General features: G+C 61.2%; 58 protein-coding genes (2 of these 58 only partly in view). 38 read left to right on the forward strand and 20 right to left on the reverse strand.

What is annotated here, in order from left to right; genetic code table 11:
* From acnA to QTL94_RS13575, 3 genes are all read left to right on the forward strand, one after another.
* Positions 1–2,062, forward strand: the 3' portion of a protein-coding gene (gene acnA / locus QTL94_RS13565) for an aconitate hydratase AcnA (RefSeq protein WP_289802217.1). Its footprint begins 629 nt before the window's first position; 2,062 of the gene's 2,691 nt are visible here — the last part of the coding sequence; its start codon lies off the left edge, out of view; its stop codon occupies positions 2,060–2,062.
* Positions 2,063–2,301: 239 nt separating this feature from the next.
* The gene (locus tag QTL94_RS13570; RefSeq protein ID WP_289802218.1) at positions 2,302–3,039 is read left to right on the forward strand and encodes a DUF1223 domain-containing protein; all 738 of its coding nucleotides are present in this window, start codon (positions 2,302–2,304) and stop codon (positions 3,037–3,039) included.
* 353 nt (positions 3,040–3,392) lie between these two features.
* The gene (locus tag QTL94_RS13575; protein WP_065694514.1) at positions 3,393–3,791 is read left to right on the forward strand and encodes a DUF2794 domain-containing protein; all 399 of its coding nucleotides are present in this window, start codon (positions 3,393–3,395) and stop codon (positions 3,789–3,791) included.
* Between the two features lie 6 nt (positions 3,792–3,797).
* On the opposite strand, the gene QTL94_RS13580 is transcribed toward QTL94_RS13575, so the two are convergent.
* The 4 genes from QTL94_RS13580 to QTL94_RS13595 form a co-directional block, all read right to left on the reverse strand.
* Positions 3,798–4,355 (reverse strand): GNAT family N-acetyltransferase, encoded by a 558-nt coding sequence (locus tag QTL94_RS13580; protein ID WP_065694513.1) that lies wholly within the window; start codon positions 4,353–4,355, stop codon positions 3,798–3,800.
* A 105-nt stretch (positions 4,356–4,460) separates the two neighbouring features.
* Positions 4,461–5,189, reverse strand: a complete 729-nt coding sequence (locus tag QTL94_RS13585; RefSeq protein WP_065694512.1) for a Bax inhibitor-1/YccA family protein — start codon at positions 5,187–5,189, stop codon at positions 4,461–4,463.
* A 181-nt stretch (positions 5,190–5,370) separates the two neighbouring features.
* Positions 5,371–7,914, reverse strand: a complete 2,544-nt coding sequence (locus QTL94_RS13590) for an ABC transporter permease (RefSeq protein ID WP_065694511.1) — start codon at positions 7,912–7,914, stop codon at positions 5,371–5,373.
* Positions 7,911–8,618, reverse strand: a complete 708-nt coding sequence (locus tag QTL94_RS13595; RefSeq protein ID WP_065694510.1) for an ABC transporter ATP-binding protein — start codon at positions 8,616–8,618, stop codon at positions 7,911–7,913. Before QTL94_RS13595 ends, QTL94_RS13590 begins: the two co-directional genes overlap by 4 nt.
* 53 nt (positions 8,619–8,671) lie before the next feature.
* Between QTL94_RS13595 and QTL94_RS13600 the strand changes: the two genes are divergently transcribed.
* Both QTL94_RS13600 and thpR read left to right on the forward strand, forming a co-directional pair.
* Complete coding sequence (locus QTL94_RS13600) at positions 8,672–9,316, forward strand: arylesterase (protein ID WP_065694509.1); 645 nt, start codon at positions 8,672–8,674, stop codon at positions 9,314–9,316.
* A 68-nt stretch (positions 9,317–9,384) separates the two neighbouring features.
* The gene (thpR, locus tag QTL94_RS13605; RefSeq protein WP_065694508.1) at positions 9,385–9,978 is read left to right on the forward strand and encodes an RNA 2',3'-cyclic phosphodiesterase; all 594 of its coding nucleotides are present in this window, start codon (positions 9,385–9,387) and stop codon (positions 9,976–9,978) included.
* On the opposite strand, the gene QTL94_RS13610 is transcribed toward thpR, so the two are convergent.
* Positions 9,912–10,382: a low molecular weight protein-tyrosine-phosphatase gene (locus tag QTL94_RS13610; RefSeq protein WP_289802219.1), complete on the reverse strand. Its 471-nt coding sequence runs from the start codon at positions 10,380–10,382 to the stop codon at positions 9,912–9,914. The genes thpR and QTL94_RS13610 overlap by 67 nt on opposite strands.
* A gap of 35 nt (positions 10,383–10,417) precedes the next feature.
* On the opposite strand from QTL94_RS13610, the gene QTL94_RS13615 reads away from it, so the two are divergent.
* Together QTL94_RS13615 and QTL94_RS13620 are read left to right on the forward strand one after the other, a co-directional pair.
* On the forward strand, positions 10,418–10,723 hold the full coding sequence (locus QTL94_RS13615) for a 4a-hydroxytetrahydrobiopterin dehydratase (RefSeq protein WP_289802220.1): 306 nt from the start codon (positions 10,418–10,420) through the stop codon (positions 10,721–10,723).
* Positions 10,724–10,775: 52 nt separating this feature from the next.
* Positions 10,776–11,165: a YkvA family protein gene (locus QTL94_RS13620; protein ID WP_289802221.1), complete on the forward strand. Its 390-nt coding sequence runs from the start codon at positions 10,776–10,778 to the stop codon at positions 11,163–11,165.
* A gap of 12 nt (positions 11,166–11,177) precedes the next feature.
* Here QTL94_RS13620 and QTL94_RS13625 read toward each other — a convergent pair whose 3' ends face one another.
* Positions 11,178–11,738: a sigma-70 family RNA polymerase sigma factor gene (locus QTL94_RS13625; protein WP_289802222.1), complete on the reverse strand. Its 561-nt coding sequence runs from the start codon at positions 11,736–11,738 to the stop codon at positions 11,178–11,180.
* A gap of 333 nt (positions 11,739–12,071) precedes the next feature.
* On the opposite strand from QTL94_RS13625, the gene QTL94_RS13630 reads away from it, so the two are divergent.
* The 5 genes from QTL94_RS13630 to QTL94_RS13650 all read left to right on the forward strand — a co-directional run bounded on the left by QTL94_RS13630 (position 12,072) and on the right by QTL94_RS13650 (position 17,075).
* On the forward strand, positions 12,072–12,635 hold the full coding sequence (locus QTL94_RS13630) for an invasion associated locus B family protein (RefSeq protein ID WP_065694504.1): 564 nt from the start codon (positions 12,072–12,074) through the stop codon (positions 12,633–12,635).
* 227 nt (positions 12,636–12,862) lie between these two features.
* On the forward strand, positions 12,863–14,098 hold the full coding sequence (gene rlmN / locus QTL94_RS13635) for a dual-specificity RNA methyltransferase RlmN (protein ID WP_289802223.1): 1,236 nt from the start codon (positions 12,863–12,865) through the stop codon (positions 14,096–14,098).
* Between the two features lie 107 nt (positions 14,099–14,205).
* The gene (locus QTL94_RS13640) at positions 14,206–15,162 is read left to right on the forward strand and encodes an ABC transporter substrate-binding protein (protein WP_113521367.1); all 957 of its coding nucleotides are present in this window, start codon (positions 14,206–14,208) and stop codon (positions 15,160–15,162) included.
* A 240-nt stretch (positions 15,163–15,402) separates the two neighbouring features.
* Positions 15,403–16,284, forward strand: coding sequence for an ABC transporter permease (locus tag QTL94_RS13645; protein WP_065694501.1), 882 nt, complete (start codon positions 15,403–15,405; stop codon positions 16,282–16,284).
* Positions 16,281–17,075, forward strand: coding sequence for an ABC transporter ATP-binding protein (locus tag QTL94_RS13650; protein ID WP_289802224.1), 795 nt, complete (start codon positions 16,281–16,283; stop codon positions 17,073–17,075). Before QTL94_RS13645 ends, QTL94_RS13650 begins: the two co-directional genes overlap by 4 nt.
* A 51-nt stretch (positions 17,076–17,126) precedes the next feature.
* Here the strand turns inward: QTL94_RS13650 and QTL94_RS13655 are convergent, their stop codons facing one another.
* Together QTL94_RS13655 and QTL94_RS13660 are read right to left on the reverse strand one after the other, a co-directional pair.
* Complete coding sequence (locus tag QTL94_RS13655) at positions 17,127–17,768, reverse strand: LysE family translocator (protein ID WP_289802225.1); 642 nt, start codon at positions 17,766–17,768, stop codon at positions 17,127–17,129.
* Between the two features lie 63 nt (positions 17,769–17,831).
* Positions 17,832–18,686 carry an SDR family NAD(P)-dependent oxidoreductase gene (locus QTL94_RS13660; RefSeq protein ID WP_289802226.1) on the reverse strand — a complete coding sequence of 285 codons (855 nt, stop codon included), beginning with the start codon at positions 18,684–18,686 and terminating at the stop codon, positions 17,832–17,834.
* Positions 18,687–18,873: 187 nt separating this feature from the next.
* Between QTL94_RS13660 and QTL94_RS13665 the strand changes: the two genes are divergently transcribed.
* Entirely contained in the window at positions 18,874–20,097 is a 1,224-nt protein-coding gene (locus QTL94_RS13665) for an argininosuccinate synthase (RefSeq protein ID WP_289802227.1), read from the forward strand.
* 90 nt (positions 20,098–20,187) lie between these two features.
* On the opposite strand, the gene QTL94_RS13670 is transcribed toward QTL94_RS13665, so the two are convergent.
* Positions 20,188–21,408 carry a multidrug effflux MFS transporter gene (locus QTL94_RS13670; RefSeq protein ID WP_289802228.1) on the reverse strand — a complete coding sequence of 407 codons (1,221 nt, stop codon included), beginning with the start codon at positions 21,406–21,408 and terminating at the stop codon, positions 20,188–20,190.
* A 172-nt stretch (positions 21,409–21,580) separates the two neighbouring features.
* Between QTL94_RS13670 and QTL94_RS13675 the strand changes: the two genes are divergently transcribed.
* Positions 21,581–22,222 (forward strand): LysE family translocator, encoded by a 642-nt coding sequence (locus QTL94_RS13675; protein WP_113521362.1) that lies wholly within the window; start codon positions 21,581–21,583, stop codon positions 22,220–22,222.
* A 2-nt stretch (positions 22,223–22,224) separates the two neighbouring features.
* On the opposite strand, the gene QTL94_RS13680 is transcribed toward QTL94_RS13675, so the two are convergent.
* Entirely contained in the window at positions 22,225–22,656 is a 432-nt protein-coding gene (locus tag QTL94_RS13680) for a hypothetical protein (protein ID WP_289802229.1), read from the reverse strand.
* A gap of 209 nt (positions 22,657–22,865) precedes the next feature.
* Between QTL94_RS13680 and QTL94_RS13685 the strand changes: the two genes are divergently transcribed.
* The 8 genes from QTL94_RS13685 (at position 22,866) to ppa (ending at position 33,883) form a co-directional block, all read left to right on the forward strand.
* Complete coding sequence (locus QTL94_RS13685) at positions 22,866–24,953, forward strand: M3 family metallopeptidase (RefSeq protein WP_289802230.1); 2,088 nt, start codon at positions 22,866–22,868, stop codon at positions 24,951–24,953.
* Positions 24,954–25,093: 140 nt separating this feature from the next.
* Positions 25,094–26,209 (forward strand): ABC transporter ATP-binding protein, encoded by a 1,116-nt coding sequence (locus tag QTL94_RS13690; RefSeq protein ID WP_289802231.1) that lies wholly within the window; start codon positions 25,094–25,096, stop codon positions 26,207–26,209.
* Complete coding sequence (locus tag QTL94_RS13695) at positions 26,202–27,161, forward strand: ABC transporter substrate-binding protein (protein ID WP_289802232.1); 960 nt, start codon at positions 26,202–26,204, stop codon at positions 27,159–27,161. The genes QTL94_RS13690 and QTL94_RS13695 overlap by 8 nt, the downstream gene beginning before the upstream one ends.
* Positions 27,162–27,171: 10 nt before the next feature.
* Complete coding sequence (locus tag QTL94_RS13700; protein ID WP_289802233.1) at positions 27,172–28,851, forward strand: ABC transporter permease; 1,680 nt, start codon at positions 27,172–27,174, stop codon at positions 28,849–28,851.
* A 138-nt stretch (positions 28,852–28,989) separates the two neighbouring features.
* On the forward strand, positions 28,990–30,567 hold the full coding sequence (locus QTL94_RS13705; RefSeq protein WP_289802234.1) for an alkaline phosphatase D family protein: 1,578 nt from the start codon (positions 28,990–28,992) through the stop codon (positions 30,565–30,567).
* 123 nt (positions 30,568–30,690) lie between these two features.
* On the forward strand, positions 30,691–32,508 hold the full coding sequence (gene typA, locus QTL94_RS13710) for a translational GTPase TypA (RefSeq protein WP_065694492.1): 1,818 nt from the start codon (positions 30,691–30,693) through the stop codon (positions 32,506–32,508).
* 204 nt (positions 32,509–32,712) lie between these two features.
* Positions 32,713–33,219, forward strand: coding sequence for a GNAT family N-acetyltransferase (locus QTL94_RS13715; RefSeq protein ID WP_289802235.1), 507 nt, complete (start codon positions 32,713–32,715; stop codon positions 33,217–33,219).
* Positions 33,220–33,346: 127 nt separating this feature from the next.
* Positions 33,347–33,883 carry an inorganic diphosphatase gene (gene ppa / locus QTL94_RS13720; protein WP_065694490.1) on the forward strand — a complete coding sequence of 179 codons (537 nt, stop codon included), beginning with the start codon at positions 33,347–33,349 and terminating at the stop codon, positions 33,881–33,883.
* A 9-nt stretch (positions 33,884–33,892) separates the two neighbouring features.
* Here the strand turns inward: ppa and QTL94_RS13725 are convergent, their stop codons facing one another.
* Both QTL94_RS13725 and QTL94_RS13730 read right to left on the reverse strand, forming a co-directional pair.
* The gene (locus QTL94_RS13725; RefSeq protein ID WP_289802236.1) at positions 33,893–34,207 is read right to left on the reverse strand and encodes a DUF167 domain-containing protein; all 315 of its coding nucleotides are present in this window, start codon (positions 34,205–34,207) and stop codon (positions 33,893–33,895) included.
* Positions 34,204–34,494, reverse strand: a complete 291-nt coding sequence (locus tag QTL94_RS13730; RefSeq protein ID WP_289802237.1) for a YggT family protein — start codon at positions 34,492–34,494, stop codon at positions 34,204–34,206. Before QTL94_RS13730 ends, QTL94_RS13725 begins: the two co-directional genes overlap by 4 nt.
* Positions 34,495–34,633: 139 nt before the next feature.
* Between QTL94_RS13730 and QTL94_RS13735 the strand changes: the two genes are divergently transcribed.
* Positions 34,634–35,881, forward strand: a complete 1,248-nt coding sequence (locus QTL94_RS13735; protein WP_289802238.1) for an MFS transporter — start codon at positions 34,634–34,636, stop codon at positions 35,879–35,881.
* A 12-nt stretch (positions 35,882–35,893) separates the two neighbouring features.
* Here QTL94_RS13735 and QTL94_RS13740 read toward each other — a convergent pair whose 3' ends face one another.
* The 7 genes from QTL94_RS13740 to hemC all read right to left on the reverse strand — a co-directional run bounded on the left by QTL94_RS13740 (position 35,894) and on the right by hemC (position 42,271).
* A complete protein-coding gene (locus tag QTL94_RS13740) occupies positions 35,894–36,379 on the reverse strand; it encodes a RidA family protein (protein WP_289802239.1) in 486 nt (161 codons plus the stop codon).
* Between the two features lie 124 nt (positions 36,380–36,503).
* Complete coding sequence (locus QTL94_RS13745) at positions 36,504–37,262, reverse strand: glutamine amidotransferase (RefSeq protein ID WP_289802240.1); 759 nt, start codon at positions 37,260–37,262, stop codon at positions 36,504–36,506.
* Positions 37,252–37,737, reverse strand: a complete 486-nt coding sequence (locus tag QTL94_RS13750; RefSeq protein WP_289802241.1) for a tellurite resistance TerB family protein — start codon at positions 37,735–37,737, stop codon at positions 37,252–37,254. The genes QTL94_RS13745 and QTL94_RS13750 overlap by 11 nt, the downstream gene beginning before the upstream one ends.
* Positions 37,738–37,753: 16 nt before the next feature.
* Complete coding sequence (locus tag QTL94_RS13755) at positions 37,754–39,340, reverse strand: heme biosynthesis protein HemY (RefSeq protein WP_289802242.1); 1,587 nt, start codon at positions 39,338–39,340, stop codon at positions 37,754–37,756.
* Between the two features lie 3 nt (positions 39,341–39,343).
* Complete coding sequence (locus tag QTL94_RS13760; protein ID WP_289802243.1) at positions 39,344–40,540, reverse strand: COG4223 family protein; 1,197 nt, start codon at positions 40,538–40,540, stop codon at positions 39,344–39,346.
* Positions 40,541–40,629: 89 nt separating this feature from the next.
* On the reverse strand, positions 40,630–41,334 hold the full coding sequence (locus QTL94_RS13765) for a uroporphyrinogen-III synthase (RefSeq protein ID WP_289802244.1): 705 nt from the start codon (positions 41,332–41,334) through the stop codon (positions 40,630–40,632).
* Between the two features lie 7 nt (positions 41,335–41,341).
* Entirely contained in the window at positions 41,342–42,271 is a 930-nt protein-coding gene (gene hemC, locus QTL94_RS13770) for a hydroxymethylbilane synthase (RefSeq protein WP_289802245.1), read from the reverse strand.
* 73 nt (positions 42,272–42,344) lie between these two features.
* On the opposite strand from hemC, the gene tsaD reads away from it, so the two are divergent.
* The 5 genes from tsaD to QTL94_RS13795 are packed head-to-tail and all read left to right on the forward strand — an operon-like array spanning position 42,345 to position 45,812.
* A complete protein-coding gene (gene tsaD / locus QTL94_RS13775; RefSeq protein ID WP_289802246.1) occupies positions 42,345–43,439 on the forward strand; it encodes a tRNA (adenosine(37)-N6)-threonylcarbamoyltransferase complex transferase subunit TsaD in 1,095 nt (364 codons plus the stop codon).
* Complete coding sequence (locus tag QTL94_RS13780) at positions 43,436–44,419, forward strand: NAD(P)H-dependent glycerol-3-phosphate dehydrogenase (RefSeq protein ID WP_289802247.1); 984 nt, start codon at positions 43,436–43,438, stop codon at positions 44,417–44,419. The genes tsaD and QTL94_RS13780 overlap by 4 nt, the downstream gene beginning before the upstream one ends.
* Before the next feature lie 10 nt (positions 44,420–44,429).
* A complete protein-coding gene (locus tag QTL94_RS13785) occupies positions 44,430–44,723 on the forward strand; it encodes a YciI-like protein (protein WP_289802248.1) in 294 nt (97 codons plus the stop codon).
* A 2-nt stretch (positions 44,724–44,725) separates the two neighbouring features.
* Positions 44,726–45,157, forward strand: coding sequence for an EVE domain-containing protein (locus tag QTL94_RS13790; protein ID WP_289802249.1), 432 nt, complete (start codon positions 44,726–44,728; stop codon positions 45,155–45,157).
* A 7-nt stretch (positions 45,158–45,164) separates the two neighbouring features.
* On the forward strand, positions 45,165–45,812 hold the full coding sequence (locus tag QTL94_RS13795) for a class I SAM-dependent methyltransferase (RefSeq protein ID WP_289802250.1): 648 nt from the start codon (positions 45,165–45,167) through the stop codon (positions 45,810–45,812).
* A gap of 4 nt (positions 45,813–45,816) precedes the next feature.
* On the opposite strand, the gene QTL94_RS13800 is transcribed toward QTL94_RS13795, so the two are convergent.
* Positions 45,817–46,323 carry a hypothetical protein gene (locus tag QTL94_RS13800; RefSeq protein ID WP_289802251.1) on the reverse strand — a complete coding sequence of 169 codons (507 nt, stop codon included), beginning with the start codon at positions 46,321–46,323 and terminating at the stop codon, positions 45,817–45,819.
* 313 nt (positions 46,324–46,636) lie between these two features.
* On the opposite strand from QTL94_RS13800, the gene sdhC reads away from it, so the two are divergent.
* From sdhC to QTL94_RS13850, 10 genes are all read left to right on the forward strand, one after another.
* The gene (sdhC, locus tag QTL94_RS13805; protein ID WP_113521343.1) at positions 46,637–47,032 is read left to right on the forward strand and encodes a succinate dehydrogenase, cytochrome b556 subunit; all 396 of its coding nucleotides are present in this window, start codon (positions 46,637–46,639) and stop codon (positions 47,030–47,032) included.
* An 11-nt stretch (positions 47,033–47,043) separates the two neighbouring features.
* Positions 47,044–47,424 carry a succinate dehydrogenase, hydrophobic membrane anchor protein gene (sdhD, locus tag QTL94_RS13810; RefSeq protein ID WP_289802252.1) on the forward strand — a complete coding sequence of 127 codons (381 nt, stop codon included), beginning with the start codon at positions 47,044–47,046 and terminating at the stop codon, positions 47,422–47,424.
* A 7-nt stretch (positions 47,425–47,431) separates the two neighbouring features.
* On the forward strand, positions 47,432–49,273 hold the full coding sequence (gene sdhA / locus QTL94_RS13815; RefSeq protein ID WP_065694472.1) for a succinate dehydrogenase flavoprotein subunit: 1,842 nt from the start codon (positions 47,432–47,434) through the stop codon (positions 49,271–49,273).
* Between the two features lie 12 nt (positions 49,274–49,285).
* Positions 49,286–50,065: a succinate dehydrogenase iron-sulfur subunit gene (locus QTL94_RS13820; RefSeq protein WP_065694471.1), complete on the forward strand. Its 780-nt coding sequence runs from the start codon at positions 49,286–49,288 to the stop codon at positions 50,063–50,065.
* 221 nt (positions 50,066–50,286) lie between these two features.
* Entirely contained in the window at positions 50,287–50,799 is a 513-nt protein-coding gene (locus tag QTL94_RS13825) for a protease inhibitor Inh/omp19 family protein (RefSeq protein ID WP_065694600.1), read from the forward strand.
* 47 nt (positions 50,800–50,846) lie between these two features.
* The gene (gene zapE, locus QTL94_RS13830; RefSeq protein ID WP_289802253.1) at positions 50,847–52,010 is read left to right on the forward strand and encodes a cell division protein ZapE; all 1,164 of its coding nucleotides are present in this window, start codon (positions 50,847–50,849) and stop codon (positions 52,008–52,010) included.
* A gap of 178 nt (positions 52,011–52,188) precedes the next feature.
* On the forward strand, positions 52,189–53,151 hold the full coding sequence (mdh, locus tag QTL94_RS13835) for a malate dehydrogenase (RefSeq protein ID WP_037181990.1): 963 nt from the start codon (positions 52,189–52,191) through the stop codon (positions 53,149–53,151).
* Positions 53,152–53,191: 40 nt separating this feature from the next.
* Positions 53,192–54,385 (forward strand): ADP-forming succinate--CoA ligase subunit beta, encoded by a 1,194-nt coding sequence (sucC, locus tag QTL94_RS13840; protein WP_289802254.1) that lies wholly within the window; start codon positions 53,192–53,194, stop codon positions 54,383–54,385.
* 16 nt (positions 54,386–54,401) lie between these two features.
* On the forward strand, positions 54,402–55,304 hold the full coding sequence (sucD, locus tag QTL94_RS13845; protein ID WP_018902319.1) for a succinate--CoA ligase subunit alpha: 903 nt from the start codon (positions 54,402–54,404) through the stop codon (positions 55,302–55,304).
* Between the two features lie 159 nt (positions 55,305–55,463).
* Positions 55,464–55,490, forward strand: the 5' end (the start) of a protein-coding gene (locus tag QTL94_RS13850) for a 2-oxoglutarate dehydrogenase E1 component (RefSeq protein ID WP_113521577.1). The gene runs 2,958 nt beyond the window's last position; only the first 27 of its 2,985 coding nucleotides appear in the window; its start codon is at positions 55,464–55,466; the stop codon falls past the right edge of the window.

The raw sequence follows: 55,490 nt of genomic DNA on the forward strand, positions 1-55,490 counted from the left end.
CTGCGTCGGCACCGACAGCCACACGACGATGATCAATGGTCTCGGTGTTCTCGGCTGGGGCGTCGGCGGGATCGAAGCGGAAGCGGCCATGCTCGGCCAGCCGGTCTCGATGCTCCTGCCTGAAGTTATCGGCTTCAAGCTCACCGGCAAGCTCAAGGAAGGCGTCACGGCGACCGACCTCGTGCTGATGGTCGTGCAGATGCTGCGCAAGAAGGGCGTTGTCTCCAAGTTCGTCGAATTCTTCGGCCCTGGCATGGACAACATGCCGCTCGCCGACCGCGCGACCATCGGCAACATGGGTCCGGAATACGGCGCGACCTGCGGCTTCTTCCCGGTTGACGGCGAAACCATCAACTACCTCAACATGTCGGGCCGCACCAAGGAACGCATTGCGCTGGTTGAAGCCTACTCCAAGGCTCAGGGCATGTGGCGCGAAGGCGACGGCTCCGACCTCGTCTTCACCGACACGCTGGAACTCGATCTCGGCGACGTCGTGCCCGCCATGGCCGGCCCGAAGCGTCCGGAAGGTCGCATCCCGCTCGAGAACATCGCGTCCGGTTTCGCCGGCTCGATGGATGCCGATTACAAGAAGCCCGGCCAGTTGTCGAACCGCTATGCGGTCGACGGCACCGACTTCGATCTCGGCCACGGCGACGTGGCGATCGCTGCCATCACCTCCTGCACCAACACCTCGAACCCGTCGGTTCTGATCGCCGCAGGCCTTCTCGCTCGCAACGCCGTTGCCAAGGGCCTGAAGACTAAGCCGTGGGTGAAGACCTCGCTGGCACCAGGATCTCAGGTCGTCGGTGAATATCTGGCGAAGTCCGGCCTGCAGGCCGATCTCGACAAGCTCGGCTTCAACCTCGTCGGCTTCGGCTGCACGACCTGCATCGGCAACTCCGGTCCGCTGCCGGCGCCGATCTCGAAGACGATCAACGACAAAGGCCTGATCGTTTCGGGTGTCCTGTCGGGCAACCGCAACTTCGAAGGCCGTATCTCGCCGGACGTTCAGGCGAACTACCTGGCCTCGCCGCCGCTCGTCGTCGCCTATGCGCTTGCTGGTACGGTCCAGAAGGACCTGACCAAGGAGCCGATCGGCGAAGACCAGAACGGCAACCCGGTCTATCTCAAGGACATCTGGCCGACCTCGCACGAAGTGCAGGAGTTCATCCAGAAGTACGTCACCCGCGAACTTTACGAAACGAAGTACGCCGACGTCTTCAAGGGCGACGAAAACTGGCAGGCCGTCAACGTGCCGGCCGGGCAGACCTACGCCTGGGACGACAAGTCGACCTACGTGCAGAACCCGCCTTACTTCGTGGGCATGGGCAAGACCGGCTCGGGCATTTCCGACATCAAGGGTGCGCGCGTTCTCGGCCTCTTCGGCGACAAGATCACCACCGACCACATTTCGCCGGCCGGTTCGATCAAGGCTGCGTCTCCGGCCGGTGCTTACCTGCTCGAGAACAATGTCGGTGTTGCCGACTTCAACCAGTACGGCACGCGTCGCGGCAACCATGAAGTGATGATGCGCGGCACCTTCGCCAACATCCGCATTCGCAACCACATGCTCGGCCCGAACGGCAAGGAAGGTGGCTACACCATCCATTACCCGTCGAAGGAAGAGGAATCGATCTACGACGCGGCCATGCAGTACAAGGGCGAAGGCGTTCCGCTCGTCATCTTCGCAGGTGTCGAGTACGGCAACGGCTCGTCCCGCGACTGGGCAGCGAAGGGCACCAACCTGCTCGGCGTCAAGGCCGTGATCGCGCAGTCCTTCGAGCGTATCCACCGCTCGAACCTGGTCGGCATGGGCGTCATCCCCTTCGTCTTCGAAGAGGGAACGACCTGGGCAAGCCTCGGACTGAAGGGCGACGAGATCGTCACCATCGAAGGTCTCGAGAACATCAAGCCGCGCGAGAAGAAGATCGCCAAGATCACCTACGGCGACGGTTCCGTGAAGGAAGTGCCGCTGCTGTCGCGCGTCGATACGCTTGACGAGGTCATCTACCTCAACAACGGCGGCATCCTGCAGACGGTTCTTCGCGACCTCGCCGCCTGATTTTTAACTGCTATCAGTGATAATGGCCGCCGGAGAGAGATTTCCGGCGGCTTTTGCTTGCGCTGGCGGTATTGACCGCGCGGCTCACGACGATGTGTTTCGGCGTTGCTTGCAGGAGCCCCGTCTCACCCGTTCGTGACTTTCCGTTTGGATCGGGAGCGACTATCTCTACGTTCATAAATCGGAACCTGCAGTCATTTGGCTGGACTGTCAGGTGCTGAAGAAAAAGGTGCAGGTGAATGTCCGCGCGGTTTTTGATTTCGCTGATTGCAGGCGTGGCCCTTGGGGGTCCGCTTTTTGCGCAAGATGCGCCGAAAGGCGTTGTCGAGCTCTTTACCGCTCAGGGATGCTCATCCTGTCCGCCGGCTGATGCCGCTTTCCGCAAGCTGGTAGAGCGCGGCGACGTGATTGCGCTCGCCTATCACGTCGACTACTGGAATTATCTCGGCTGGGCCGATACCCTGAGCTCGAAGGAAAACACCGAACGTCAGTATGGCTATGCGCGCACGATGGGGCGCAGCAACGTCTATACGCCGCAGGTCGTGGTCAACGGTCGTGATCATGTGGCGGGCGCCGATCTCAACGGCATTACCAGCAAGCTCGATGGCTTTGTCACTGAAGGCAAAGGCCTGACGGTGCCTGTCAACGCTCGCATCAAAGATGATGAGCTGGAGATCAAGATCGGCGCCGGGCCAGGCAAAGCAAACGTCGTGATGGTCTATTTCGATCGCGAGAAGACGATCGATGTCGAAAAGGGCGAAAACAGCGGCCAGAAAATTGCCTATCTGAACAGCGTGACCGACGTTGAAACGGTCGGTATGTGGGATGGCAAGGAAACGAGCTTGACGCTACCCGCCAATGTCATGCAGAAGCCTGATCTTGAAGGTTGCGCGATTCTTCTACAGTCTTCTACCGTGGATGGAACGCCGTCGGCAATTCTTGGCGCGACGGTCATCATGGCTGGCAAGAACATCTGAAGAGTTTCACCTGCTTTGGCAGGTGGAAAACGGGGCGGCCCGGCTGATCGTATTCGGGGCTGGGGTTAAGGTCGATACGGTCAGCCGGGCCCTTTGGCGCGCTGGCGCCAAACTTTCACATTGCCTTCGAATCAGGTGAGGCGATGCGCAGTGTTGATTTTGCAGCGAATCTTGATGACCCGCAGCGCGTTGGGGGGAATTTCCCTTGCAAATGAGGCGCTGTTTTGACTGAATTACGGCGCTCGGGAGATTGCACAGAGTATGCTTAATGTGACCGGCCGGCCGCTTGCAATTTGTAAACGCTAAGGCAAACTGTCATTCTCCTGTCACAAGCGGAGGCCCTGGGAGACCTGATGACAGATCAGCCGGATTTGCGGCACGGCGAGAGCCGGACAGCCGACAGCAGTTCCCCAATCGTGGATCTCAAGGAATACAAGCAGAGCAAGGATCCGCTTCCGGTCACCTTTCATCGCCGCGAACTCGATGCGATCCTTTGGATCTACGGCCGGATGGTCGGTGAAGGCGAATGGCGGGACTATGCGATCGACCACCTGAAGGACCGCGCGGTCTTTTCGGTGTTCAAGCGTTCCGGCGAGATGCCGCTTTTCCGTATCGAGAAGAACCCGAAGCTGGCCGCAAAGCAGGGCGCGTTCTCGGTGGTCAACACGCACGGCGTCATTCTGAAGCGCGGACACGAGCTGCCGCAGGTTCTGAAGGTCTTCAACAAGACCCTCAAGCTCGTTGAGACGTGAGGGCGCTCACTCCCTGAAGAGACTGCCGGGGTAAGCATCCAGGTCAGGTTCTGATGCCGTGCCGTCGCCAAGGACGCGCTGCATGATCATCGTATCCAGCCAACGTCCGTGCTTGTAGCCTGTACCCTTGAGCAGGCCTGCTTCCTGGAAGCCCACCGCCTTGTGGAGCGTAATAGAGGCCGGGTGGGCGCCACCGATCACCGCGGTCATCTGGCGAAAACCAAGCGCTGCGCACCGCTTCACGATCTCCTCCAGAAGCATCTTGCCGATTCCGCGCCCACGCGCCTCAGGGGCCAGATAGATCGAATCCTCGACCATCCATCGATAGGCAGGGCGCGTGCGAAATGCCGATGCGTAGGCGTAGCCCAGCAAGCTGTCCGCCTCATCGACTGCTGCAATGTAGGGATAATGCTGACCGGTGATCGCCGAGAACCGTGCTGCCATCTCCGCCTCTGTCGGTGGAGCTATTTCGTAACTTGCGACGCCATTCAGCACGGCCTCGCTGTAGATGGCGGTCACAGCACCGAGATCGGAAGGTGATACGTCGCGGATGGAAACAGGCATTCGAACAGGCCGGCAATTGATGAAGACGAGACTTCAGATCATTCGCCGGAACGTCGCGCAACAAAAAAGGCGGCCGAAGCCGCCTTTTCCGATTGTTCATTCCTCTTACTTGCGGTTGCCCATGAACTGCAGGAGGAACATGAAGAGGTTGATGAAGTCGAGGTAGAGCGTCAGGGCGCCCATGATGGCCTTGCGGCCCGACACGGCTGCGTCGTCGGCTTCGTAGTACATTTCCTTGATGCGCTGAGTATCGTAGGCGGTCAGGCCTGCGAAGATCAGGACACCGATCACCGAGATCGCAAACTGCATGGCAGACGATGCCAGGAAGATGTTGACGATCGAGGCGATGATCAGGCCGAAAAGACCCATGATCAGGAACGAACCCATCGCCGACAGATCGCGCTTGGTCGAGTAGCCATAGATCGACAGCGCGCCGAAGGAGGCGGCCGTGACGAAGAAGGTCTGAACGACGCTCTGGCCCGTGTAGATCAGGAAGACCGACGAGAGCGACAATCCAACCAGCGCTGCATAGACCGCGAAGGTCGTCTGCGCGGCGGATACGCTCATGCTATTGATCCTAAAGCTCAGGAAGAACACCATTGCGAGCGGAGCAAAAATCACGATCCACTTCAGCGGGCTCGTGTAGATTGCTGCGCCGAAGGCGGTCAGCTGGCCATCGGAGACGGCGAACGTGAATGCGAAGTAGGCGGCCAAACCAGTGATCGCCAGACCGAGTGCCATCAGGTTGTAGACCTTGAGCATGTAGCTGCGCAGGCCCTGATCGATCATCTCGCCGGTTTGCACGCGGCTTTGGTAGTTACGAAGGTCAGCCATAGTTTCCTCTTACAAGCTCCGATGTGAACACGGTGTCGGGGTTGTCGACCCGGGCGCCGCTGCGGAGCTCCAGCATGCCTGCCCACAATATGAGCCCTTCGTCCTTCGCAAACAAGGGCCTTGCAACCCGCGATCGGGTTAAATCGCAGTAAGGTGAAGCGAATTTCTCTTCATCTTCAAGTCACAGCTCGCGCAAAACGGGTGCTGCCTTCTGGCCGAGGATGCGCCAGGTGCCAACCAGACCGATGCCGACGGTGAGGATCAGCGCGGTAATCAGTGTGACGCCGGCAACGCCGGGCAGGAAGTGCGACGGTATGTGCATGATGCGGGAGAGAATGTACCAGGCGGCGACACCGCCGGCGAGGAGCGCGAAAACCGCCGTCGCGGCGCCAAGCATCAGATATTCGTAGCAAAAGGCGCGGATCAGCATCCTTCGCGTCGCGCCAAGGGTTTTGAGCACGACGGCGTCGTGGGTGCGCGCACGGTTTCCAGCGGCGAGCGCTCCGGCGAGAACCAGCACCGAGGCGATCAGGGCCACCGATGCGGCGGCGCGGATGGCGGTCGCAAGCTGAGCGACCAGCGTGTTGATGATATCGATCGCGTCCTTCACGCGGACGCTGGTGATGGTCGGATAGGTATTGGTGACGGATTTAAGGATCGCCGCCTCCTCGGGCGCGGTCGCCGACGGGTCGGTCAGCGTCGCGAGCCAGGCGTGCGGAGCACCCCGGAAGGTATTCGGCGAGAAGACCATAACGAAATTGATCGACAGGGATTCCCACTCGACCTTGCGCAGGTTGGCTATCCGCGCGGTGATGTTGCGGCCAAGCACGTTGACCGTCACCGTGTCGCCGATCTTCAGGCCCAGTTCCTTGGCTTCCTCGTTTGAGAAGGATACCAGCGGCTCACCGGTATAGTCTTTCGGCCACCAGGTGCCTTCCGTCAGAGAGGCGTTCTCCGGCAGGGTTTCCGCATAGGTGATGCCGCGATCGCCGCGCAGGACCCATTGCCCCGCGGGCGGGACTTTCCGTTTGGCGACGTCTTCGCCATTGAACGCAAGGATGCGACCGCGCAGCATCGGGACTTCGACAAGTTTCCCCTCCGGGGCCGTGGTTTTGACCAGATTTCGGAAATTCTCGACTTCGGAGCCCTGGATGTCGACGAAGAAGAAGTTGGGTGCGCCATCGGCCATGCGCCCGGTCAATTGCCGGCGCATGTTGCTATCGATCAGTGTAAGCGTGACGAGCAGGGCGAGTCCCAGGCCGAGCGAAAGCACGACCGATGGCGTCAATGCACCGGGCCGATGAATGTTGCCGATTGCCAGCCGAAGGGCAGGCGAATTCACGCGGGGGCTCCGACGCGCCAGCCATGCGATGCCGGCGGCCACCAGGCGCAGCACCACGAAGGCGAACGCGATGGCGCCGATAAAGACAACGGCGATGAAGCGATCATACGCTGTTACGATCGCCAGACCGGCAAGAGCCGCAAGGAACGCAGCAGCCAGCAGGATGTAAGGCCACGACGGGAGTTTGCGGGCCTCGAAACCCTGCTCGCGGAAAAGGGCCGTTGCCGGAACCTCGCGGGCGTGTCCGAGCGGCATGATTGCAAAGGCAAGCGTGGTCAGGATGCCAAACAGGACCGCCAGCGAGAGAGCCACGGGATAGAGCGTCGGTTCGGTCGAAACCGGGAGAAACCGCGCCAGGAACTGCGCCGCCAACATCGGGGCCAGTGCCCCGACCACCAAGCCGGCGACGATGCCTGCGAGCGCGATCAGGCCGATCTGAAAAAGATAGATCAGAACAACGGTGGACGCCGGGGCGCCAAGGCATTTGAACGTTGCGATCGTGGTCCGCTTGGAATCCAGGAAGGCGCGCACCGCATTCGCGACGCCTACGCCGCCGACGATCAGTGCGGTCAGGCCAACCAGCGTCAGGAACTGCGAAAATCGCTCGACATTATCGGTCAGCGACGGCGCGGCCCGGTCGCTGGTTCGGATCGACCAGCCGGCAGAGGGGAATTCCTTGGTGGCTTTGTCGGTAATCGTCGGCGTGTCGCTCGGGTTGTCCAGGCGTATCTTATAGACATTCTCGACAAGGCTTCCCGTCTGGATAAGGCCCGAGGCTTTCAACGCCTCCCGACTGACGAGCAGTCGTGGCGCGAAGCCGAAGCCTTCCGAAATGGAGTCCGGTTCGGTCTTCACTGTTCCGGTGATGTTGAGAATGACGTTGCCAAGCAGGATTTCATCCCCGACGGAGAGGCCGAGGCGTTCCAGCAGCAAAGGCGCGGCGACGGCGCCGTAGGTGCCGCTTTGGTCGGCAAGAAGCCGAGGGAGCGAATAGTTAGGCTCGGATTCGAAGGTGCCATAGAGCGGGTAGGCACCGTCTACAGCCTTGACCTCGACGAGGGCCTGGTCGCTGCCGTCGGGCTTGCGTGCCATGGATCGCAGCCCCGATGATATGGAAACTTTTCCAAGGCCCTGCAGGAATCCTATTTCCTGCTCTGTCGCTTCTCGGTTATTGAGCTCGAAACGTACGTCGGCGGCCAACAACTCCTGGCCACGCGTCGAGATCGTGTCGGTGATGGACTGCGAGACGGAGTTGACGGCGGCGATCGCCGCGGTCCCCAGCGCGATGCACGCGAGGAAGATGTAAAAGCCTTTAAGGCCCCCGCGTAGCTCGCGGAGCGCCAGCCGGAAGGCGAGGGAAGCACGCGGAGTGACAAGCCTCATGCAATTGCCGCCTCGTTGCGCACGGCGGCGTCGTCGCCTTCGATCTGACCGGAGCGCACGCGTATCTGGCGCATGCAGCGCCGCGCAAGCGAGGCGTCGTGGGTGACCAGCAACAAGGTCATGCCCCGCTCGGTCTGCTTTGAAAACAACAGGTCTGCGATCTGGCGACCGGTATCTGCATCCAGATTTCCGGTCGGCTCGTCGGCGATCAGGAGAGCTGGCGAGGGTGCGAGTGCCCGGGCGATAGCGACGCGTTGCTGCTCGCCACCCGACAACTGGCCGGGATAGTGGTTCAGACGGTCGCCGAGACCGACGGCTTTCAGTTCGCGGCGGGCAATCTCGAAGGGGTTTTGAACATTGGCGAGTTCGAGAGGGACCGCGACATTTTCAAGCGCGGTCATGTTGGCGATCAGGTGAAACGACTGAAAGACGATGCCGATGTTTCGGCCGCGAAAATCGGCGACCTGATCCTCGCTCAGCGCGTGGAGCGGCGTGTCGCTGATATTGATCTCGCCGCTGTCGAGCCTTTCCAGCCCGGCCAAGACCATCAGCAAGGTCGATTTGCCGGAACCGGAAGGCCCTACGATGCCGACGGATTCGCCGGCCTGGATCGTCAGGTCGATGCCCTTCAGCACATGGACCGAGGCTGCTGCGCTGCCAAGCGTCAAATCGGCACGCTTCAGCTCGATGATGGTTTTTGCCAACGTTTATTGCCCTATATAGATGCCGATCGTCCTGCCAATCTAGGGAAAGCGGAATGAGTTTTAAAGCTGCCGGCCTTCACATCGCCGTCATTGTTGCGTCTCTGCTCTTTTGCGTTGCCGCTGATGCAAAAACGATCAGGCTCGTCGGATTCGGCGATAGCCTGATGGCTGGATACCAACTTCCTCCCGGCGACGGCTTTCCCGAGAAGCTGCAGGCCGCGCTGAAAGCGAAGGGGATCGACGTCGAAATCGCCAATGCCGGTGTGTCTGGAGACACCACGACAGGCGGTCTGGCGCGCATCGATTGGTCGGTTCCGGACGGTACCGATGGCGTGATACTGGAGCTCGGCGCCAACGATGCGTTGCGGGGTATCCCGCCTGAACAAAGTGAAAAAAACCTCGATGAGATGATTGCCCGGCTAAAGGGACGCGGGATCGCGGTTCTTCTCGCTGGAATGATGGCGCCACCGAACATGGGCGGCGACTACGCGGCGCGCTTCAATCCGATCTACCAGAAACTCTCGCAAAAACATGGCGTTGCCCTATATCCTTTCTTTCTCGACGGGATCGTGCTGGACGCCGGGCTGAAGCTGGAGGATGGAATGCACCCGAACAGCAAGGGCGTCGATGTCATGGTCGAGAAGATGGAGCCGGCTATCACGCAATTCATTGGAACGATTTCTACTGTGAAGAATTAGGGACTTGCGCAGGTGCGCAATGCGTGATTCCGTGTGAGCACCTGCAAAAGATTCGGGGAGTGCTCGTTATGCCGAGACTTTTTACCGCCCTCGAAATTCCGCGCAATGCGGCGATGAGCCTTTCATTGCTGCGCGGCGGTCTGCCTGGTGCCAGATGGATCGATGTGGAGAATTATCACATCACTTTGCGGTTCATCGGCGATGTTGACGGACGCACGGCAGACGAAATCGTTGATCGGCTCGATCGCATCGATCGGCCCGAATTCCAGATCCGGCTCGAAGGCATCGGTTCCTTCGGATCGAAGAAGCCGCATTCGATCTGGGCTGGCGTGACGCCGTCGCCGGAGATGTATGCGCTCCAGGCGGAAATCGAGCGGATCTGCCAACGCATCGGACTGCCGCCGGATCCACGCAAGTTCATGCCGCATGTCACGTTGGCGCGGCTCAAGGCGTCTCGCGTGGATGACGTCGTTCACTATCTTGCCGGTCGCGGCAACTTCCAGACATCGACCTTCACCGTTCCGCGCTTCGTGCTTCTTTCGTCACGAGACTCGGTGGGCGGTGGGCCATATCTGACGGAAGAAATCTTCCCGCTTCATGAGGCGTTGTCGGCACCAAACGCAGCGAGCAGCTTCCTGCAGCCGGTCAAGAGCCTGGCATAGACCAGCTGGAAGTCGCTGTTGTCGCCATAATAGGAATCGGGGATATCCTCGCCGGTCCCCGCTGCATCACCGAACAGCCGGATATTGCCGGCTGAAGGCGCGATGCGAAGAAGGTCGGCCACGTTGTCCCTATCCATCGCAAGGATCATGTCAAACGCGCTGAAATCCGCTTTCCTGATCCGACGCGCCCGCTGGGCGGATATGTCGACGCCATACTTTCTTGCGATTGCAATGGAGCGGTGATCCGGCGGTTCGCCTTCATGCCAGCCGCCGGTACCAGCTGAATCGACAGCGAAACGCTCGGAAAGACCTGCCTCTGCCGCGAGATGCGTGAAAATGCCTTCGGCCAGTGGCGAACGGCATATATTGCCCATGCAAACAAACAGGATGCTGATGCGTTTCATAAGAGACCCAAAGCGGAAAGAGAAGGGACCATCGCATGAAACGGGAAAAACTGGAACGCCAGGCCATCGATAGCGAATTGGCCAAACTCGAGGGCTGGGCTCTCGGCGAGGGAGCAACCTCGATCTCCAAAACCTTCAAGTTTTCGAACTTCGTCGAGGCCTTCGGCTTCATGACCGAGGCCGCTCTCGCCGCCGAAAAGCTCAACCACCATCCCGAATGGTTCAATGTCTATTCGCGCGTCGAGGTGAAGCTCAACACCCATGACGCTGGCGGTTTGACCGAACTCGATTTCAAGCTCGCAGCCGCCATGGACGAAGCTCGCGCACGTCGCGGCAATTGAATCGCAGCGCAAAGACCACCATATCTGCGCCTGAAAGAGAGGACGTATCTGGATGGACGACGTCAAATTCGGTGAAATCCTGTTGCCGGGCGATGAAGACACGCAGAACCGGCGCGAGCAGACCGTGCGCAAGAAGTTCTGGGTGACGTTCAAGAAGGCCGTGCGGCAGATCCCGTTTTCGCGCGATGTCGTTGCTGCGTTTTATTGTGCGCTCGATCCGCAGACGCCGACCAAGGTGCGTGGTGTTCTCCTCGCCGCGCTTGCCTATTTTGTGATGCCGATCGACATGATCCCCGATGTCTTTGCCGTCATCGGCTTTTCAGACGATGTTGCCGTGATGTCGGCGGCGATCGCGATGGTGAGCAAGCATATCAAGGCACGGCATTATGACGCCGCGGACCGTGCGCTGGCCGATGGCCCGCCGGGCATGAAAACAATTTAGCCGCCGCACGCGTCAGCTGCCTTCGGCCTCGAGAACCTTCCTGAGCTTGCCGAAGGCCAGCCGGATGCGCGATTTCACCGTTCCGAGTGGCAAACCCGTCGCTTCGGCGATTTCGGAATGGGATTGCCCCAGAAAGAAGGCTGCCCGCAGCATCTCGCGCTGCTCTTCCGGCAGTTGCCCGACCGCGGCTCGCACATAAGCGTCACGGCTATCGTTGGCCACCATCTCATCGGCCCCAATTTCCGCAGGCGGCTGCAGCGCGGGATCCGTTTCGTCGAGGACGCGAGCACGCGCGCGGCGCTGAAGATCGATGCGGCGGTTGCGCGCAATCCGGAAGAGCCAGGTCGAGAGTGATGATCGCGTCGAATCATAGAGATCTGCCTTGTGCCAGAGGACGATCATGACCTCCTGCACCAGTTCCTCCGCCTCGCCGCTCGCCATCTTCTGGCGCAGTAACCAAGATTTGAGGCGGGGCGCAAAGTAATCGAACAGGACGGTGAATGCCTGCTGATCGCGGCGTTCCGCGACAGCCCGTGCAAGGGCGGCGAAGCGCTGTTTCTCCTCGGCATCCATATTCCGTCTCAAGCCCCCTGGCTCACCGAATTCCTCAACGGATTTCCAACGCTTAATGACCTACATCGGTTTTTTGAAACGTCAAACTCTTGCCTGAATCTTTATGTCTTAAATTCACTCGTGGCGACGGTCTCCAACGCTTGTGGCAACAAGTCGCCACGGGTGAAGCTCCAGGACCCGGCATTGACACTTGAGCGGAAATGACACAGGCAGGCACTTCTTGCGGTCTGCGTTGACGCTTTGGTAACCTGAATTAAGTCAAAATAAAGCAGATCGTGATTATGCGCCGCCCGCTCGCTTCGGGCTCGAATCGCAAGAACCGGCAGGATATCCATGTTTGTAAGAAGTATCACACTCGCCCTTTCCCTCGTTCTCGCCGGCGCTGGCATCGCATCCGCTCAAGCAAAGAAGCCCGCTGCAGCAGCACAGACAGCGCAGCAACCGGCTGCCGCCGCTTCTTCCGCGCCGACTCGCATCCAGCAGTTCCAGGCCTGGGGGGCTTACTCCTACAAGTCGGGCGCCAGCACCGTTTGCTACGTCCTCTCCGTACCGACCGAGAAGAAGCCAGCCGGTATCGACCATGGCGACAACTTCTTCATCGTCTCGCAGCGCCCTGGTCAGAACATTTCGTACGAGCCACAGGCCATGATGGGCTACACGGTTAAGGACGCTTCGAAGATCAATGTCGTGATCGACAACAAGACCTTCGTCATGTTCACCAAGGACAAGGCTGGGTGGGTCGAAAACGCGGCACAGGAACCGGCGCTTGTGGCAGCCATGAAGAGCGGTCATTCGATGACGGTCAACGCAACGTCCCGCAAGGGCACGGCGACCTCCTACAGCTATTCGCTGGCCGGTATTTCGGCTTCGCTGAAGCAGATCGAAAGCTGCAAGTAAGGCCCGCCCAGGTGCAGATGATTTTCAAAGGCCGGCCTTGCGCCGGCCTTTGTCGTTTCCATCTATAGTGACGCGCGGCGAAAATGATGCTAAAGGCGCCCACAACAGCGGATAGATCGCGGCTTGGCCGCCAAGTTCCGCATTCACTTTCTGCCTTCATGCCCGCTCCGCCCGCCAGTCATTCGGACTATCGGGAGGATCGCATGTTGAATTCGGGATTAGATTAAATGTCCGTCATGGATGCGATGACCGTTCTCAAGCCCGCAGGCAACCAGCCGGCGCGCGGCGAAGCATTGCCGAAGCCGTCGCTGATCGGCCTCACCCGCGAGGAGATGGGCGCTGCGCTGCGCGAAAAGGGCGTGCCGGAAAAGCAGATCAAGATGCGCGTGGCGCAGCTTTGGAACTGGATCTATGTGCGCGGGGTCTCCGACTTCGACCACATGGCCAATATCTCCAAGGACATGCGCGAGACGCTGAAGACGCATTTCACCATCGCCCGTCCCGAAATCGTCGAGGAGCAGGTTTCCAACGACGGCACCCGCAAGTGGCTGCTGCGCTTCCCGGCGCGTGGTGCCGGTCGTCCCGTAGAGATCGAGGCGGTCTATATTCCGGAAGAAGGTCGCGGCACGCTCTGCATCTCCAGCCAGGTCGGCTGCACGCTCACCTGTTCCTTCTGTCACACCGGCACGCAGCGCCTGGTGCGCAACCTGACGGCGGAGGAGATCCTGTCGCAGCTCCTGCTCGCCCGCGACCGGTTGGGCGATTTCCCGGATCGCGAAGCGCCGCAGGGCACGATCATGCCGGCCGAGGGCCGCAAGGTTTCGAACATCGTGATGATGGGCATGGGCGAACCGCTCTACAATTTTGACAGCGTCAAGCAGGCGCTCTTGATCGCCACCGACGGCGACGGACTTTCCCTTTCGAAAAGACGCGTCACGCTCTCGACCTCCGGTGTCGTTCCCGAGATCTTCCGCACTGGCGACGAGATCGGCGTCATGCTGGCGATCTCGCTGCATGCGGTGCGCGACGACCTGCGCGACATTCTGGTGCCGATCAACAAGAAGTATCCGCTGAAAGAGCTGATCGACGCCTGCCGCAAGTATCCGGGGCTCTCCAACGCCCGGCGCATCACCTTCGAATATGTGATGCTGAAGGACGTCAACGACAGCCTGGAGGATGCCAAGGGGCTGATCCAGCTCTTGAAGGGCGTGCCGGCGAAGATCAACCTCATTCCGTTCAACCCCTGGCCGGGTACCAACTACCAATGCTCCGACTGGGCGCAGATCGAGAAGTTCGCCGATTTCATCAACTCGGCCGGCTATGCCTCGCCGATCCGTACGCCACGCGGCCGCGACATCCTCGCCGCCTGCGGCCAGCTGAAGTCGGAATCCGAGCGCATGCGCAAGACCGAGCGCCTGGCCTTCGAGGCGATGATGATCGCGAACCACGGTGCGGATGATTGAGTTCCGGCGACTGATCAGCAAGTTTGATCCGTACAGTTTCTTCTAATGATTGATTTCGAGGGCTGCTTTTCCTAAAAGCAGCCCAAAATCATAGTTGGAGGATACCCATGCGTTCTGTTCTGCTCGCCGCCGTTGCGGCAACCCTTGCCCTTACCCTGCCTGCCAAGGCTGAAGACGTGACTGTCGCCGTCACGGCAATCGTCGAACATCCGGCGCTCGACGCCGCCCGCAAGGGTGTTCTCGATGTGCTGACAGCTGCCGGCTACAAAGAAGGTGAGAACCTGAAGTTCGAATTCCAGTCGGCTCAGGGTAATCCGGCCACGGCCGCGCAGATCGCCCGCCAGTTCGCCGGCGAAGGCCCGAACGTCATCGTGCCGATCTCTACACCTTCGGCGCAGGCAGTCGTTTCCTCCACGCACGATATCCCCGTCGTCTTTACCGCTGTGTCCGATCCTGTTGGCGCGCAGCTGGTCAAGAACATGGACAAGCCGGGCGGCAACGTCACCGGTCTTTCCGACATGTCGCCGGTCGCCGAGCATGTGGCGCTGATCAAGGAAATCCTGCCGAACGCCAAGACGATCGGCTACCTCTACAACTCGGGTGAAGCGAACTCGGTATCGCTGCTCGCCGTCCTCAAAGTCGAGGCTGAAAAGGCCGGCCTGAAGGTCGTCGAATCTGCTGCCACCAAGTCCGCCGAAGTGCAGGGTGCCGCTCGCGCGCTCGTCGGCCGTGCCGATGCGATCTACGTGCCCACCGACAACACGATCATCTCGGCCCTCGAAGGTGCCGTGGCTGTCGCCGAGGAAGCCAAGCTGCCGCTCTTCACCGCCGACACCGATTCCGTTTCGCGCGGTTCGGTCGCCGCTCTCGGCTTCAACTACTACGACGTCGGCAAGCAGACCGGCGAAATCGTCGTGCGTATCCTCAAGGGTGAGAACCCTGGCGATATCCCGGTCAAGGTTGCTGCCGGCAGCGATCTCGTCATCAACAAGGGCGCTGCCGCCAAGATGGGCGTAACGTTCCCGGAAAGCGTGCTGAAGCGCGCGACGAAGACGATCGACTAAATCAATCGCCACAGAGACCTGAATGATCAGCCGCTCCCGTTTGCACGGGGGCGGCTGATCGCATAGAGATGAAGTCCCTCTCTGGCCTGCCGGCCATCTCCCCCACAAGGGGGGAGAAGACCCGTGGCCTCGTCCTGACCCAATCGTGGAAGGGCGGATCGGCTGGGTTAAGCCCTCCCCCTTGTGGGGAGGGTTGGGAGGGGCGTGGCCACGGAAACAGCACAAGAAAGGGCAGAAGCCTTGAGTCAGATCGCATTCTGGGGAGCCGTGGAGCTGGGGCTGGTCTATGCCTTTGTTGCCCTCGGCGTTTACCTCGCATTCCGTGTACTCGATTTTCCGGATCTGACCGTCGACGGCTCGTTTCCCCTCGGCGCCGCCGTCACCGCAGTGCTGATCATCGCTGGCGTCAATGCCTGGCTGGCGGCGCTGATCGCCATGGCGGCTGGCGCCGCCGCCGGCATGGTCACTGCGATGCTCAACGTCCGTTTCAAGATCCTCAATCTGTTGGCCTCGATCCTGACAATGATCGCGCTATTTTCCGTGAACCTGCGCGTCATGGGCAAGCCGAACGTGGCGCTGATCAATGCTGATACGATGATCAGCCCGTTCTTCGGCCATGGCTTGCGTGATTTCTACGTGCGGCCGCTGTTCGTTGGCATCCTTGTCGTCATTGCTGTCATCGTCGTCTGGCGCTTCCTGGAGAGCGATTCCGGCCTTGCGATGCGCGCGACCGGGGCGAATGCCCGTATGGCCCGCGCCCAGGGCGTTGATACCAACCGCCAGATCTATCTCGGCATGGCGATCTCCAACGCGCTGGTGGCGCTCGGTGGCGCACTGTTCGCGCAGACCAATGGTTTCGCCGATGTGACCTCGGGTGTCGGTACGATCGTGGTCGGTTTGGCTGCCGTCATCATCGGCGAGACGCTGCTTGGCCGTCGGGGGCTGTTGATCGCGCTGATCGGCTGCGTCATCGGCTCGATCCTCTACCGCATTGCCATCCAGCTGGCGCTCTCGAGCGACGTGATCGGCCTGCAGGCGTCGGATCTCAATTTCGTAACCGCTGTTCTCGTGACCGTCGCGCTTATTCTTCCACGCCTGCGTCGCGGAGGAGCTTCGTCATGATCAGCGTCAAGGATGTGAAGGTCGTTTTCGGCAAGGGAACGCCGTTGGAGAAGCAGGCGCTGAAGGGCGTCAGTCTGACCATCGAGGAAGGCTCGTTCGTCACGGTGATCGGCTCCAACGGTGCCGGCAAATCCACCCTGCTCGGTGTCCTTGCCGGCGACGTGCTGGCGAGCGACGGCCAGGTGTTGATCGGTCACACCGACGTGACGCGCAAGTCGACGGCGGCGCGCGCCGGGTTGGTTGCCCGCGTGTTTCAGGATCCGCTGACGGGCAGCTGCGGTGCCTTGTCGATCGAGGAGAATCTGGCGCTGGCGGCACGGCGTGGCGAGCGGCGAGGCCTGGGGGCCGCGCTCGGCCCGAAACGCCGCGAGCATTTCCGCGAGCGGATCGCAGAGCTTAATCTCGGCCTTGAAAACCGCATGAAGGATCGCATGGATCTTTTGTCCGGCGGACAGCGGCAGGCGGTTTCGCTTGTCATGGCAACGCTTGCAGGTTCCGAAGTGCTGCTGCTCGACGAGCATACTGCGGCGCTCGACCCGGGGATGGCGGAATTCGTGATGGGCCTGACGCAGAAGATCGTGTCCGAGCGCAAGCTGACGACACTTATGGTCACGCATTCCATGCGCCAGGCGTTGGATTACGGTCACCGCACGATCATGCTGCATGGCGGTGAGATCGTGCTCGATGTCAGCGGCGATAACCGCAAGGATCTTCAGGTCGAGGACCTGATCGAGATGTTCCGCAAGATGCGCGGCCAGACATTGGACGATGACGCACTGCTGATCGGGTGATGAGCTTGTGCCCCAGGGTCGCGTGGCGACCCTGGCTGTATTGTCTCGAGATTATCGTGCCTGCGTGAGCAGAATCTTTGCCGCGAAGACCGAGAAGACGCCGGCGAAGGTGTAATCCATCCCGCGCAGCACCTTCCTGTTGTTCTGCAACCAGCTCGATAGCCAATCGGCCGCGAAGACGACGGCGGCGTTGACCGGCATGCCGATAATGATGAAGCAGAGTCCAAGGAAAAGCAGCTTGTGTGTGACCGCCGGATCGCCGGCGCTGACGAACTGCGGCAGGAAGGTCATGAAGAAGATGATGACCTTGGGGTTCAGCAGATTGACCCAGAAGCCGGAGGAAATATTGGCAAACGGCGTTGCCTTTACCTCTTCAACCTTCTTGATCGACAGTTTGGAGCCGAGGCGGACGGCCTGGATGGCAAGCCAGAGCAGATAACCGGCGCCGCCGGTCTTCAGGATCAGGAAGGCGGTCGGCGAGGCGGTGATCAGCGCGGAGATACCGAAGGCGACCAGCATGGTGTGGACGACGATACCCAGGCTGGTGCCGAGCACCACGAACAGCGCCGCCTTCTTGCCCTGCGCCAGAGAACGGCTGATCGACAGTGTCATGTCGGGGCCGGGGGTGGCGGCAAGCAGCAAGGTTGCGGCGGCGAAGGCGAGCAGGGTCGGGAAGCTTGGCAGGAAATCCATGGCACACTCTTGAAGCCGGATATGAAAGCATGTCCTCATATCCGGCTTTCAGAAAATGTCCAATCAATCCTTGGCGTCGAGAAACGCCTTGAACCTGTCGGCGTAGTCAGGGTGCCAGCGCGACAGCGGTGGACGATTTTCGATGATGTCGCCGATTGCCCAGGCCATCCGGCGCTCGTCTACCGGACGGGCGACGTCGTTGTCCGGGCAGAGGATGTAGAAATCGTCCTTCTCGATGCTTGAGATCATGAAGTCGACAGTCTGCTCCGGGGTCCATGCACCGGCAGGCTTCTCTGCGCGATTGCCCTTGGTCAGGCCGGTGAAGACGAAGCCAGGGATCAGCAGGTGCGCTGAGATTTTCGAGCCCTCGGTGTTGCGCAGCTCATGCTGCAGCGCTTCGGTGAAGACTTTCACGCCCGCTTTGGAGACGTTGTAGGCCGGATTGCCGGGCGGTGTGGTGATGCCTTGCTTGGAGCCGGTGTTGATGATCAGGCCGGGTTCGCCATGGGCCAGCATATTCGAGCCGAAGGTACGCGTGCCGTTGATCACGCCCATCAGGTTCACGCCGAGAATCGCGTCCCAGTCTGCCTGGGCGCTGAAGATCGAGGTTTCCGGGCCGATGCCGGCATTGTTCATCAGCACATGGACACGGCCGAAGCGCTGGACGACGGCTCGTTCGAGAGCTTCGAGCGAGGCTTTGTCGGCGACGTCCGTTTCGATCGCCATCACATGCTCTTCGCCGGATATTGCTTTCAGGGCATCGGCTGCGGCAGCGAGCTTGTCGCCGCCGAGATCGGCGATGGCGACGCTCATGCCCGCCTGCGCGAAGTGCTTTGCGGCTGCAAGACCAATGCCGGAGGCGCCGCCGGTAACCACGGCAACGTTGGATTTCTTGATGATGTCTTGGATATTCGTCACGGCTCAGCCTCCTCGCGCGTTATTCGGACGCAGCAGATATGGGTTGCCGCCCAGCGCTGTCAAACCCTGCCGGGAGCCGTCAAGCAGTGCCGTTCCCCTTGCGTCCGGCGTCAATCTCGCTAAAAGTGCCCGCGACACCGGGTTTTGCGGTTTTGCCGCTACCTCCTTGCACAACGGACTCATCATCATGGCATCGCACAAAGACGTAAAGAAAGTCGTCCTCGCCTATTCCGGCGGTCTCGACACCTCGATCATCCTGAAGTGGCTGCAGACCGAGCTCGGCGCCGAAGTCGTCACCTTCACGGCCGACCTCGGACAGGGCGAAGAGCTCGAGCCGGCGCGCAAGAAGGCCGAGATGCTCGGCATCAAGGAGATCTACATCGAGGACGTGCGCGAAGAGTTCGTGCGCGATTTCGTCTTCCCGATGTTCCGCGCCAATGCCGTCTATGAAGGTGTCTACCTGCTCGGCACCTCGATCGCCCGCCCGCTGATCTCCAAGCACCTGATCGACATCGCCAAGAAAACCGGCGCCGACGCCATTGCCCACGGCGCCACCGGCAAGGGCAACGACCAGGTTCGTTTCGAGCTGTCGGCCTATGCGCTGAACCCCGACATCAAGATCATCGCCCCCTGGCGCGACTGGTCGTTCAAGTCGCGTACCGACCTGCTCGCCTTCGCCGAAGCACACCAGATCCCGGTTGCCAAGGACAAGAAGGGCGAAGCGCCGTTCTCCGTCGACGCCAACCTGCTGCACTCCTCGTCCGAGGGCAAGGTTCTGGAAGATCCGGCTGTCGAGGCGCCTGAATATGTGCACATGCGCACGATCTCGCCGGAAGCCGCACCCGACAAGGCCACTGTTATCAAGGTCGGTTTCGAGAAGGGCGATGCCGTCTCGATCAACGGCGTGCGCATGAGCCCGGCGACGCTGCTCGCCGCGCTCAACAATTACGGCCGTGACAACGGCATCGGTCGCCTCGACCTCGTCGAGAACCGCTATGTCGGCATGAAGTCGCGCGGCGTCTACGAGACCCCAGGCGGCACGATCCTGCTTTCGGCGCACCGCGCGATCGAATCGATCACGCTCGACCGCGGCGCAGCGCACCTCAAGGACGAGATCATGCCGCGCTACGCCGAGCTGATCTATTACGGCTTCTGGTTCTCGCCGGAACGCGAAATGCTGCAGGCGCTGATCGACAAGAGCCAGGAGCATGTCGAGGGCGAAGTGACGCTGAAGCTCTACAAGGGCAACGTCATGGTCATCGGCCGCGAGAGCGACAAGTCGCTCTACTCCGACAAGCTGGTCACCTTCGAAGACGACCAGGGCGCCTACGACCAGAAGGACGCCGCCGGCTTCATCAAGCTCAACGCGCTGCGCCTGCGCACGCTCGGCAAGCGTAATCTGACGAAGTAATCGGTTCTGACCGATTTACGCATTCTTCAAGGCCCGCCCAGTGCGGGCTTTGTTTGTTTCTAGGCTGTCGGACGGGGCATTGCTGCCCTGTCATTCGCTCAGGTTGGAATGTGCAACTGTCGCTGCGCGACGCGAGGCGCGGATGAACCAGATATAGCTGGCGATGGAAATCGCCGCCATCGTCGGGATCACGGTCCCGAAGGCAATCAGCGGCATGCCTATGATGGAGGCTGCCACGCCGCCGGCAAAGCCACCGCCCATCTGGATAAAGCCCATCATCGCCGAGGCCGAGCCCGCGATATGCGGGAAAGGGTAGAGGCCCGATGTCGTCATATGCGGGGTCAGGAAGGCCAGGCCGAAGGCGAGAAAGGCGATCGGTCCCATGATCGAAAGATAGGACGGCGTCACGAACTGGACGGAAAGCGCGATCATCACGCCGGCGATGCCTAGAAGGCCGAGGCCGACACGGACCGAGCCGTCGCCGCCGAGGCGAGGCGCCGCGGATCGCAGGCAGACCGAACCGAGGAAATAAGAACCGGACTGCATCAGCATGCCGAGACCGAACGCGGTAGGCGACAGACCGACCACCTTGATGAGAATGAAGGGAAGCAAGGTAGCCTGCGCATAAAGCGCGCCGACCGAGCCGCCGAGAACGAGCGATGCGGAAATGAAGTGGTTTTCTCTCGCGAGTTCGCCATAGGCAGAGAGCAGTGGCCCCGGCAGCATCCGACGCGGATCGGGCAGGCTCGTTTCCCGCATGAAGACGAGCGCTGAGAGCGCAATCAATAGGCCGAAGCCGATCAGCAAAAAGAAAACCGACTGCCAGCCGGAGGCGGCGAGAGCCAGCCCGCCGACAGTCGGCGCAATGGCCGGGCCGATGGCGATCATGATGCCGATCAGGTTCATGATGCGAGAGGCCTCGGTGCCGGTGAACTGGTCGCGGATGATGGCGCGGGCGACGGTAATGCCGACAGAGGCTCCAATCCCCTGGATCAGGCGACCGGCAAGCAGCCATTCGATGCCGGGCGCAAAGGCGGCGAGCAGGCTGCCGACGACGTAGATGCCGACGAAGAGAAGCGTCGCGGCTCGCCGCCCGAATGCATCCGACATCGGCCCTGCCAGAAGCTGGGCGACGGAGAAGCCGGCGAAGTAGAGCGACAGCGTCATCTTGATCGCCGAGTCCGATGTCTGGAAGGCGCTGACCAGTTCCGGCATGGCCGGTGTATAGATCGACATCGAGATCGGACCGATGGTGGCAAGCAAGGCGCCGAGCACGCTCGTCCGTCGTGCGCTCATCCGGAATGGAGGCATGTGAAGTACTCGGTCAGCAGAGGCACCACGGGCGCCGAAAGAGGAAAGGCTGTTTTCTCTTCTGGCTGAAGCCGGTTGATACGGCAATTCAAAAATCTGATGGGTGTCGCTTGCAGCTTGACGGTGTTGCGGGAACGCATAGTCTGCAGCAGTCACCTCCGGAGTTTCATTGATGACACAATCGCTTTTTGCGGGCGCCTTTCTGGCTGCCCTTCTCTACGTGCTCATTCCCGGACCGGCGTTCCTGGCGCTACTCGGCATCGGTGCCGGGCAGGGACGGCGCGCCGGCGCGCAGTTCGTCTGCGGGCATCTGGTAGGCGACGTGCTCTGGGCCTCGCTGGCATTGGTGGCAATCGTCGGAGCCAAGACTATCGGCACCTTTGTCTTCGATGCGCTTGGTCTACTCTGCGGCTTCTATCTGGCCTGGATCGGCTGGAACGCCTTCCGGGCAAAGCCGAAGGGCGAAGGACAGGCGCTGGTGACGGTTGAGCGGCCGTTCCGACGCGGGCTGATTTTCGGCGTTACCAATCCGAAGGGCTATCCGGTGGCGCTGGCAACCTTCACGGCATTGGTCGCGGGCTCGGCGAGCGCACTGCAATTCGAAACCTTGCCGGTCCTGGTGGCGGTATCGTTTCTCGGCTTCATCGTTGCCGACATGATCCTGATCGCCATTGTCGGGACCGGGGCCGTGCGGCGGTTCTATCGCTCGCACGAGCGGATGATCGTCCGCTGCTCGGGCGTGCTCTTCATGGGCTTTGCGGCGCAGGCTCTGTTTCATGCGACGCCCGGCCTGCTCGGCTGGCGCCGTGCCTGAGATCAGGCGTCGAGGAAGCTGACGACCGATTTCAGCGTCTTGACCGTCTCCGGGTCGCCGATCGACATGGCGATCTGCAGCTGGTCCTTGTAATAGTCGCGAAAATTGAAACTGGTGCCATCCGTCACATCGGAGAGATCGAGGACGTTGCCGGAGGGATCGATGGTTCGCATCGGCAGCGGTTCGGAGAGCGCCGCATAGGTGTCTTGGTCGATGGTGCCGGTATCGTAGCTTTGACGCGCATAGCTGCGCAGGTCGCTCGCGCTAACCGCCGAGAAGTCGAGATCCCCAGTCGTCGGATCCTCGACGTGGAACGCGGCCATCGCGCTCGCGGCCGGATCTATCGTTTCGCTGAAGTCTTTGGAATATTTAGCGTTATCGGAATTTTTTCGAAAAAGGAAATTCGGCGAAGACCGCAGAGATTGGATTTCCATCATGTCAAACCAATTGTAAAATATGCCGGCAAAACTACTGCGGGTGGCGAACGTACGTCAATCGTTAACGATTAGTTAATTCTTATCAATCATTTCTTGTGATGAGGTTTTTGCGTCGTCGACAGCATTGCTGTCGGCGGGTGCGATACCAATCCTGCCGAAGCCTCCCTATATTGGCGATTCAGCAGCCCGCCACAAAGGATCCCCGCATGCCTTTCACACCAGATTTGAACCCGGTTCTCGTCAACTGGAGCGGCCTGCACGGCCTGCCGCGCTTCGAGGCCGTGAAAGACGATGATTTCGCACCAGCCTTCGATGCGGCACTTGCCACGCATGAACGGGAAATCGATGAGATCGCCGGAAATCCGGCCGAGCCAACCTTCGAGAACACCGTCGTTGCGCTGGAGATCGCCGGTGATGATCTCTCGCGCGTCTCGTCGCTCTTCTGGAACCGGGCAGGCGCCCATACCAACGACACGATCCAGGCGCTTGAGCGGGATATTTCGCCGAAAATGTCGCGTCACTATTCCAAGATCGGCATGAATGCGGCGCTGTTCGCGCGCATCGACGCTCTCTGGGAGAAGCGGGAAAGCCTAGGGCTGACGCTGGAGCAGACGCGGGTGCTTGAGCGGCACTGGAAGGGGTTCGTGAAATCGGGTGCCAAGCTCGAGAAGGCCGAGCAGGAAAAGCTTGCCGGTATCAACGAGAAGCTGGCCGGTCTCGGCACGCAGTTCGGGCAGAACGTGCTCGCCGATGAAAAGGCCTGGGCCCTGATCCTCTCGGAAGAGGCGGATCTTACCGGTCTTCCCGATTTCCTCAGGGATGCGATGGCCGCTGCTGCTCGCGAGCGCGGTGAGGACGGCAAGTTCGCGGTCACGCTGTCGCGATCGATCATCGAGCCATTCCTGACTTTCTCGGAGCGTCGCGACCTGCGTGAACAGGCATTCAAGGCTTGGGTGGCGCGTGGCGAAAACGAGGGCCCGTCGGACAATCGCGGCATTATCCGCGAAACGCTGGCACTGCGTCATGAGGTGGCAAAGCTGCTCGGCTACGGCAACTTCGCAGAGTTGAAGCTCGACAGCACCATGGCGAAGACGCCGGAGGCGGTGAACGATCTTCTGAAGACGGTATGGGTGAAGGCAGTGAAGCGGGCCGGCGAAGAGGAAGCCGATATCGCCAAGCTGATTGCCGAGGAAGGCAAGAACCATGAGGTCATGCCTTGGGATTGGCGGTACTACGCCGAAAAGATCCGGGCGCAGAAGTTCAACTTCTCCGAGGCGGAACTGAAGCCCTATCTGCAGCTCGAGAAGATCATCGATGCCTGCTTCGACGTGGCAGGCCGGCTGTTCGGCGTTCATGCGGTCGAGAAGAAGGGCGTTGCGGCCTATCATCCCGATGTCCGCGTCTTCGAGATCCGCGACCGCGAAGACAGGCTGATGGCGATGTTCCTCGGCGATTACTTCGCCCGCTCGTCGAAGCGTTCGGGTGCGTGGATGAGCTCGTTCCAGTCGCAGCACAAGCTGCCGCTGAAGAACGGCCGGACCGGCGAGCTGCCGATCATCTACAATGTCTGCAACTTCGCCAAACCCGCCGAGGGCAAGCCGGCGCTGCTGTCACTGGACGACGCACGCACGCTGTTCCATGAGTTCGGCCATGCGTTGCACGGCATGCTATCCAACGTGACCTATCCCTCCGTGTCCGGTACCGGTGTCTCGCGCGATTTCGTCGAGTTGCCCTCGCAGCTCTATGAGCACTGGCTGACGGTTCCCGAAATCCTCAAGCAGTATGCCGTGCATTTCGAGACCGGGGCGCCGATGCCGCAAGAGCTGCTCGACAAGGTGCTGGCTGCACGCAGCTTCAACGCGGGCTTCAACACGGTGGAGTTCACCTCCTCGGCACTGGTCGACATGGTCTTTCATACACGCGAAGCCGTCGAGGACCCGATGGCGGTGCAGGCGGCGGTGTTGGCGGAGCTCGGCATGCCGAAGTCGATGGTGATGCGTCATGCCTCGCCGCATTTCCAGCACATCTTTTCCGGCGGCTATTCGGCCGGCTATTATTCCTACATGTGGTCCGAGGTGCTCGATGCCGATGCCTTCTCGGCCTTCGAGGAGACCGGCGATGCCTTCAATGGCGAGGTGGCGACGAAGCTTCGGGATCACATTTACTCCGTCGGTGGCTCGATCGACCCCGAGGACGCCTACACGGCGTTCCGCGGCAAGCTGCCGAGCCCGGATGCGATGCTGGTCAAGCGCGGTCTGGCCACCTTCGAGGAATTGTCGGGCAGCGATGCCTGACGGTTATCGCGCTGACACACGCGATAGGTGCGGGATTTCTAATGTGCATGACTGGTTGCAATAGGGCGCCTCATGTCACATGAGTGTCACTGAACGTTAATAAGCAACCGGCATCGACGTTCCATTGATGCCGGTTCCCCATGAATGATCGCCCTTCAGAGACCCCTGCGGCCGTTTCGACGTCCGGCGTCGAGTTGCGTTATGGCGCGACTCCCATCCTGAACGGCATCGATATTTCCCTGACACGCGGCAAAACCCTTGCGCTCCTCGGTCCCTCGGGCTGCGGCAAGACCACGCTTCTGCGGCTGGTGGCGGGGCTTCTGGCGCCGACCAAGGGTTCGGTCTCGATCGCCGGGCGCTTGGTGGCGGATGCCGCGAGCGGCGTTTTCGCGCCGCCGGAAAGCCGCAACCTCGGCATGGTCTTCCAGGATTACGCGCTGTGGCCGCACCTGACGGTCGGTGGCAATGTCTCCTTTCCGCTTGAGATGCGCGGCGTCGGCAAGGCGGCGCGGCAGGAGCGGACGATGCGGGCGCTGGAGCGCGTCGGCCTCGGCGCTTACGCGGATCGTCGCCCGAGTGACCTGTCCGGCGGCCAGCAGCAGCGTGTGGCGATCGCCCGCGCCATCGTCGCGGAGCCGCAGCTGATCCTGTTCGACGAGCCGCTGTCCAACCTCGACCGCGAGCTGCGCGAGAACATGGTGGGCGAGCTGGCGGAGCTGATCGGCACGCTCGGCCTCACCGCGATCTACGTCACGCACGATCACAGCGAGGCGCTGACGCTGGCCGACGACGTCGCCGTCATGCGCGGCGGGCTGATCGAGCAGCTGGCCTCGCCGGACGAGCTCATCGACCGGCCGGCAACGCCTGAGGTCGCCGACTTCCTGCGGCTGGGTGGCATCGCGGCGCTCGAGTACCGCGACGGGCATTGGTTCTTCGCCGACAGCGGCGTGATGATGATGCCGGCAACCGGCGATCAGGGCGGCAAGCCGCGTATTCTCATTCCGACGGGTGCCATCGGCGCCGGCGAGATCCTGCCGGGGCGGCTCGCCGCGACCGTGCTGCGCTCGCAGTTCCGCGGCGACGGGCATCTCGCCACCGTGTCGCTGGTCGGCGCCGGGCATGTCGAGCTTCAGGTCTTGAGCCGCGCCAAGCTTCGCACCGGCGATGCCGTCGGCCTTTTGATCGATCCCGACCTGATCCGCTGGTTCGGCAATAGCGTTCATTTGTCAAAGAGGGAAAATCTTGAACATGTTTAAGTCTTTGAAAAGCATCACTTTCGGCGTCTTCGCCGCATCGCTGATGGCCGGCGTCGCGCATGCCGACATCACCGTCTACACCGCCGGCCCGCAGAGCCTGATCGACAAGCTGTCGTCTGGCTTCACCAAGGAGACCGGCGTCAACGTCAACGTCTTCCAGGCAACGACCGGCAAGGTCATGGCCCGCATCGAGGCCGAAGCCTCGAACCCTGTCGTCGACGTGCTGATCTCGGCATCCTGGGATACGGCGACCGATTTCGCCAAGCGCGGCTGGCTCGCTTCCTACACCAGCCCGAACGCCGCCAAGGTTCCCGATTTCCTGAAGACCGATACGGCCGTCGCTCAGGGCATCTCGGCGCTCGGCATCGCCTGGAACACCAAGAGCGAAACGCCGAAGCCGGCCGAATGGGCCGATCTCGCCAAGCCCGAGTACAAGGACCTCGTCAACATTCCGGATCCGGCACAGTCGGGCTCGTCCTTCGAACTGACGGCGGCGCTCGCCGGTCAGGACGATTTCAAGCTCTTCAAGGAGCTGAAGGATAACGGCGCGATCATCGCCGGCGCCAACGCCGAAGCGCTGAACCCGGTTCTGCAGGGCGCCAAGGCCGCCGTCTTCGGCGCGGTCGACTACATCACGCTCGCCGCCAAGGAAAAGGGCGAGAACATCGACGTGATCTTCCCGGCTTCCGGCACGGTCATCGCTCCGCGTCCGGCCATGATCCTCAACTGGTCGAAGAACCAGGACGAGGCCAAGAAGTTCATCGACTACATGCTGTCCGACGAAGGCCAGAAGCTGGTCGCCGCCCAGATGCTGATGCCTGCCCGCAGCGATATCCCGGCCAACCGTCCGCTGATGAGCGACCTGAAGCTCCTGAAGTACGACACCGCCGCCGTCTACGGAAAGCGCAAGGAAACGCTGAAGCAGACCGCCGACATCTTCGGCAGCAAGTAAGGACCAGTTGATGAAGACGAACGGCATCGGCGGCGCGACACCAGCCGCCTTGCTCGCCATCGCGGGTTTGAGCGTCATCGTTGCCGTTCCCTTCATCGCCATCGTCCTACAGGGCATCTTTCCCGATCTCGGGCAGGGCTCGTTTTCGGGCCCTTTCTCAGCGCTCTTCGCCACGCTCGGCGACAATGCGCTGATCGGCATGGCCGGCAATACCATCCTGCTCGGCGGCTGCGTCGTCATCGCCTCGGCGCTGGTGGCGGTGCCGCTTGGCGTCATCCGGGCGCTCTATCGTGTTCCGCTGGCGCCGCTCTGGGACGTGCTTTTGCTCGTCCCCTTCATGATCCCGCCCTACATCGCCACGCTGGGCTGGATCATGACGCTGCAGCCGCGCGGCTATCTCGAGCAGCTGGCGGGCTTCAACCTCGCGCCCTTCCTGTTCTCGCTCTTCGGCATGACCATGGTCATGGCCTTCAACACCTTTCCGGTGGTCTACTTCGCGGTGTCGCGCACGGTGGAAGCCGTCGGCGCGCGCTATGCCGATGTCGGCCGTGTCTTCGGGGCGACCCCGGCGCGCGCCTTCTGGCGGATCACGCTGCCGCTTTCGGCCCCCGGGCTCGTCGCCAGCCTGATGCTGGTCTTTGCCGCGGCGATCGAGGAATACGGCACGCCGGCAGCGCTTGGCCGCCGCGCCGGCTTCCAGGTTCTCGTCACAGGCATCGACCTGCGCATCTCCGACTGGCCGATCGATCTGCCGGGCGCCGCGATCCTTTCCATCCTGCTCGTTACCCTGTCGCTGGTGGCTTTCCTGCTGCAGCGCTGGATCCTGTCTCGGCGTTCCTACCAGACGGTCAGCGGCAAGCCGCTCGCCAAGGACAAGCGGCCGCTCGGCGCCTACAAAGTTCTCGTCGTGATCGCGTTTGCGGTCGTTTCGTTCCTCGCCACCGGGCTGCCGCTGCTGGCGATCCTGATGACGGCGCTGTCGCGGACGATCTCCGGCGGGCTGGCCTTCGACAATCTCAGCCTCGACAATTTCGCGGCGGTATTCTCCAACAGCGCCGGCGCCGTGGAAGCGCTCGGCAACAGCTTCTCGCTTGGTATCGGCACCGCCGTCATCACCGGGCTGATCGGCGTGGTCGCCGCCTATACTGTGGTGAAGACGCGGATGCGCGGGCGCATCGCCATCGACATCATGACCATCCTGCCGAACGCGCTTCCCGGCATCGTCGTCGCCGTCGGGCTCATCCTTGCCTGGAACATGCCGTGGCTTCCCGCCACCCCCTACAATACCGGGCTGATCCTGCTGCTTGCCTATTGCTGCATCCTGTTGCCGCAGCCGGTGCGCTACACGGTAGCCGCCTTCCAGCAGATCGGCGACAGCCTGGAGGCCGCGGCCCGGGTGAGCGGCGCGAGCGGTGCCACGGCGTTTCGCCGCATCCTGCTGCCGCTAGTATTTCCGAGCCTCGCCTCGGCCATGCTGCTCGTCTTCGCGCTGGCGTCGCGCGAGCTCGTCGCTTCCGTGGTCGTGGCGCCCGTCGGCATGCAGACCATCGCCACCTTCATCTGGCGGCAGTTCGAACAGGGCTCCGTGGGGCTCGGCATGGCCATGGCCTTTGTCGCCATCCTCATCACAACGCTGCTGCCGCTGCTGCTCTTGAGCCTACTTCGCCGCGGTGGGCTGGTGGCGGAGTGATGTTGCCTGCAATGTGACAGGACTGTCGCCGAAGTTTCGAAAAACGGTCATGCCGCCTTCAAGCGAATGACATGAGGGCTGCCATAGGCTCGGCGCGGGAGAATCGCTCCCGCTTTCGCAAGCCGGATAAGCCGTGGCATGAAACTGACAGAAACGACCCGCCGACGCTTTCTCTCTTCCATGGGAGCGGTTGGCGGATTTGCGGTGACGGGGCTTGCGATGCCTTACTACGCTCGCGGATCATCCAGCCGACCGGTGTTTACATCAGGAGTTCAATCCGGCGACGTCGATGCCACTTCCGGCGTGATCTGGACGCGCGTGGACCGTCCGTCGCGGCTCCAGGTCGAATATTCGACCACCGACAAGTTTGCCAATGCTGTAAGGCTGGCGCCGCTCAACGTAACCCACGAAACCGACCTTACCGGCAAGCTGCTGCTGCAGGGCCTGCCTGCAGATCAGGAGATCTTTTACCGGTTCCGCGCGGCCGATCTGCAGGACCTCAACAGCGTGTCTGAACCGATCCTGGGGCAATTCCGGACCGCGCCGACGCAAAAGCGCAGCATTCGTTTTGTCTGGTCCGGCGACACGGCCGGGCAGGGGTGGGGTATTGATGGTGAGGGGATGCGGACCTACTCGACAATCGCTTATCACCAGCCGGATTTCATGATCCACTCCGGCGATACGATCTATGCCGACAATCCAATTCCGGAGGAGATAAGCCTTCGCGATGGAGGTGTCTGGAAGAACCGCATCGTGACGGACGCCAAGCGCGAGATTGCCCAGACGCTCGAGCAATTCCGTGGTCAGTGGACCTATAATCTGCTTGACGACCACGTGAAGGGACTGAACGCGGCCTGTCCCGTCTTCTATCAGTGGGACGATCACGAGGTGCTGAACAACTGGTCGCCTTCGACCGATCTCCGCGACGACGCCCGATACAAGGAAAAATCGGTTACGACACTCTCCGCTCGAGCCAGTCGGGCATTTCATGAGATGACGCCGACGCGCTACGTGGCGGAGGAACCGGGGCGGATCTATCGCAAGGTCGCCTACGGGCCGTTGCTCGACGTGTTCTTCGTTGACCTGCGCACCTATCGCGGGCCGAACAGCCATGGTCTTGATGCGGAGCTGACGTCCGATTCACGGCTGCTCGGTGAGAAGCAGGTGGCGTGGCTGAAGCGGGAGCTGGTGCGCTCGACGGCGACCTGGAAGGTGATCGCCTGCGACCTGCCGATCGGCCTCGTCATCTGGGACGACTACGGCAAGCGAAAAGGATCGGAGTCGTTTTCGAACGGCGACAACGGTGCGCCGCTCGGTCGTGAACTGGAGTTCGCCGATCTTCTGCGTTTCATCCGCGATGCCGGCATCACAAACATGATCTGGCTGACGGCCGACGTGCACTATGCAGCTGCGCATTACTACGATCCCGGCAAGGCGAAATTTCGCGAGTTCCTGCCGTTCTGGGAGTTCGTTGCCGGGCCGCTGCATTCCGGCACCTATGGGCCACAGGAACTCGACATGACCTTCGGGCCCGAGGTGAAATTCATGAAGGCGGCACCAGGTGGTGCCGAGCAGAACCTGCCGCCCTCGGCCGGCATGCAATTTTTCGGGCTGATCGATATCGATGGACAGACCGAGCAGCTGACTGTCCGCCTAATGGACCGGAACGATACCGAGCTCTGGCACACGGTTCTTGACCCCGACGTGTCGAGTTAATGCATGCATTCCTTTCATTCCGGGCTCCCCCCTTTCGCAAAGGCGAAAAACACTGTATGAGCCGCCCAAATGAAATTGGCGCCTTCTCCCAGCGCGGCGCCCCAGCCTCAGAGATTTGAACATATGGCACTTCGCAACATCGCGATTATCGCGCACGTTGACCATGGCAAGACGACACTGGTTGACGAACTCCTGAAACAGTCCGGCTCGTTCCGCGAGAACCAGCGCGTTGCAGAACGCGTGATGGACTCCAACGATCTGGAAAAGGAACGCGGCATCACGATCCTTGCCAAGGCGACCTCGGTCGAGTGGAAGGGCGTTCGCATCAACATCGTCGACACCCCCGGCCACGCCGACTTTGGCGGTGAAGTCGAGCGTATCCTGTCGATGGTGGACGGCGCGATCGTTCTGGTTGACTCGTCGGAAGGCCCGATGCCGCAGACGAAGTTCGTGGTCTCCAAGGCGCTGAAGGTCGGCCTCCGTCCGATCGTCGCTATCAACAAGATCGACCGCCCGGATGGCCGTCACGAGGAAGTCATCAACGAAGTGTTCGACCTCTTCGCCAGCCTCGACGCCACCGACGAGCAGCTCGACTTCCCGATCCTCTACGGTTCTGGTCGCGATGGCTGGATGAACGTCAATCCTGAAGGCCCGAAGGACCAGGGTCTTGCACCGCTGCTCGATCTCGTGCTCAGCCACGTTCCGGAGCCGACGGTTGCCGAAGGCCCGTTCACGATGATCGGCACGATCCTGGAAGCCAACCCTTTCCTTGGCCGCATCATCACCGGCCGTATCAATTCCGGCTCGATCAAGCCGAACCAGGCTGTGAAGGTTCTCGGCCAGGACGGCAAGATGATCGAAAGCGGTCGTATCTCCAAGATCCTTGCCTTCCGCGGCATCGAGCGCACCTCGATCGAAGAAGCGCATGCAGGCGACATCGTCGCCATCGCCGGCCTTTCCAAGGGCACGGTTGCCGATACCTTCTGCGATCCGGCTGTCAATGAAGCGCTGACCGCCCAGCCGATCGACCCGCCGACCGTTACCATGTCCTTCATCGTCAACGACAGCCCGCTGGCCGGCACCGAGGGTGACAAGGTCACCTCGCGCGTCATCCGCGACCGCCTGTTCAAGGAAGCCGAAGGCAACGTCGCGCTGAAGATCGAAGAAGCCGAAGGCAAGGATTCGTTCTACGTATCCGGTCGTGGCGAATTGCAGCTCGCCGTTCTTATCGAAACCATGCGCCGCGAAGGCTTCGAGCTCGCCGTGTCGCGTCCGCGCGTCGTCATGCACCGCGACGAGAACGACCAGCTGATGGAGCCGATCGAAGAAGTCGTCATCGACGTCGATGAAGAGCATTCCGGCGTCGTCGTTCAGAAGATGTCCGAGCGCAAGGCTGAAATGACCGAGCTGCGTCCTTCGGGCGGCAACCGCGTTCGCCTGGTGTTCAACGCGCCGACCCGTGGCCTGATCGGCTACCAGTCGGAACTTCTGACCGACACGCGCGGCACTGCCGTCATGAACCGCCTGTTCAAGGACTACCAGCCCTTCAAGGGTGAAATCGGTGGCCGCACCAACGGCGTTCTGCTGGCAAACGCCGCCGGTGAAGCTGTGGCTTACGCCATGTTCAACCTGGAAGATCGCGGCCCGATGATGATCGAGCCCGGCGAAAAGGTCTACATGGGCATGATTATCGGTATTCACTCCCGCGACAATGACCTCGAGGTCAACGTCCTCAAGGGCAAGCAGCTGACCAACATCCGCGCCGCCGGCAAGGACGAAGCCGTCAAGCTCACCCCGCCGATCCGCATGACGCTCGACCGCGCTCTCTCCTGGATCCAGGACGACGAACTGATGGAAGTGACGCCGAAGTCGATCCGCCTGCGCAAGATGTATCTCGATGCCAACGATCGCAAGCGCTTCGCCAAGGCGAAGTCCGCCTGATCCGGACGCCCAATCATTCAGACGGAAAACCCCGGCCATCGCGCCGGGGTTTTTTATTTGTGCGGTTCGTCGAATCCTTCTTGTCGCAATAGTTAAAAAAGCGTTAAATTTCAGCAATCGTCCACATGTTAAGTCTGTGGGCAATTGGCCGGAATGCAGTGACGCATATGGTTAATTGCCGGCGGTAGGGCCAGAGTAAGCGTTATGAAGACGTTGTCGATCGATGTTCGGCGGGCTGAACCGCAGGATTCCCGAGCTATTTCGGAAGCGCATCGGCTTGCGTGGCAGCACACCTATGCGGGAATCATTCCGCACAAGGCGCTGACGCAAATGATCGAACGTCGCGGTGAAAGCTGGTGGCGCAAGGCCACCCGCGGTCCGGCAACGCTGCTCGTGCTCGATGTCGCGGGGACCGTTGCAGGTTATGCAACGCTCGGCCTCAACCGCGCCCGCGCCCTGCCCCAGGAAGGTGAGATCTACGAGCTCTATCTTCGCCCTGAATATCAAGGGATTGGCCTTGGCCACATGCTCTTCAGCGAAGCGCAGAGGCTGCTGAAGTCGCTCGGCTGCAAGGGGCTGGTTGTCTGGTGCCTGGAAGAAAATGAAAACGGTGCCGAGTTCTACCGGGGGCATGGTGGCGTCGACTATTGCGAAGGCGTGGAAACCTTCGATCGCAAGCAGCTGAAGAAGATCGGCTTCATCTGGAATTGAGGCCTCAGCCCCGCCTTTGGCATGTGGCTTTGCAAAACTATCATTAAACTTCGCTGAAGTGTCGTGTTGCGTCGCGGCATGAAACCGATTATCTGGCTGCGAACATTCACGTCGCGGGAGTTATCGCATGCGCATCGACGCCGTTTCCATTGGCAAGAACCCACCTGAAGACGTCAACGTCATCGTTGAAGTGCCGGTCGGTGGTCACCCGATCAAGTACGAGATGGACAAGGAAGCCGGCACGCTGGTCGTCGACCGTTTCCTCTACACGCCGATGACCTATCCAGGTAACTACGGCTTCGTGCCGCACACGCTGTCGGAAGACGGCGATCCGATCGACGTCCTGATCGCCAGCACGCGTCCGCTGGTTCCTGGCTGTGTCATCAACGTGCGTCCGATCGGCGTTCTGAAGATGGAAGACAATTCCGGCAAGGACGAAAAGATCATTGCCGTCCCGTCGCCGAAGCTGACCATGCGCTACGACAAGGTCAAGGACTACACCGATATGCCCGAGATCACGCTCAAGCAGATCGAGCACTTCTTCGAGCACTACAAGGATCTGGAGCCCGGCAAGTGGGTGAAGATCTACGGCTGGGGCGATGCCAAGGAAGCCGGCCAGCTGATCCTCGAGGCGATCGAACGCGCCAAGAAGGAAAAGGCCTGATCGGCCTTGCTATGAGCCCGAAAGGGCATCCAGCTTTTTGATTACATCCTCCGGGTCGGCATCGATCCGGAGGATTTTTTTACGCGACGTGTCGCCTGAAACGAGGCTAACCGAGGACTTCGCAATGCCAAGCCGCTTGGCGATGAGCGCAGTCAGCGCCTTGTTGGCCTTCCCCTTCTCGGGCGGCACCGAGACGCGCGCTTTCAGGTGCGCCTTGCCGTCGGCATCGAGCTCGACGCCGTCGATCTGATCACGGCCGCCATTCGGCGTCAGTCGAACGGCGAGAAGAAGGTGATCTGAAAAGGCCTGATAGGGCCGGATCACATGACCATCGGGACGATGGTGTTCCACATGAAAGAGCGAATGAAGAAGATGATCAGCAGCAGGATGATCGGTGAGATGTCGATGCCGCCGAGGTTCGGTAGCACGCGGCGGATCGGGCGCAGCACCGGTTCGGTGACATTATAGAGGAACATGCCGACCGAATTGACGAACTGGTTGCTGGAATTGATCACGTTGAACGCGTACAGCCAGGAAAAAATGGCGCTGCCGATTAGTATCCAGGTATAAAGATTCAAAGCCAAATCAATGGTTTGAAAGAGCGCAATCATCGCAGTCTCCAGTTCGTTGTTGACAGACATGTAGACATTGGCGACTAAACGGGCAAGTGCCCTGTGTAAACCCATGGTAAATCATGTTTAACGGGCGGGCTGGCAGCGAACGCGCCGCCTGTTCCTTGGAAAAGTTCTCATGTCCATTTCAGCCAGCGGAGATCGGTTTGCCGCCTTCCGGCATTCGTCGTACACACGGTTCTTCTTTGCGCGGTTTCTTCTTTCCTTTTCGCAGCAGATCGTCAGTGTCGCCGTCGGCTGGCAGATGTATGACCAGACCCGCAGCGCGATCTATCTGGGCCTGATCGGGCTCGTACAGTTCCTGCCATCGCTGGTGTTGATCCTGGTTACGGGTTCCGTTGCTGATCGACATAACCGCCGGGCGATCGCCTCAATCTGCTCCCTGGTGAGCGCGCTTTGCACCCTGGCGCTGCTGGTAATGACCATGACAGGGACGTTTTCGCCTGTTCCGGTCTTTGTCGTTCTGCTCATCTTCGGCATCGAGCGTGCATTCATGTCGCCGGCCATGCAGTCGCTGGCACCGAATCTCGTGCCGCCGGAGGATCTGTCGAACGCAATCGCCTGGAATTCGTCATCCTGGCAGCTCGCGGCGATCACCGGACCTGTTCTCGGTGGCCTGCTCTATGGGGTCAATGCTCACACGGCCTATGTCGTGGCCGTGGTCTTTGCCGCACTGGGCGCTGCACTGCTCTACATGATCCCGAAGCCGACGCAGAAGACGACAGGCGAGGCCAAGAGCTGGGACATGATCCTTGGTGGCTTCCGCTTCATCCGTGCTGAGAAAGTCGTGCTTGGCGCGATCTCGCTCGATCTCTTCGCTGTTCTGTTGGGCGGCGCCACGGCGCTGATGCCGATCTTTGCCCGCGATATCCTTACTCTCGGGCCTTGGGGGCTCGGTCTGCTGCGCTCTGCGCCGGGTCTGGGGGCGATCGTCATGGCGATTTTCCTGGCTGCTCGCCCGCTCAAGCACCGCGCCGGCGTCTACATGTTCATCGGCGTGGCACTCTTCGGCATCGGCACCGTCATCTTCGGGGTTTCGACCAATACGGAACTGTCGATCGCAGCACTGGTGTTGATGGGCGCCGCCGACATGATTTCGGTCTATGTCCGAGAAAGCCTGATCGCGCTCTGGACGCCTGATCAATTGCGTGGTCGCGTCAACGCCGTCAACATGGTCTTCGTTGGCGCATCGAACGAGCTCGGCGAGTTCCGCGCGGGTACGATGGCATCGATCTTCGGCGCCGTGCCTGCCGTTATCATCGGCGGCATCGGCACCCTGGCGGTTGCGGCGATCTGGGCGACAAGCTTCCCGCAACTGCGTAAGATCGATACGCTGGATGCGCCGACGCGCAGCGAGGTCGCCTGAGGCAGGCCGCCGTCACAGCGAAATCAGCACCTCAGCTTCGATCTCGACCGGAAAATTCAACGGCAGGCCGGCGACGCCGATGGCGGAGCGGGAGTGACTTCCGACCTCGTGGCCGAAGACCTCGATGATCAACTCGGTAAAGCCGTTGATGACGGCAGGCGGATTGGCGAAGCGCGGTGCGCAGTTGACCATGCCGAAAACCCGGCACCAGCCGGTGATGCGATCCAGGCTGCCGAGTTCCCGCTTCAAGCTGCCCAGCATCGACAGCGCGACCTTTCGCGCGGATGCCTTCGCTTCTTCTACCGAGACCGCCTCGCCAACGGCGCCGAAGGGACCCGCGGGGGAACCGTCGCTATTCTGGGGCCCATGCCCTGAAATGAACGCGCGGTCTCCGCGAACATTCACCCACGGAAACGGCAGTACCATGTTCGAGGGCAGTTTCAATGGCTGGGGCAGGACCAACCCCATCGAGGCAAGCTTCTGTTCATAGTTGGACATGGTGTTCCCCAGAGATGGCCAAGTCGCGGCGCCAAGGGGCGTGGACCGGATCGTTGATCGGAACGCGTTCTTGCTTCTGAGCTGTTGAAGCGCTGAATTCTACCACAGTGCGGCGCTGGCGCATCTAACCCGAATGGCCAGCCTCCGCGACCAGCCCGCTCTTCGCCGCCTTGCCTTCGAAGACAACGTCGAGGAATTCGTGCAGCCAGGCCTTCAGCGGTGCATCGAACAACATGCGGCCTTCGAGATGCTCACGCCCCTGCTGCGCGTTCGGCAGGATAAACCGATGCGCGCCGTGAACAACCCAGCGATGCATCATCGCCCGCGTCAGTTCCGCGTGAAACTGCAGGCCCCAGGCGTGGCCGTTATAACGAAAAGCCTGGTTCTGATAGGTATCGCCCTCGGCGAGGAGATCGGCGCCGCGCGGCAGATCAAAGCCCTCGCGATGAAAATGGTAGACCATTTTCGGCCAGTGCATCAGCAGGCGACCCTTTTCGGTGGCGCGTAGCGGATACCAGCCGATCTCGGTCGAACCATCGTCACTTGGCTGCACCTTGCCCCCGAGATGCCGGACCAGCATCTGTGCGCCGAGGCAGATCCCGAGAAGCGGCCGCTTCTCCTTGAGCGGTACGCTCAGCCAGTCGATTTCCGCTTTCACGAAATCGTCCGGATCGTTGGCGCTCATCGGGCCGCCGAAAATGACGGCGCCTGCGTGCGCAGCGAGCGTCGATGGCAGTTTGTCGCCGAGGACAGGGCGGCGGATATCCAGGCTATAGCCCTTCTCGACGAGGAGCTGTCCGACCCGACCCGGGCTTGATCGCTCCTGGTGGAGAACAATCAGGATGGGGCGGCCAGCATGTTCCGAGAAGCGGTCAGTCGGCATCGTCCTGCACCACTTCGACGTCGGTGACGCGCCTTGCCGCCTCCTGTCTCTTCAGGATGCGCTCGCGGGCGGAAATGCCGAGAAGCTCGGCGATGCGCCAGATGGCGTCGTCTTCCATCTCGCTACGTTCACCGTCCGCGTAAACGATGTCCCAGAGAATCCCGATCAATTCGAGCCGCTGCTCGGTATTGAGATGGCGCTTCAGGTCGGACGTGAAGCGGTAGTAGTCGACAGCCGAACTTTCGGCTTCCTGACCAGCGGCGATCAGCGCATCGAGCTGCTTGCGATCAAGACCATACTGGTCCTTCAGAAGCTTGCGCAGCCGCTTCTTTTCGCTTTCCTTGACCTGGCCGTCGGCCTCCATGACCTGCATACAGAGCGCGGCCACTGCGATACGCGGATCGTCGGGAGCAAAGCTGTTTTTTGGACTGTCGTTGGTGAGATTCTGAAAGAATGCCTGGAAGCGTTCGAACATTCGGATCCTGTTTTATCTAGAACAAGCGAAGACGGGTCTTGGGCTCCGGCTCCGTCGCAGGGGCGCGCACGCCGGGATCATCCGGTCGTCCGCCGAAAAATGGGGGTGGTTCTGCAGCCTGGGTGGCCGTCTCTTTGGTGGGTGTTGCCGGCTTCGCAGGCGGGCGCGCGGCCTCGGCGATGGTCGCGGCACGCTCAATTTCGATGATGCGATGATCGTTGACCGGACTTTCGGGACGCGTTTCGCGCACGGGCGGCAGCGTCTTCAGCGCATAATCGATCGACGCTGGCGCGCCATCCTCGATCGGGCCCTCAACCTGGCCGAACGGTGCCTTCCAGACGAAGGCGTCCAGTTGGCCCGAAATGGGCGACAATGGCAGCCACTTGTCGGAGACGAAGCCATCGGCGACCCAGGCCGGATCGCGCGGTGCCTTGAGTGCCTGGGAAAGCCAGTGGCGGATGCGGCCCTGGTCTCCCGTTTCAGCCTCTTCGATGTCAGCCATCAACAGAAAGGCTGCTTCGCGTGGCTCGATACGGGCGGCCGCTTCAGCCTTGGTGCGGGCTTTTGCGAAGGCCTGGGCGTCAAGAGCCGCCTGGGCAACAACGAGAAGCGACTCGACGTTGTTCGGCCGCAGGGCCTCGAGTCGTTCAGCGCGCTTCAGCCGGTCCGCTGCGGAATCGCCGCTGCGGGCGCGCACGTAAGTCCGGCCGATCTCGGGATGCGGTTCTGCCTTCCATGCCTGTTCGAGAATGGAGGCCGCCTTGCGGAGCTTGTCTTCGCGAAAGAGCGCCTTTGCCGCGATAATGGCCGCCGGCTCGAAATCGGCTGACAGCTTCAAGGCGTGGAGGGCGTCGTCGCGGGCGCCGGCAGGATCGTTTTCGAGCTTTTCCGTTGCCCGGGCAGTCAGCAACACGGCGCGCATGCGGTCAGCTTCGGTCTTCTCGATGACGCGTGCGGCCTTCTGCTGTTCGAGCAGGCGGATCGCGTCGTCCCAGCGGCCCGCCTGGCTGCGATATTCGAGGGTGGCCTGTGCAGCCCACGGAAGGTAGGGCGCGTTGTCCGCGGCCTTCTCCGCATATTGGCGGGCAGCCTCGTTGGCGCCTAGGCGCTTGGCCTCGAGATAAAGTCCCCGTAACCCGAGCTCGCGTGTCTCCGGGTCGTTGGTCATGGCCTCGAACTTGGCGCGAGCCTCGTCGTGCCTGCCTTCGATCAAGGCAGCCTGTGCTTCCAGAAGAGCGATCAGCGGTTCCTGGTCGGCGCGGATCAGGCCGCGCGATCGTGCCGCCATCTTGCGTGCCAGCAGTGAATTGCCGGCGCCGGCTGCGATCAGCCCCGTTGAAAGCGCCTGATAGCCGCGATCCCGCTTACGGGCGCGAAAATAGCGGGTCACCGAGTGCGGCGACGTCCAGATGACGCGAACCAGCCACCACAGCACCATGACAAGCGCCACCAAACCGATGATAGCAGTCGCGGCGACGATCAGCTTGGTTTGGTACAGCTGCCCTTCCCAGATCAGCGAGAGGTCGCCCGGGCGATCCGCTAGCCAGGAGAAACCGTAGCCAAGCACGAGTACGAGAAGGGCGAATACGACAAGCCTTATCATGCCTCAGCCCTCCTTGCCTGCGCCGGAAACTGCCTTGGACAATGCGCTACCGACAAGATCCTCGACGCGAATGCGTGCCTCGAGTGATTGCTTGAAAGCGGCCGATGCTTGCTTGGCCTGAGCGGGCAGGTCGTTCCACTCGGCCGCCGCACCCGGCAAATCGCCGTTCTTAACCTTGTCTTCCATGCGCGCTGCAATCGCCTCGACGCTCTCCCCTTCGATGTTGCCCACCGGGCGTACCTTGACCAGCGATTTGGCGCTCGACATCAGCCGGTCCGACCAGCTCTGGCTCGGATCGGTCTGGTTGACGGAATCGACGATGGCGGTCGCGACATCGGGAACCTGGTCAATCAATTCGGCGCGCGAGGGAACACCGGTCTGCGCAAAGTTGCGGAGGTCCGCCGTCACAGGATCGTCCGGGGAGACGCTGGCAAATGTATCGAGCTCGGCGACGAAAGGTCCTCCGCGATCGATCGCGGCCTTGAGCGCGGCAGCGCCGATTGCCCGGGCGACGGCAACATCCTGCCGCGGTTCGTTGAGTTTCTTCTCGGCCTCGGCAAGGCGCTGTTCGATGCCTGCGCTGTCCGACGTCTTTTGTTCCGAAGCCTGTGCGACGGCGCCGCGCAGCTGGTCGATCTGGCCGGTCAAATCCGCAAGCTTCTGGTTCAGCGCTGCGACTGCGGTGTTGTCTGCGCCGGCTTGCGATGGCGCCGTCTTTGCGGCCTCTTCCAGTGCAGCCAGGCGTGTCTCCAGCGTCCCATCCGGTGCAGGCTGCGGCGAAGTGGCCAGGCTGGCGAGCGATTGCTTCAAGCCATCGATCTCGCTCGTCAAGTTGGCGATGTCGGCGGATGGTACCTTGGTGGCTGATGGTCCGGGTAGAAATCCGGCATACTGGATCGCACCGGCGCCGACGAGGGCGATCAAACCGCCGACAATACCGGCAGCGATCAGCCCTGACGTGTTGCCGCCTTCGCGGCGGTGCACTGGCTGCGCCGGCTGTTCCTCGGCTACAGCATCGCGCGGTGCCTCGGTTTCTTCCTTCGGCGCGTCAGCGGGCACGTCGGTTTCATTCGGTTCGGTTTGGGGTGGCGGCGGGATATCTTCCGCGTTGTTGGCAGAGGCAATCTCCTGCGCATCCAGATCGATCGTGACCGGCTCGTCGGTGCTCTTCGAATGGCGTGGCGGATTTCCTGGTGCCATGAGACCCTCATATTCCTGCAATGGTTCGAAACTAGTCAGTGATGCCAGTTAAGGAAAGAGGTTAGATAAAATTTGGGCGCGGAAGGCGTTCAAATGAGCGACAGCAGGCTTGCTTCGTTCGGCGCTGCTGCGACTGCGACGTTGCCCTGCAACGGTTTCGGAACAGCGGCGGCCACGGCGGCACTCAGGCAAAGCAGCCGCACATCGGCGATTGTTTCCGGGTGCATGCGGATCGCTTCGATAGCGAAAAACGCTTCCGTCGTCTGTCGGGAATAGAAGAGAATCGAATCAGGCTGCCGCTCGAGAAGTGCCCGAACTGCGTCGGCGGCGACCGGGAGCGGCTCCATGTGGTAGCAATTGGCGACGACGACGTGCAGGCCGATCTGACGGGCGCGCGTTTCGAATGTTTCGGCGCGCGGCAACCCGGCGAGATAGAGCACGGGTCCACGACTTTGTTCTGCGATCATATCCGCGAGGTCGGCGCCATTGCCCGACGACGCCACGACGGACAGGAAGCCGGCCGCTGCCGCTTCTTCGGCTGTTGCCTCGCCTACGGCAAAGAGCGCGCGATGCAGGTGTGGCGAGAGATCGTACCGTGATTCCCTGAGGGCGCGTATTGCCTCGGCGCTGGTCACCGCGATGGCGCCATCGGTTTGCGACAGCGCCGTCAGCGCTTCCGCCGCATCGTGGACCGGTTGCGACAAGGGAAGCAACAGCGGCTCGTGTCCCATTTCAACAAGGCGTTCGGCGGTGCGCGCGCCCGAATGCAGGGGACGGGTCACGAGCACGCGCATGACCGCGTCAGCTCCAGTCGTCGAAGAAGGTCGCGCCGGCCCGGTCGCGGACATCTTGCCCGGCGCGCGTGCCCAGTGCCACGGCGTCGCGACGGTGGCCGTCGATGGTGACCGCATGCTGGCTTCTGCCATCCGGCGTGATGATCAGGCCGGAGAAGCGGATCTGATCGCCTTCGCACACCGCGTAGCCCCCGATCGGCGTGCGGCAGGAGCCATCGAGGGCTGCCAGGAAGGCGCGCTCGCAGGACACGGTGTCGAAAGTCTTGGTGTCGTTGATAGGGGCAAGCAGCGCGTCGATGCGGGTGTCGCCGATCCGGCTCTCGATGCAGATCGCTCCCTGTGCCGGAGCCGGCGGGAAAATGTCGGGGTCGAGGATTTCGGTGATGACATCGACCTTGCCGAGGCGTTTCAGGCCGGCCAGCGCCAGAAGTGTCGCGTCGACCTGACCCTCATGCAGCTTTCTCAGGCGCGTATCGACGAGGCCGCGGAAGGTGATGACGTTGATGTCGGGTCGCATGCGGCGGATCAGTGCCTGCCGGCGCAGCGAGGAGGAGCCGACGGTTGCGCCATGCGGCAGGTCGATCAGCTTTGGCGCGGTGCGGCCCACTACGGCGTCGCGGATGTCCTCGCGAGGCAGGTAGGCGGAAAGACAGAGCCCTTCCGGCAGGGTGGTCGGCATATCCTTTGTCGAATGTACGGCAATGTCGAGATCGCCGGTGGCGAGCTTTTCCTCGAGTTCTTCCGTGAACAGCCCCTTGCCGCCGATTTCGGCGAGCGACCGATCGGTGATACGGTCACCCTTTGTCGACAGAACGACGATCTCGAACATCTCTTCCTGCAGGCCATGGACCGCCATCAGCCGGTCGCGGGCTTCGTTGGCCTGCGCGAGCGCCAGTGGGCTGCCTCTGGTGCCGATCCGGAAAGGTTTTGTTTGCATCCGCATTGATCCGTTGTTACCGGAGTTTCTCGTAAACAGGTTTCAGACCCATCGCAATCAACGATCAGGCTTCATGGCTCCCTTTCTACGCATCCTCGGCATCGAAACAAGCTGCGACGAAACCGCCGCTGCCGTAGTCGAGCGAGCTGCTGACGGGGTGCCGACCGTCCGCTCCGACGTGGTGTTGAGCCAGCTGGAAGAGCATAGCGCTTATGGCGGCGTCGTGCCCGAAATCGCTGCACGCGCTCACGTCGAAGCGCTCGATAGCCTGATCGACGAGGCATTGAAACGCGCCAATGTGTCGCTCTCCGATATCGATGCGATTGCGGCAACTTCAGGTCCCGGCTTGATCGGCGGGCTGCTGGTCGGCCTGATGACCGGCAAGGCGATCGCGAAGGCATCGGGCAAACCGCTCTATGCGGTCAATCATCTCGAGGGCCATGCGCTGACGGCGCGGCTCACGGATGGCCTGTGCTTTCCCTATCTGATGCTGCTGGTGTCTGGTGGTCACACCCAGCTTATTCTCGTGCGCGGCGTCGGCGACTACGAGCGCTGGGGCACGACGATTGACGATGCGCTCGGCGAAGCGTTCGACAAGACGGCGAAGCTGTTGAGCCTGCCCTATCCGGGCGGACCGGCGGTGGAACGCGCTGCAAAGCAGGGCGATCCGAAGCGATTTGTCTTCCCGCGGCCGCTGGTCGGCGAGGCGAAGCTGAATTTTTCCTTCTCGGGCCTGAAGACTGCCGTACGGCAAGCGGCGACGGAAATCGCACCGCTGAACGATCAGGATGTGGCCGATATCTGCGCGTCTTTCCAGGACGCCGTATCGCGGACCCTCAAGGATCGCATCGGCCGCGGCCTCGAGCGCTTCAAGGCACTATTTCCCGATGTCGCCGACCCGGCTCTTGTCGTTGCAGGTGGTGTTGCGGCCAATCGGGAAATCCGCAGTACGCTGCAGGCACTGTGCGACAAAAACGGTTTTCGGTTCGTCGCGCCGCCGTTGCATCTGTGCACTGATAATGCGGTGATGATCGCCTGGGCCGGGCTGGAGCGCATGGCAACGGGTGTCGAGCCTGACGATCTCGATGTGCAGCCGCGGTCGCGCTGGCCGCTCGATGCGAGCGCCGAGACATTGCTTGGCTTCGGCAAGCGAGGAGCGAAGGCATGAGCGAGAAAATTGCCGTCATCGGCGCCGGCGCCTTCGGTACGGCTCTGGCTGCGGTCATCGCGCTGGCGGGACGGCATTCCGTGACGCTCGTCGGGCGCGATCCGCAGCTCATGGCGGATCTGAGCGCCGAGCACCTTCACGATGCCGTGCTGCCGGGGATCGAATTGCCGGATGCCCTGGAATTTTCCGCTGAAGCCAGCGCGATCAGCGATGCCGGCATCGTGCTTTTCGCAATGCCCTCGCAGGCGCAGGCGGATGCCGCGCGGCAATACGAACCTTACCTGGCTAAGGACGCTATCGTCGTGACCTGTGCCAAGGGGATCGAGAAGGCGACTGGCAATCTGTTGACCGACATGCTGGAGCGCGTCTTGCCCGGGCACCGGATCGCCGTGCTGTCGGGGCCGGGTTTTGCTGCCGATATCGCCAGTGGGCTGCCGACGGCCATGGTAATCGCCGCCGAGAATCGCGAGATCGCCGAGCGGCTGGCGCAGGCGATTTCAGGCAGGACCTTTCGCCTCTATCCGTCGTCGGATCGGATCGGTGTACAGCTTGGCGGCGCGCTCAAGAACGTGCTGGCGATTGCCTGCGGCATCGTCGAGGGTGCCGGCCTAGGTGACTCGGCGCGTGCCGCGCTGATCGCTCGCGGGCTGGCGGAGATGTCACGCTTTGTTGTCGCCAAGGGCGGGCAGTCCGATTCCGTGCCTGGCCTCTCGGGCCTGGGCGATCTGGTTTTGACCGCCACAAGCCATCAATCGCGCAACCTGCGCTTCGGCATTGCGCTCGGGCGCGGCGAGACTCGTGATCCCGCGCATGGTGAACTTGTCGAAGGCGCCTTTGCGGCGGCGGTGGTTTCCAGGATGGCAAAATCGCTCGGCATTGATATGCCGATCACCGACGCAGTGTCCGCCATTATCGATGGCAAGCTCGGCATCGCCGAGGCCATCGACCAGTTGATGACGCGGCCGATCACGACCGAATAGGAGAACTGACATGCTTTTCGCTTTTGTTTGCAAGGACAAGCCGGGCCACCTGAACGTTCGCATGGACACACGGCCTGCTCATGTCGAGCATCTCAACGCGCTGAATGCAGCCGGCACGCTGAAGATGGCAGGCCCGTTTCTCGATTCCGACGGCAAGCCTTCCGGTAGCCTGGTGATCGTGGAAGCCGAGACGATCGAAGCCGCAAGGGCGATTGCGGATTCGGATCCCTACGCAAAGGCCGGCTTGTTCGAAAGCGTCGAGGTTCAGGCATTCAACTGGGTCTTCAACAAGCCGGAGGCATGACGGTGGCGCACTGGCTCTACAAATCCGAACCGGCCGCATGGTCCTGGGAGCAGCAGAAGGCTGCGGGCGAGAAAGGCACCGAATGGACCGGCGTTCGCAACTATCTTGCCCGCAACAACATGCGGGCAATGCAGATCGGTGACAAGGGTTTCTTCTATCATTCCAATGACGGGCTCGAGATCGTCGGCATCGTCGAGGTCTGCGCGCTGTCGCATCCCGACTCGACCGCCAAGGGCGATCCGAAGTGGGATTGTGTCGACATCCGCGCGGTCCGCGATATGCCGAAGCCGGTCACGCTCAAGGACGTGAAGGCGAACGAGAAGCTGTCGAAGATGTCGCTGGTAACGTCGATGCGGCTTTCCGTGCAGCCCGTCACCGACGAGGAATGGCTTGAGGTTTGCCGCATGGGCGGTCTCGACAACCCGCCGCGGTGATCAGCCATTGAAGACCAACCCCGCGATCTTCATTCGTGGCAATACGAGCCCGATGGCGCCGCCGCATGTGCCGGAGATCCGGTTGCATCTGGCGACCGAGGCTCACGAGCTATGGCTGAAGACGGAGGAGGAGCTGGCGGAAATCGGCCTGCCGCCACCGTTCTGGGCCTTTGCCTGGGCCGGTGGGCAGGGGCTGGCACGCTATGTGCTCGATCATCCTTCGATCGTCAGCGGCAAGAGGGTGGTGGATTTCGCCAGCGGCTCCGGACTGGTGGCGATTGCGGCGAAGATGGCTGGCGCTGACAAGGTGCTTGCCGCCGATATCGATCCGTGGACAGCGACCGCAGTGGCGTTGAACGCGGAACTCAATAACGTCGAGGTCGATTTTACGAATGCCGACCTCATCGGCAGCGCGATCGAAGCGGATGTGCTGCTGGCTGGCGACGTCTTCTACGATCGTGATTTTGCGGAAGCGCTTGTGCCATGGTTCGAGCGGCTGGCGTCAGACTGCGTCAGTGTAGTCGTTGGCGATCCCGGTCGTGCCTATCTGCCCAAAAATCGGCTGGAGGCCTGCGCCGTTTACGAGGTGCCGGTGACGCGCGCGCTCGAAGACAGCGAAGTCAAGAAGACCACCGTCTGGCGTTTCACGCGTTGAGATTTCACGGCCGGATGACGCAGACGCCCGCTTCGTAAGAGCAACCGCTGCTCTTGGCCGTGACGTTAATCACCTTCGCCACGGGGGCAAGCGCCACCGTGGGCTGGTAGCGGTAGAAACTGCCGCTGCTGCCGCCGACATAGGTGCCGCCATTTGCGTCATAGACAAAAGACGAACCGGCATAAGTGTCAGCGGCTCCCCCTGCCTGCGCGCCCTGGACGACGATAACGACGTTGTTGCGCGCAAAATTGGTCGAGGGCGAGTCGAAGCGTTTCAACAGCCGATTGCGAAAATGGCGGCGGTCGAAGCCGTCGTGCCCGTCGGCGAAGTGTCGGCCTGTGAAGCCAGCGGGAACGCTTCTCCAGCCGCCGTGCTGTCCGACGAGAGAGGGGCCGTTACCAAACCCGTGATGGCGTGGAAATGCACGACCGCCGAAATCGCCCGCGGCCGCCGGCAGGGCAATGAGCGTCGCAATAGCGAGCGAAACAAGTTTCGATGACGTCTTCCACATCGCGCTGGTCTCCGGAAACCGAATGCTTAACAAAGCGTTAACGCGAAAATGCGCCAAAAGCGCCGGGTTGTCCACCAAACGTTGAAAAATCATGGGGCAAGGTGGGCAATCAGGGCGGATTTGGGCGCCAAACCAGCGGCGTCAAGACGCAAATCGATTAAATTCCCGCAGCGCCGCAATTATACTTGTCGTTAGGGGTTTCCGTGATTAAACGTCGCCATTGATGCAACGCACACATAGCTTTTTGTCAATCGTGTGATTGCTTGGATGCTTCCTGGATCCCAGGAGCGCAGAAAGACGCCGCGAGGTTCTGATGGCGAACGTGACAAATAATCGGCCCCTGTCGCCGCATTTGCAAATTTACAAACTAATCCCCACCATGGCTATGTCGATCATCCACCGCATTACCGGTGGCGCGCTCTATGTCGGCACGCTTCTGATCGCCTGGTGGCTGATCGCTGCGGCGACCGGACAAGCCTATTACGATTGGGTCAACTGGATCCTCGGCAGCTTCATCGGCAAGCTCGTGCTGCTCGGCTACACCTGGGCGCTGATCCATCACATGCTCGGCGGTTTCCGCCACTTCATGTGGGACCTCGGCTACGGCTTCGACAAGGCATTTTCGACCAAGCTCGCCAAGCTCAATATCATTGCCTCGCTCTGTCTGACCGTGCTGGTCTGGGTGATCGGCTTCGTCATTCGCTTCTGAAGGTTGCTCTCATGGATATGCGTACCCCTCTGGGTAAGGTTCGCGGCCTTGGTTCGGCCAAGGAAGGCACGGATCATTTCTGGCGCCAGCGCGTCACGGCGGTTGCCAACGTACCGCTCTTTCTCTTCTTCATCATTTTCATGATCGTTCATGCGGGCCAGCCTTATGCAGAGGTTGTTCACGAGCTGTCGAACCCGTTCGTCGCCGTGGTTATGGCTCTGATGGTCATTTCGGGCATCATTCATATGAAGCTCGGCATGCAGGTCATCATCGAGGACTACGTGCACGGCGAATTCGCCAAGCTCGGTCTTCTGATGCTCAACAGCTTCTTTTCGATACTGATGGCGGGGCTCTGTCTCTTCGCCATTCTGAAAATCGCATTCGTAGGATAACCGTATCATGGCACCGACTTCACCCGCTCAGAATGGGAAGGCCTACAAATACGTCGATCACTCGTATGACGTGATCGTCGTCGGCGCCGGCGGCGCGGGTCTCCGCGCCACGCTCGGCATGGCCGAGCAGGGCTTCAAGACCGCCTGCATCACCAAGGTATTCCCGACCCGCTCGCACACGGTTGCCGCACAGGGCGGCATCGCCGCCTCGCTGCGCAACATGACGCCGGACAGCTGGCAGTGGCACCTTTACGATACCGTCAAGGGCTCGGACTGGCTCGGCGACGTCGATGCCATGCAGTACCTGACCATGGAAGCGCCGAAGGCGGTTTATGAGCTCGAGCACTACGGCGTTCCCTTCTCGCGTAACGAAGAAGGCAAGATCTACCAACGTCCGTTCGGCGGCCACATGCAGAACTACGGCGAAGGCCCGCCGGTACAGCGCACCTGCGCCGTTGCCGACCGTACCGGTCACGCCATCCTGCACACGCTCTATGGCCAGTCGCTGCGCAACAACGCGGAATTCTTCATCGAGTACTTCGCGCTCGACCTGATCATGTCGGATGACGGCAGCCGCTGTACCGGTGTCGTCGCCTGGAATCTCGACGACGGCACGATCCATCGCTTCGCCGCCAAGATGGTGGTGCTGGCGACCGGCGGCTACGGCCGCGCCTATTTCTCGGCGACCTCGGCGCATACCTGCACCGGCGACGGCGGCGGCATGGTTGCCCGCGCCGGCCTGCCGCTCCAGGACATGGAGTTCGTGCAGTTCCACCCGACCGGCATCTACGGCTCCGGCTGTCTGATCACGGAAGGCGCGCGCGGCGAAGGCGGCTACCTCGTCAACTCCGAGGGTGAGCGCTTCATGGAACGCTATGCGCCTTCGGCCAAGGACCTTGCCTCGCGCGACGTCGTTTCGCGCTGCATGACGCTCGAGATCCGCGAAGGTCGCGGCGTCGGCAAGAACAAGGACCACATCTTCCTGCATCTCGACCACCTCGATCCGGCCGTTCTGCATGAGCGCCTGCCGGGGATTTCCGAGAGCGCCAAGATCTTCGCCGGTGTCGACGTGACGCGCGAGCCGATCCCGGTTCTGCCGACCGTCCACTACAACATGGGCGGCATTCCGACGAACTACTGGGGCGAAGTGCTGAACGCTGACAGCTCCAATCCTGAAAGAATCATTCCGGGCCTCATGGCGGTCGGCGAAGCCGGCTGCGCCTCGGTACACGGCGCCAACCGCCTCGGCTCGAACTCGCTGATCGACCTCGTGGTCTTCGGCCGCGCCGCCGCCATCCGCGCCGGTGAGGTTATTGATCGCGCGGCACCCGTTCCGCATCTTAACGTTGCTGCCTGTGACAAGATCATGGACCGCTTCGATGGTCTGCGTCACGCCAGCGGCGGTACGCCGACGGCCGTGCTGCGGGAGAAGATGCAGCGCGCCATGCAGGAAGACGCTGCCGTATTCCGTACGCAGGAATCGCTGGAGTCGGGCTGCAAGCGCATATCCGCCATCTGGCAGGAAATGCGTGACATCAAGGTCACCGATCGCTCGATGATCTGGAACTCCGACCTTGTCGAAACGCTCGAGCTGCAGAACCTGATGGCCAACGCCATCACGACGATCTACGGCGCCGAGGCCCGCAAGGAGAGCCGTGGTTCCCACGCCCGCGAAGACTACACGGAAGGCGCATTCGCCGGCCGCGACGACGTCAACTGGCGCAAGCACACGCTTGCCTGGGTCAACGACGCCGGCGACGTCAAGCTCGACTACCGCCCGGTTCACACCGAGCTCATCGCAGAGGGCATCGATCCCCAGAAGATCGCGCCCAAGGCTCGTGTCTACTAAGAGGAACTGGACATGGTAGAACTCGCTCTTCCCAAGAACTCCCAGATGCGCGAAGGCAAAGTGTGGCCGAAGCCCGCAGGGGCCACGAACACCCGCGAATTCCGCGTCTACCGCTGGAGCCCCGACGACGGCCAGAACCCGTCGATCGACACCTTCTACATCGATGTCGACAATTGCGGCCCGATGGTGCTCGACGGCCTGCTCTATATCAAGAACAACATCGACCCGACGCTGACACTGCGCCGTTCCTGTCGCGAAGGCATCTGCGGTTCGTGCGCGATGAACATTGACGGCACGAACACGCTCGCCTGCACCAAGGGTCTGGATGAGATCAAGGGTTCGGTAAAGATCTATCCTTTGCCGCATATGCCCGTCGTCAAGGATCTGGTTCCCGACCTCACCAACTTCTACGCCCAGCATCGCTCGATCGAGCCGTGGCTGAAGACGGTGTCGCCGACGCCAGCCAAGGAATGGAAGCAGAGCCACGAAGATCGCCAGAAGCTTGACGGTCTTTACGAGTGCATTCTCTGCGCCTGCTGCTCGACCTCCTGTCCGAGCTACTGGTGGAACGGCGACCGTTACCTCGGTCCGGCTGTCCTCCTGCAGGCCTATCGCTGGCTGATCGATTCTCGCGACGAAGCAACCGGCGAGCGCCTCGACAATCTCGAGGATCCCTTCCGCCTTTATCGCTGCCACACGATCATGAACTGCGCGCAGACTTGCCCGAAGGGCCTTAACCCGGCCAAGGCGATTGCGGAGATCAAGAAGATGATGGTCGAGCGTCGCGTCTGACGACTGAAAGCCAGGGCCGCGCTTGCGGCCCTTCTTTTTGACAGATCACCAAGGTTTGATTGTGCCGGACTGCGCCAAATTTGTCTCGGGATGGCGAACATGAGCCGATCCTGATGCAAAATCTCCTTGATCTGGCTTGATTCAATACGCCCTTTCAAGATAATTCCGCCGTGATTGCGCGGCAACTTCAGGGCAATACTGGAAAAATCAGGAGTATCATGATGCAGTTCAGACATGTGGCGACAGGTCTCGTAGTCATTCTGTCGTTAGCTGGCTGCCAGCGCACCGCATACAATGATGCAAGCTATAGTGCGGCTCCGGCGCCTTTGACGGCACAGCCGGTTCCGTCGGTTCAGGGCGGTCAGCTTCCGCCGCCGACAGGCTCGTCGCAGTTCCCGGCAGCGCCGACGGCGAACGCGCCGGTCGCGGGCGGCCAGCCGACGGCTGTGGCGTCGAACGCGATGGACGTCACCAAGGAATCGATGGTGGGCAGCTGGCGCGTCAACGGTTCGTGCGACATGTTCCTGACGCTTACCAATCTCGGCAGCGGATCGCGCGGCGGTACACGCGGCTGCGTCGGCGAGCTGACGGCGATGGGTTCCTGGGAAGTCTCCGGCAAGCAGGTTCTCCTGAAGGATCGCAGCGGAAACCAGATCGGCAGCGTCTACAAGACCGCCGACAATGCGTTCAGCGGCCAGACCAATACCGGGCAGCCGATCACTCTGAGCCGATAAGCGATCCGGCGGCTCGGGCCGCCGATCCTGCATAGGCGGACCCTTTTATGCAACCGATGCCAGACTACAGCTTGAGCGTCAGCGAGGAATTGAAATCGCTGACGGCCTCGGGTTCGCTTCAAACCGATTTAGCCCAAATGCAGGTGGCGAAGTGCCTCGACCGGGTGCTTTCGACGCTGAAACAGAAGCGTCCCGCCGCCAAGGCGAGCGCGCTCGGCTGGCTGTTTGCGGCCAAGAAGAAGCCGTCGGAAAAGGTCAAGGGCCTCTACATCTACGGCAGCGTCGGTCGCGGCAAGACGATGCTCATGGACATGTTCTTCGAGATGGCGCCCTGCACCAAGAAGCGCCGCGCGCATTTTCACGAGTTCATGGCAGATGTGCACAATCGCATCGCAGCTCACCGTCTGAAGCTGAAAAACGGCGAGACGAAGCAGGCTGATCCGATCCCGGTTGTCGCTGCAGCGCTGTATGGCGAGGCCGAGCTGTTGTGCTTCGACGAATTCACCGTCACCGATATCGCCGACGCGATGATCCTTTCGCGGCTGTTTTCAGAGCTGTTCCGGCGTGGTTGCGTTCTCGTTGCTACGTCGAACGTCGAGCCGAAGAACCTTTACATGGACGGTCTCAATCGCAGCCTGTTCCTGCCCTTCCTAGATTTGCTGGCGGCGCATGTCGATGTAGTTTCTCTCGACTCTCCGACGGACTACCGGATGGAGAAGGTAGACAGTCTTCCCGTCTACCTTACGCCGCTCGACGAGCGCGCCGATATGGCGATGGACGCCTCCTGGACCCAGGCGCTGCATGGTCGCAAGGCAAAGCCGCTGGAGCTTCCGATGAAGGGGCGCTCCATCCACGTGCCGCTTGCAGCCGACCGTCTCGCGCGCTTCTCCTTCGCGGATCTGTGTGAAAAGCCGCTGGGCGCCGCGGACTTCCTTGCTATTTCCGAGCGTTTTGATGCCATTTTTCTGGATCATGTTCCGCTGCTCGGACCCGACAAGCGGAATCAAATCAAACGTTTCATTATTCTAATAGACACGCTTTACGACCATGCTGTGCGGCTCTATGTTTCCGCGGCAGCAATGCCTGAGAATTTGTTGACACACGCGCGTGGTACAGAGGGCTTCGAGTTTGATCGTACGGTATCGCGCTTGTTTGAGATGCGCAGCGCTGAATATCTAGCCCTGCATCAGGAAAGACGGGCCGCCGAGTAACGTTTTGGTGACAATTTTTCTTACGTTTACGTAAGAATTTTATGTTCTAAACGATTGAAATTCCTGGGCCAAAAATAATCGTTTGCCATTTTTGGCCTTTGGGTCTATGCGATTTTTGCAATTGGGCGAGCCTCCCCCGCACCGCCCGACGAATTTTGGTCGCAAAGGAAACACCGAAATGGCGCGTAACAAAATCGCTCTCATTGGTTCTGGCATGATTGGTGGCACGCTGGCGCATCTCGCCGGCCTCAAGGAGCTGGGTGACATCGTTCTCTTCGATATCGCCGACGGCATCCCGCAGGGTAAGGGCCTCGACATCGCGCAGTCCTCGCCGGTTGAAGGCTTCGATGCCAACCTGACCGGCGCAAGCGACTACTCCGCAATTGAAGGCGCAGACGTCTGCATCGTCACCGCCGGCGTCGCCCGCAAGCCGGGCATGAGCCGCGACGACCTGCTTGGCATCAACCTCAAGGTCATGGAACAGGTCGGCGCCGGCATCAAGAAGTATGCCCCGAACGCCTTCGTGATCTGCATCACCAACCCGCTCGACGCCATGGTCTGGGCGCTGCAGAAGTTCTCCGGCCTCCCGGCCAACAAGGTCGTCGGCATGGCCGGCGTTCTGGACAGCTCGCGCTTCCGTCTGTTCCTCTCCAAGGAATTCAATGTTTCCGTACAGGACGTCACCGCATTCGTTCTCGGCGGCCACGGCGACACGATGGTGCCGCTCGCACGTTACTCCACCGTTGCCGGCATCCCGCTCACCGACCTCGTCACCATGGGTTGGGTCACCAAGGAGCGCCTCGAGGAAATCATCCAGCGCACCCGTGATGGCGGCGCCGAAATCGTTGGTCTGCTGAAGACCGGCTCGGCCTACTACGCACCGGCCGCCTCGGCGATCGAAATGGCTGAATCCTACCTCAAGGACAAGAAGCGCGTCCTGCCTTGCGCAGCGCAGCTCACCGGCCAGTACGGCGTCAAGGACATGTATGTCGGCGTTCCCACGGTCATCGGCGCCGGCGGCGTCGAGCGCATCATCGAGATCGATCTCAACAAGGCCGAAAGAGAAGCATTCGACAAGTCCGTCGGCGCTGTCGCCGGCCTGTGCGAAGCCTGCATCAACATCGCGCCGTCGCTGAAGTAAGCCGGCCGATCGCTGACGCAATCCAAACAGGAATAGATCCATGAACATTCATGAATATCAGGCCAAGGCTCTCCTGAAGGGCTATGGCGCGCCGGTCGCCAAGGGCGTGCCGATCCTCAAGGTCGAGGAAGCCGAAGCCGCTGCCAAGTCGCTGCCGGGCCCGCTCTACGTGGTCAAGAGCCAGATCCACGCTGGTGGCCGCGGCAAGGGCAAGTTCAAGGAACTTGGCCCCGACGCCAAGGGCGGCGTTCGCCTTGCCAAGTCGATCGACGAAGTCGTCGCTCACGCCAAGGAAATGCTCGGCAACACGCTGGTAACGGCGCAGACGGGCGAAGCCGGCAAGCAGGTCAACCGTCTCTATATCGAAGACGGTGCCGACATCGATCGCGAACTCTATTGCTCGCTGCTGGTCGACCGTTCGGTCGGTCAGCTTGCCTTCGTGGTTTCGACCGAAGGCGGCATGGATATCGAAGCTGTCGCCCACGACACGCCCGAGAAGATCCACACGATCGCCATCAACCCGGAAACGGGCGTGACGGCTGACGACGTCGCCAAGATTGTCAAGGCTCTGGAACTTTCCGGTGCTGCCGCTGAAGACGCCAAGTCGCTGTTCCCGGCGCTCTACAAGGCGTTCGGCGAAAAGGACATGGCGCTCCTCGAAGTCAACCCGCTGATCGTCATGAAGGACGGCCACCTGCGCGTTCTCGACGCCAAGATGTCCTTCGACGGCAACGCTCTGTTCCGCCATGACGACGTCAAGGCGCTGCGCGACGAGACCGAAGAAGACGCCAAGGAAATCGAAGCCTCGAAGTGGGACCTCGCCTACGTTGCCCTCGACGGCAACATCGGCTGCATGGTCAACGGCGCCGGTCTCGCCATGGCGACGATGGACATCATCAAGCTCTACGGCAAGGAGCCGGCAAACTTCTGCGACGTCGGCGGTGGCGCCGGCAAGGACAAGGTTGCTGCAGCCTTCAAGATCATCACGGCTGACCCGAAGGTCGAGGGTATCCTCGTCAACATCTTCGGCGGCATCATGAAGTGCGACGTCATCGCCGAAGGCGTTGTCGCAGCGGTTCAGGAAGTCGGTCTCAAGGTTCCGCTCGTCGTTCGCCTCGAAGGCACTAATGTCGAACTCGGCAAGAAGATCCTCAACGAATCCGGTCTCGCGATCACGGCAGCTGACGATCTCGACGATGCTGCCAAGAAGATCGTCGCGGCGATCAACGCCTAATTTGAGGACCTGATAGATGTCTATTCTCGTAAACAAGAATACCAAGGTTCTCGTTCAGGGCCTGACCGGCAAGACCGGTACTTTCCACACCGAACAGGCGCTCGCCTATTATGGCACGCAGATGGTCGGCGGTATCCACCCGAAGAAGGGTGGTGAAACCTGGACCGGCTCGAAGGGCGAAAGCCTGCCGATCTTCGCATCGGTTGCCGAAGCCAAGGAACGCACCGGTGCCGACGCTTCGGTCATCTACGTTCCGCCGGCTGGTGCCGCTGACGCGATCATCGAGGCGATCGACGCCGAGATCCCGTTCATCACCTGCATCACCGAGGGTATCCCGGTTATGGACATGGTTCGCGTCAAGGCTCGCCTCGACCGCTCCAAGTCGCGACTGCTCGGCCCCAACTGCCCGGGTATCCTGACACCGGAAGAATGCAAGATCGGCATCATGCCGGGCTCGATCTTCCGCAAGGGTTCGGTCGGTATCGTTTCGCGCTCCGGCACGCTGACCTACGAAGCCGTTTTCCAGACGTCGAACGAAGGCCTCGGCCAGACGACGGCTGTCGGCATCGGCGGCGACCCGGTCAAGGGCACCGAGTTCATCGACGTGCTCGAGATGTTCCTGGCCGACGAAGCCACGACCTCGATCATCATGATCGGCGAAATCGGCGGTTCGGCTGAAGAAGACGCGGCACAGTTCCTGATCGACGAAGCCAAGAAGGGCCGCAAGAAGCCGATGGCCGGCTTCATCGCTGGTCGTACCGCTCCGAAGGGCCGCACCATGGGCCACGCCGGCGCTGTCGTTTCCGGCGGCAAGGGCGATGCGGAATCCAAGATCGCTGCCATGGAAGCAGCCGGCATCAAGGTTTCGCCTTCGCCGGCACGCCTCGGCACGACGCTGGTTGAAGTCCTCAAGGGCTAATCCAATCTATACCCCGGGCAGGATGCGCTTTGCGTGCTGCCCGGTTCGAACCAAGACTGAGCCGCGGACAGGCGGCTGAACATGAAGATGCGGCAGCCGGTCGATGGGATCGGCAAATCACAAAGTCAGGAGGCGGGCGCAAACGTCCGCGTGGAACCCATGGCACGGCAAGAAGCCAACGAGCAG

Source organism: Rhizobium sp. S96, from assembly GCF_030382195.1.
Lineage (GTDB): Bacteria > Pseudomonadota > Alphaproteobacteria > Rhizobiales > Rhizobiaceae > Rhizobium.

Coding starts and splice junctions, on each gene's coding strand:
- QTL94_RS13570 (WP_289802218.1), top strand. CDS start 2,302: ATGTCCGCGCGGTTTTTGATTTCGCTGATTGCAGGCGTGGCCCTTGGG.
- QTL94_RS13575 (WP_065694514.1), top strand. CDS start 3,393: ATGACAGATCAGCCGGATTTGCGGCACGGCGAGAGCCGGACAGCCGAC.
- QTL94_RS13580 (WP_065694513.1), bottom strand. CDS start 4,355: ATGCCTGTTTCCATCCGCGACGTATCACCTTCCGATCTCGGTGCTGTG.
- QTL94_RS13585 (WP_065694512.1), bottom strand. CDS start 5,189: ATGGCTGACCTTCGTAACTACCAAAGCCGCGTGCAAACCGGCGAGATG.
- QTL94_RS13590 (WP_065694511.1), bottom strand. CDS start 7,914: ATGAGGCTTGTCACTCCGCGTGCTTCCCTCGCCTTCCGGCTGGCGCTC.
- QTL94_RS13600 (WP_065694509.1), top strand. CDS start 8,672: ATGAGTTTTAAAGCTGCCGGCCTTCACATCGCCGTCATTGTTGCGTCT.
- thpR (WP_065694508.1), top strand. CDS start 9,385: ATGCCGAGACTTTTTACCGCCCTCGAAATTCCGCGCAATGCGGCGATG.
- QTL94_RS13610 (WP_289802219.1), bottom strand. CDS start 10,382: ATGAAACGCATCAGCATCCTGTTTGTTTGCATGGGCAATATATGCCGT.
- QTL94_RS13615 (WP_289802220.1), top strand. CDS start 10,418: ATGAAACGGGAAAAACTGGAACGCCAGGCCATCGATAGCGAATTGGCC.
- QTL94_RS13620 (WP_289802221.1), top strand. CDS start 10,776: ATGGACGACGTCAAATTCGGTGAAATCCTGTTGCCGGGCGATGAAGAC.
- QTL94_RS13625 (WP_289802222.1), bottom strand. CDS start 11,738: ATGGATGCCGAGGAGAAACAGCGCTTCGCCGCCCTTGCACGGGCTGTC.
- QTL94_RS13630 (WP_065694504.1), top strand. CDS start 12,072: ATGTTTGTAAGAAGTATCACACTCGCCCTTTCCCTCGTTCTCGCCGGC.
- rlmN (WP_289802223.1), top strand. CDS start 12,863: ATGTCCGTCATGGATGCGATGACCGTTCTCAAGCCCGCAGGCAACCAG.
- QTL94_RS13640 (WP_113521367.1), top strand. CDS start 14,206: ATGCGTTCTGTTCTGCTCGCCGCCGTTGCGGCAACCCTTGCCCTTACC.
- QTL94_RS13650 (WP_289802224.1), top strand. CDS start 16,281: ATGATCAGCGTCAAGGATGTGAAGGTCGTTTTCGGCAAGGGAACGCCG.
- QTL94_RS13655 (WP_289802225.1), bottom strand. CDS start 17,768: ATGGATTTCCTGCCAAGCTTCCCGACCCTGCTCGCCTTCGCCGCCGCA.
- QTL94_RS13665 (WP_289802227.1), top strand. CDS start 18,874: ATGGCATCGCACAAAGACGTAAAGAAAGTCGTCCTCGCCTATTCCGGC.
- QTL94_RS13670 (WP_289802228.1), bottom strand. CDS start 21,408: ATGCCTCCATTCCGGATGAGCGCACGACGGACGAGCGTGCTCGGCGCC.
- QTL94_RS13675 (WP_113521362.1), top strand. CDS start 21,581: ATGACACAATCGCTTTTTGCGGGCGCCTTTCTGGCTGCCCTTCTCTAC.
- QTL94_RS13680 (WP_289802229.1), bottom strand. CDS start 22,656: ATGGAAATCCAATCTCTGCGGTCTTCGCCGAATTTCCTTTTTCGAAAA.
- QTL94_RS13685 (WP_289802230.1), top strand. CDS start 22,866: ATGCCTTTCACACCAGATTTGAACCCGGTTCTCGTCAACTGGAGCGGC.
- QTL94_RS13690 (WP_289802231.1), top strand. CDS start 25,094: ATGAATGATCGCCCTTCAGAGACCCCTGCGGCCGTTTCGACGTCCGGC.
- QTL94_RS13695 (WP_289802232.1), top strand. CDS start 26,202: ATGTTTAAGTCTTTGAAAAGCATCACTTTCGGCGTCTTCGCCGCATCG.
- QTL94_RS13700 (WP_289802233.1), top strand. CDS start 27,172: ATGAAGACGAACGGCATCGGCGGCGCGACACCAGCCGCCTTGCTCGCC.
- QTL94_RS13705 (WP_289802234.1), top strand. CDS start 28,990: ATGAAACTGACAGAAACGACCCGCCGACGCTTTCTCTCTTCCATGGGA.
- typA (WP_065694492.1), top strand. CDS start 30,691: ATGGCACTTCGCAACATCGCGATTATCGCGCACGTTGACCATGGCAAG.
- QTL94_RS13715 (WP_289802235.1), top strand. CDS start 32,713: ATGAAGACGTTGTCGATCGATGTTCGGCGGGCTGAACCGCAGGATTCC.
- ppa (WP_065694490.1), top strand. CDS start 33,347: ATGCGCATCGACGCCGTTTCCATTGGCAAGAACCCACCTGAAGACGTC.
- QTL94_RS13730 (WP_289802237.1), bottom strand. CDS start 34,494: ATGATTGCGCTCTTTCAAACCATTGATTTGGCTTTGAATCTTTATACC.
- QTL94_RS13735 (WP_289802238.1), top strand. CDS start 34,634: ATGTCCATTTCAGCCAGCGGAGATCGGTTTGCCGCCTTCCGGCATTCG.
- QTL94_RS13740 (WP_289802239.1), bottom strand. CDS start 36,379: ATGTCCAACTATGAACAGAAGCTTGCCTCGATGGGGTTGGTCCTGCCC.
- QTL94_RS13745 (WP_289802240.1), bottom strand. CDS start 37,262: ATGCCGACTGACCGCTTCTCGGAACATGCTGGCCGCCCCATCCTGATT.
- QTL94_RS13750 (WP_289802241.1), bottom strand. CDS start 37,737: ATGTTCGAACGCTTCCAGGCATTCTTTCAGAATCTCACCAACGACAGT.
- QTL94_RS13755 (WP_289802242.1), bottom strand. CDS start 39,340: ATGATAAGGCTTGTCGTATTCGCCCTTCTCGTACTCGTGCTTGGCTAC.
- QTL94_RS13760 (WP_289802243.1), bottom strand. CDS start 40,540: ATGGCACCAGGAAATCCGCCACGCCATTCGAAGAGCACCGACGAGCCG.
- QTL94_RS13765 (WP_289802244.1), bottom strand. CDS start 41,334: ATGCGCGTGCTCGTGACCCGTCCCCTGCATTCGGGCGCGCGCACCGCC.
- hemC (WP_289802245.1), bottom strand. CDS start 42,271: ATGCAAACAAAACCTTTCCGGATCGGCACCAGAGGCAGCCCACTGGCG.
- tsaD (WP_289802246.1), top strand. CDS start 42,345: ATGGCTCCCTTTCTACGCATCCTCGGCATCGAAACAAGCTGCGACGAA.
- QTL94_RS13780 (WP_289802247.1), top strand. CDS start 43,436: ATGAGCGAGAAAATTGCCGTCATCGGCGCCGGCGCCTTCGGTACGGCT.
- QTL94_RS13785 (WP_289802248.1), top strand. CDS start 44,430: ATGCTTTTCGCTTTTGTTTGCAAGGACAAGCCGGGCCACCTGAACGTT.
- QTL94_RS13800 (WP_289802251.1), bottom strand. CDS start 46,323: ATGTGGAAGACGTCATCGAAACTTGTTTCGCTCGCTATTGCGACGCTC.
- sdhC (WP_113521343.1), top strand. CDS start 46,637: ATGGCGAACGTGACAAATAATCGGCCCCTGTCGCCGCATTTGCAAATT.
- sdhD (WP_289802252.1), top strand. CDS start 47,044: ATGGATATGCGTACCCCTCTGGGTAAGGTTCGCGGCCTTGGTTCGGCC.
- sdhA (WP_065694472.1), top strand. CDS start 47,432: ATGGCACCGACTTCACCCGCTCAGAATGGGAAGGCCTACAAATACGTC.
- QTL94_RS13820 (WP_065694471.1), top strand. CDS start 49,286: ATGGTAGAACTCGCTCTTCCCAAGAACTCCCAGATGCGCGAAGGCAAA.
- QTL94_RS13825 (WP_065694600.1), top strand. CDS start 50,287: ATGCAGTTCAGACATGTGGCGACAGGTCTCGTAGTCATTCTGTCGTTA.
- zapE (WP_289802253.1), top strand. CDS start 50,847: ATGCAACCGATGCCAGACTACAGCTTGAGCGTCAGCGAGGAATTGAAA.
- mdh (WP_037181990.1), top strand. CDS start 52,189: ATGGCGCGTAACAAAATCGCTCTCATTGGTTCTGGCATGATTGGTGGC.
- sucC (WP_289802254.1), top strand. CDS start 53,192: ATGAACATTCATGAATATCAGGCCAAGGCTCTCCTGAAGGGCTATGGC.
- sucD (WP_018902319.1), top strand. CDS start 54,402: ATGTCTATTCTCGTAAACAAGAATACCAAGGTTCTCGTTCAGGGCCTG.